Raw genomic sequence first — 57671 nt, 5'->3', positions numbered from 1 at the left:
ATAAATCAACAATAGAAGGATATATTAAGAATGGTCATGAAGCAGGAATTTCTTCAATGCAATACAATTTAATATATGGAGCGACTCAAGGATATGAAAATGATGGTGTAAAAAAGGAATGGGGTTTATATAAGGATCCAAGTGGAACTGATGGAGAACAGTGGACTATGGCAATGCCTAGCGGCTGGGAAACAGATGCGCTTTACTTTATGGATCCATCAAATAAAGAATGGCAGGATTATCTCTTTGCAAGGGAAAAGGAAGTTTTTGAAGCATTTGATTTTGATGGATGGCATATGGATACTGTAGGTGATTTTGGAACAGTGTATAAAGCAGATGGGACACCAGTATCAATTACAACTACTTTTAAAGATTTTATTAATGCAGCTAAGAAAGAATTTCCTGACAAATATATATTATTTAATCCAGTTGGAAATAAGGGGCACGAAGATGTAAATAGTAGTAATGTAAGTGGTGCATATACAGAAGTATGGCCTTGGGATGGAATTATAACATATAATTCCTTAAAAGGTATTGTAGACCAAGCAAGAACTGAGACAAAAGGAAGATCATTAATAGTGCCGGCATATATGAATTATGAATTGGGAGATAAACATAGTGAAGAAAAGCCTGGAAAATTTAATACTTCCTCAGTGCTATTAACAGGGGCTTCAGTCTTTGCAGCAGGTGGATCTAGACTTGAGCTGGGCGATGATACAAGAATGCTTACTAAAGAGTATTTCCCCAATAGAAATGTTGTTATGGATGAAGAGTTAAAGGCAAGGGAAAGAAAATATTATGACTTTATAGTTGCTTATGAAAACTTATTAAGAGATGGACAAATAAATAGTAATAATGAAATCCAAGTTGAAGGTTATGAGAATAGTAATATAGGTGAAGCTAATAAAATATGGACTTACGGAAAAAAAGATTCAAATTATGATGTTATTCAAATGGTAAATCTTTTAGGTGTTTTTGATAATACTTGGAGAGCTGCTGATGGATCGAAATCTAAGCCAACTAAAGCAGAAAATTTTAAGGTTAAGTATTATGTAACCCAAGATATTCAAAGTGTTTCATTAGCATCACCTGATGCTAATGATTGTAAATCACAAAGTTTAGAATTTTCAAAAGGAAACGATGAAAAAGGAAATTATATAGAATTTACAGTACCATCTTTGGAATATTGGGATATGATTTATTTAAAAAAATTAAGTTCTGAGAATATTGATAAGAATAATGATATAATAGGCGTTCAAGGTCAATTAACAAATCCAGGTTTTGAAGATGGATTTATGGGCTGGAATATATCCGGAAGAAGTTATGGCTTAGATTCCACAGATGCAGCATCTGGAAATAATAAGTTATATTTCTATGATAATAAGCCTTATACCAAAAAGATTGATCAAACAGTTGTAGGATTAAAAAATGGAAAATATAGAGTAACGGCTATGGTAAAACAAAATACAGGGATTCCAGATTATGCAGCTATGGAATTAACTTCTGGAGATAAGAGTGAAAAAGTTAATATAAAACATAGCGATAATTATAGAAAAATAGAAGGAACCATAGATGTTAAGGATGGAAAATTAAATATAGCTTTTAACTTTATATCTACTTTAAATGGCGAAGCTAATTTACAAATTGATGATATTCAGTTATTAGATGAGAACGGAAATGTTGTATCAAAGGAAGCTAAGGTTATTAAGCAGGGCGAAGGCGCAAGTTCATCTAACATACCAGAATCAGTTGGAAAAATAACAAATGGAGATTTTGAAACAGGTGATACAACAGGCTGGGTAGCAGCTAATCCAGATGGATTTGGAGTTAATGATCAAGATGTCTTTGCTGGAAATAATAAATGTTATTTTTGGGGGCAAGGAAAACAAATGTTACAACAAAAAGTAACTGAGTTGACTAATGGAACTTATACAGTAAAAGCAATGGTTAAACAAAATACTGGAAATCCTACATCATCGCAATTAGAATTATCAGGTTTTGGAGGAGAGGCAGCTTCGATTAAAATTCCACATGGAGATTCCTATGTTGAAATTTCGCAACAAGTCACTGTTACTAATGGCACTTTAATAATCTCATTTATACAAGATGGCAAAGAATGGACAAACTTACAAATTGATAATGTTGAGTTAGTAGCAAACTAGATTTGATTAATATTAAGGTATATAAAAATAATAAATGTAAAGCTATCAAAGATGTTTTTAGAATTATACCTCGATTAAGCTTTTGAAAATAAAAAAGGAAACATAGCAATAATTTAGTGTAAAAGGAAGGACGAAAAAAATTTATTTTACACTATAATGAAAATATATTGCTATGTTTCTGTTATTTATAAGAAATTTTAATTAAAATAATTAATTATTTGGGAGGAAATTTATGAATTGGCAAAAGGAGTTAGTAGCTTATCAAATATATCCAAGAAGCTTTAAAGATTCTAATGGAGATGGAATAGGGGATTTACAAGGAATAATTGAAAAATTAGATTATTTAAAAGATTTAGGTATTGATTTAATTTGGATAAGTCCAATATACAAGTCTCCTAATGACGATAATGGATATGATATTAGTGATTATAGAGAAATTCTTAAGGAATTTGGTACCATGGAGGATTTTGATAATTTATTAAAGGAAGTTCATAAAAGAGGAATGCGTTTAATTATGGATTTGGTTATAAACCATACTTCAGATGAACATCCATGGTTTATAGAAGCAAGGAGTTCAAAAGATAATACAAAGAGAGATTGGTATATTTGGCGAAAGGGTAAAAAATCTACATATAATGAAGAGAATTTAGAACCAAATAACTGGGCAAGTATATTTGGAGGTTCAGCCTGGGAATATGATTCTGATGGTGATGAGTATTATTTACATTTATTTAGTAAGAAAATGCCAGATCTTAATTGGGAAAATGAAGATTTAAGAAATGCACTTTATGAAATGATTAATTGGTGGCTGGATAAGGGGATAGATGGATTTCGCGTAGATGCAATTAGTCATATTAAAAAGTGTGATTACAGTGATATGCCAAATCCAGATAATTTGAAGTATGTTCCATCTTTTGATAAGCATATGAAGCAGCCGGGTATAGAAGTTCTCTTGCAGGATTTAAAAGAACATACTTTTGATAAATACGATATATTTACTATAGCAGAAGCAAGCGGTGTAACAGTAAATGATTTGGAAGAGTGGTCTGGAAATGAAAAAGGGAAGTTTTCTATGATATTTCAATTTGAACATATGCATTTATGGAATATGGATAATGCTGAAAAATCTTTATTAGTGGATTTTAAAAAGACGTTATCTAGATGGCAGGACGCTGTTTATAAAGATGGTTGGATTGCTTTATTTCTTGAAAACCATGATTTAACAAGATGTGTATCAAAGCTTGGAAATGATAAAGGATATTGGAAAGAAAGTGCCAAAGCGTTAGCTTTAATGTATTTCATGCAAATGGGAACCCCATTTATTTATCAAGGACAAGAAATTGGAATGACAAATGCAGATTATGATAATATTGATGATTTTGATGATATTTCAACAGTGCATAGTTACGAAGAGAGAGTAGAAAATGGGGTATCAGAAGAAGAAGCACTTGCAATTGTGAAAGCGACTACGAGAGATAATTCAAGAACACCAATGCAGTGGAATAGTACATATAATGGTGGTTTTACTACAGGAACTTCATGGATAAAAGTAAATAAGAATTATAAAGAAATTAATGTAGAAGATCAGCTAAAAGATACTGATTCTATATTGAATTTTTACAAAAAAATGATAAAAATCAGAAAAGAAAATAAGGCTTTAGTATATGGCAGGTATGATATAATATTAGAAGAGAATGATAAAATATATGCTTATACAAGAACTTCAAATAATCAAAAATATATAATAATTACTAATATATCAGAAGAAAATGTAAAGTTTTATTATGAGGAAGAAAAATTGAAATATGAAGAATTACTTCTTTCAAATTATGAAGTTGATAAACATGAGGATATGACAAAATTTATATTAAGACCATATGAAGCACGATTATATAGATTGTATTAATAAAGAAATATTCATGCAAATTCAAATTATTATAGATAGAATTTTGGTTAATTTTACGTAAATTCAGAGCTTGTATGGAATTTATTTTGAGTTTTGGGGGAATGCGTAAGTTCTTAAATTATATGACTGCCATAAAAAAGAAAATAAATTAAATACTTGTCATAAAACGCTATATTAGCAAATAACCTTTTTATTGCTTAATATAGCGTTTATTGTGCGTTGAAACTTACTATAGGTTCGTTGTAATATATTTAATACAGAGAATAGAGAAAAGCAATAAATTGTCGGTTTAGGTCTAATTACATAAAGCAGTAATTATTAAATGTTGTTATTTACCATAGTGAACACATATTAAAAAAGTTAAAATATTTAGCTAATAATTAATTATGATAGGATGGTGATAAAATGCAACAAGTAGAAATTAGTAAGAGAGAATTTGTGTTTCAAGAGAAAGTAGAAAATAGAGGTAAATATTATTTTTTTAAGAGAATTACAGATATACTTTGTTCGTCATTTGGGTTATTAGTTTTAAGTCCAATATTCTTGATTGTTGGAGTTTTAATTAAGCTTGAATCAAAAGGATCTGTAATTTTTTCGCAAGAAAGAATTGGTAAAGACGGTAATGTATTTAAAATGTATAAATTTAGATCTATGGTTGCTAATGCCGAAGAGCTAAAAGATAAGCTGTGTCATAAAAATGAGATGAGCGGACCTATGTTTAAGATGAAGGATGATCCAAGAGTAACTAAAATAGGTAAATTTATAAGAAAGACAAGCATAGATGAACTTCCACAATTGTTTAATGTTCTAAAAGGTGATATGAGTTTAGTCGGACCTAGACCATCTCTTCCAAAAGAAGTAGAAAAATTTGATAATTGGATGATGACAAGGCTTGAAGTAAAACCTGGTTTAACATGTTACTGGCAGGTATCAGGAAGAAATGATATTGATTTTGAAGATTGGATGAAACTAGATATTAAGTATGTAAGGGAAAGAAATACTTTAGTTGATATTAAGTTAATATTTAAAACATTTTTTGTGCTGTTTGGAGACAAGCATGCAAGTTAAGTGACTTTAGGCATATGGACGTGTTATTTTTTGATTATACATTAATAGGGCGCATTAGAGGAAATAATAAATTTAAATCTATTGTCTCTAAAGCTATGGGTAATATGGGAGCAAATAAATTTAATCAATTAGAATTACGGAATATATGGAGGTAAGTATGAAAATAGTAGTAGCAGGAACAGGATACGTAGGTTTAGTTACTGGAGCATGTCTTTCGGAAATTGGACATAATGTAACTTGCGTTGATATAGATAAAAGTAAAGTTGAAATGATGAAACAAGGAATTTCACCAATATATGAACCAGGATTAGATGAACTTTTAAAAAGAAATCACGATGAAGGTAGATTAGATTTTACAATAGATTATAAAAATGCTTATAAAGATGCTGATTTGATATTCATAGGGGTTGGAACTCCGGAAAGAGAAGATGGATCAGCAAATTTAGATTATGTGTTTAATGTATGTAGACAAATTGCTGAAAATGCTGAAAGAGATTGTTTAGTAGTGGTTAAATCAACAGTACCAATAGGAACTAATGATAGAATTGAAGAGTTTTTAAAGGAAAATGTTAAAAATAATATTCAAATAGAAGTAGCGTCAAACCCAGAATTTTTAGCGCAAGGAACCGCAGTTGTCGATACTTTATATGCAAAGAGAATTGTAATAGGAGTTGAATCTAAAAAAGCGGAAGAACTTTTAAAAGAGGTTTATGAGGGCTACAATCAACCAATTGTTGTTACGAATAGAAGAAGTGCAGAAATGGTTAAATATGCATCAAACGACTTTTTAGCACTTAAGATATCATTTATGAATGAAATAGCAAACTTCTGCGAAATGGTTGGAGCAGATGTTGAAGATGTAGCTAAAGGAATGAGTTTTGATCCAAGAATCGGTGATAAATTCTTAAATGCTGGAATCGGATATGGCGGATCATGCTTCCCTAAGGATACAAAGGCACTTCATTGGCTTGCAAATGACAATGGATATGAATTAAAAACAATAAAAGCAACAATAGAAGTAAATGAAAATCAAAAATATAAATTATTTAGACAAGCTAAGAATAAATTTGGAAGTTTAAGAGGATTAAAAGTGGCTGTGCTTGGATTAACATTTAAACCTGGAACAGATGATTTAAGAGAAGCTCCATCTATACCAAATGTAAGAAGATTATTAGATGAAGGTGCTGAAATAATTGCATATGATCCAGTTGGAGTTGAGAATTTCAAAAAGATATACACTGATGTTAAGTACGTAAGTACTCCAGAAGAAGCTTTAAAGGATGCAGATATGACATTCATATTTACAGAGTGGAATGAAATTAAATCCTTAGATCTAAGTGTATATGAAAAGCTTATGTATACTCCAATTATATTTGACGGTAGAAATTGTTATAAAGTTAAAGAGGCTAAAGAAAGACAAATAGATTATTATTCAATTGGAAGAAAATCTGTATTGAATTTAGAAGAAAAAGCTTTAAGTAAAGTAAAAACAGCAATGGTAATATAGCAAGGGTAATTAAATGAAACTTTTCAGATGGACATGGTGACTCCATCTGAACTCATAGATTAAAGAATGCTAACCATGGCATGGTAAATTTTTAAATGGTTAAGGAGGAGAATATTATGAAGGTATGTTTTATAACATCAAGTGGTGGTCACTTAACTCATTTAATCCAATTAAAAGAGTGGTGGAAAGATAAGGAGAGATTTTGGGTAACCTTTGAAAAGGAAGATTCTAAATCAATACTTAAAGATGAAAAAAAATATTGGTGCTATTTTCCCACCAATAGAAATATAAAAAATTTAATCAAAAATACATTTCTATCAATAAAAATATTACTTAAAGAAAAACCAGATTTAATTGTCAGCACTGGTGCAGCGCCTGCAATTCCATTTTTCTATATTGGGAAATTATTTGGTGCAAAAGTTGTTTATATTGAAGTGTATGATAGGATAGAAAAACCAACTATAACGGGGAAGGTAGTTTATCCTATAAGCGATTTATTTATATTACAATGGGAAGAACAAAAGAAGTTTTACCCAAGAGGACAAGTATTGGAGGGATTATTTTGATATTTGTAACAGTAGGAACACATGAACAAGGTATGGAAAGATTATTTATCCAATTGGATAAATTAATTGAAAGTGGAGATATTAAAGAAGAAGTATTTGCTCAAGTTGGGTACTGTAATTATGAGCCTAAAAATTATGAATACAAGAAAATGATTGGATATGATGAAATGGATGAATATGTGAGAAAAAGTGATATAATCATAACTCACGGAGGACCAGGAAGTATATTTCATCCTCTCCAATATAATAAGGTTCCAATTGTAGTGCCAAGAGATCCAGAGTTTGATGAACATGTTGATGATCATCAAATACTTTTTACCAAAAGATTAGATAAAAATTCAAAGATCATTGGAGTATATGATATAGAAGATTTATGTAGCGTAATAAGTAATTATAAAGAATTATCGGCAAAATGTAATACATATAGTTCTAATAAAAATGACTTCATTAGAAAGTTTGATAATGTAATCGGCCAGATAATGTAGACCAGCATTCATAAATAAAGGAGATTATTGATGAATATATTATATCTTAACAGAGGTATGGGTCTTGGAGGAGTTGAGAAATGTATTATTCAACTATGTAAATTATTCAATAGTAGTAATAAAGTTATAGTTGCAAGTATGGGTGGTGAATTAACTAAGGATTTAGAAAAGATGGGAGTTAAACACTACAATATTTTAAATACAGATTCCAAGAATCCTGATGTTATATTAAATAACTTAATAGCTATATATAAGATAGTGAAAAAAGAAAATATAGATATAATTCATAGTCATCATAGAATGACAACATTATTAGCTAAATTAATATCGAAAATTACTAAAGTTAAAGTAATACATACTCAACATTTATGTATAGAAGATAAGTTTAAGTTAACGAATGTATCTTTAAAAGGTATTAAAACAATAACTGTAAGTGAAGCAGCTAAAAGAATTTTAATTGAAAAGGCTGGTTTAGAAGAAAGGAATATAAAAACTATATATAACACTGTAGAAACTGAGCATGATAGTAAAGAAGTTGATGATAAGCTTTTAGAGCTAAAGAAAAAAGGATACTTTATAGCAGCTCAAGTAAGTAGAATAGTAGATTATAAAGGAGTTTATGATTTTATTTCTATAGCAAAAAGTACTGCATTAGAAAATGAAAAAATAAAGTTTGTATTAATAGGCGATGGACCAGAATTAAGCAATATTAAAGAACTTATAAGGAAAGAGAAATTAGAAGATTATATTTATCCGCTGGGAGCTAAGGATAACATTATAGAATACCTAAAATATATAGATGTATTATTACTATGTTCCTATATAGAAGGTTTACCTCTAACTCCGCTAGAAGCATTTTCACAAGGAATTCCAGTTGTAGCTACCAATATAGATGGAACAAATGAAGAAATAGAAAATGGATATAATGGATATTTAGTAGAGGCTAAAGATATTGAAGGCTTTAAAGAAAAAATAGTTGAATTATATGAAGATGAAGAAAAATATTCTTATATGAAGGGGAATTGCTTTGAAATTTTCAATAATAAATTCAATAAAGAGATATATTTTAAATTGCATCTTAAAAAATATAAAGAAATTTTAAGCAATGAAAGAAAATAATGAGTCCAAAATGTCATGATTATTTTTCATTATGTGAGGAAGCAGATTGGGATCATAGCGAGTCTATTAGTAAAATCTGCTGGTAAGAAGAGAACCAAAATCTATGATTTGGTGTGAATCGCTTACTCATGGAGCGTAACAAGTCGAGTTCCCTCTATAATGGAAAACAGGATTGGTAGATGGATTTGTTATTTTTTTGATTATAATTTAAGTTAGGTGAGATAAATGATGATTGGAAAAGGCATTAAGTATTTAAGATCATTAATGAGAATTATTGTATTAAAAATAAGATATAGTAATAGAATTGAGTTTAAAATTAAGAATTTAAAATCACTTTATATAGGTAAAGGTGTAAAAATAAGAATAAGTAAAGGAAATGTATTATCTCTTGGCAATAATGTTTATATCGAAGATTATTGCAGCTTCGAATGTATAAATGGAAGTATTTATGTTGGAGAGAATACATTTTTTAATACTAATAATAAAGTAGTATCTTTAGAAAAAATAAGTATCGGATCAGATTGTTTATTTGGACCTAATATAGGGATTTTTGATCATGATCATCGCTATGATATTAGCGATAAGCCAATAATATCTCAAGGCTATAATACTAAAGAAATAAATATAGGTAATAATATTTGGATTGGGTGTAATTCTACTATTACACGTGGAGTAAATATATGCGACAAAGTTGTTGTTGCTGCAAATTCAGTTGTAACTAAAAACATTGTTAATAAAGGGATTTACGGTGGGGTTCCCGCTAAACTTATTAAAGAACTGTAATGACAGTCAAATTCTTCTCTATTAGATGATATATATCGTCTCTTTAATCTGTTATTTTCTTTATATTTATCCAAAGATGAATATATAATTTCAACTTTGGGGTAATCTATATATAGAACTTTAAATTCAGTCATATAAAAAAATAACAAGTCCAAAATGCTATGATTATTTTCATTAGGCAAGGAAGCAGATTGGTCTCATAGCGGGCTATTAGGTAATCTGCTAACATAGCATAATGGGAAATGGGCTTAGCAGATGGATTTGTTATTTTTTTGATTATGCCTAAGAAGGGAGTAACAGATGCTTTTCGTTTTGAATGTATTATTTGATATTTTTATCTTTCAAAATTGTCTAATTGCGTATATTCCACAATTGGGGTATATTGATGAGCTATTCACATTTATGCTGATAATTCTATCAGTTTTTTATATATTTAATGGAAAAAATAAAATAAGCATGTATTCTAGTGAAGTTAAATCTATAATTTTATTTTTTTGTTTGCTACTTGTAGGAGTAGCAGGAAACGTAATGCATAAAATTCAACCAGAGAAGATTGCCATATATAAAGATATTTTAGCTATAAGTAAATTTGTAGTTTGTTACACATTTACGCTAATTGTATCAAATGATATAGATAAAGATTTATTGTTAGAAAAGGTAGCAAAAAGATCAAGAATTTATGTAAATGTAATATTTACTTTTTTGATTTTAAACATAATTCATGATATAGGAATGTCATCAGATATAAGATATGGAATAAGAAGTTATAAATTTCTATATCAGCATCCAACATATTTGGTTTCAGCTATTGTAATATTTTTATGTGTAATATTAAGTGATAATAGAAAAAAGTTTGATAATTTTATTATTTTTGAATCAATAGCTATATTGTTTTTTACATTAAGAAATAAAGCATTTGTATTCATATTAGGATATTTCTTTATGAAATTAGTTATGAAATATGCTAAATCTATAAAAATAAGATATATATTGATACTTGCTGTCATAGGAATCTTCTCGACATATAACAAAATAATGGAATATGCATCATATTATCTTACAGCTGCTCGGCCAGCGCTATTTATAGTAGGTTATAAACTAGCTTGTAAATATATACCTTTTGGAAGTGGTTTTGGAACCTTTGCATCAGAAATATCCGGAGATTATTATTCACCTATATATTATGAATATGGAATAAATTTAGTTAGTGGATTAGAGGAAACCGCTCATTCGTATATTGGTGATACTTTTTGGCCTTATGTATATGGTCAATTTGGCTTTTTGGGTTTAATTATATTTTTATGGATTATATTGAATATATTTAAATCAATACAGAAAAGATATCAGTATAACAGAGAAATTCAATCAGCGGCATTTTTGCTGCTATTATATATTTTAATAGCATCTACTGCAGAAGCTATATTTACGGATGTAACAGGCTGCTTTACTTTTGCTGTGATTGCTACGTATCTAGGAAACAACATTATAGACAGTGATTCGCAAGAATGTACTACTGCTAGTATAGAATAAGATAAAAATTAATTATCTATTTATAAGTTAAGAGTGATTTTATGAGAAGAATTTACTCATGAATCTTAGAAAACGAAATTTCATATATGTGAATGAGGATTATAGTGCCTGATATCAGATGAAGGAAGGTTGTTATGGAAAATAAAACGTTAAGAGTTCTCCAAGTTGTGGATTCATTAGGAGCTGGAGGAATTCAAGCCTTTATATTAAATATAAATAGAAATATGCATTTAGATAAAATTAAATTTGATTATGTAGTATATAAGAATAAAGAAGAAACTGAATTCTATGATGAAAGTGTTGAGAAAATGGGTGGAGAAATAATATGTCTAGAAAAAAATACTGGGATTAAAAGGCTGAAATCTTTTATGGATTTATATAGATTGCAAAAAGATAAAAAATATTCAGTAGTACATATACACGGGGATCGTGCAAAAAGCTTTTTTGAAGCAGTTGTTTTTAAGATATGTAAAACACCTACAATTATTATGCATTCACATAATGATAGAATAAGCAGAGATAAGAGGTTTTATCATTTACATTTAGGAATACAGAACATTATAAGAAGTCTTTGGAAATATGTAGTTGATTATGAATTTGCATGCTCAACTAATGCGGCACAATGGATGTTTTCCAAGGAAGATGTAAGAGATGAAAAAGCCAAGGTTATAAATAATGGTATTGATGAAAAAAAGTTTATTTATAATAAAAATGTAAGAGAAGAATATAGAAGAAAATTAAAGTTGGAAGACAAATTTGTATTAACTCATGTGGGACGCTTTAGCTATCAAAAAAACCATGATTTCTTAATAGATATTTTTAATTCTGTGAATAAGCAATATAGTAATTCAGTGCTATTGCTAATTGGAGAGGGAGAATTAAAAGAAAAGATTCAGGATAAGGTTAGATCACTGAATTTAGAGGATAAAGTAATATTTTATGGACTTTGTAATGAAATTCATAACATTCTACAAGCGTCTGATATATTTGTTTTCCCATCTCATTATGAGGGGCTTCCAGTGGTTGGAATAGAAGTTCAAGCCGCAGCTTTGATGGCTGTAGCTTCTGATGCTATAAGCAATGAAATAAAAATAACTCATTATTGGAAATCTCTTTCTTTAGATAGTCCACCAGAGGAATGGGCAAAGATAATTCTGAAATATAAAGATGGATATAGTAGAAAGGATACCTCTGAAGATATTATAAAATCAGGTTTTAGTGCTATGGCAATATCAAGAAACTTGGAAAACTTATATATGAATGTTGATAATAATCAAAAAAGTGGTAATAAATAATTTAGTATAGAATATCTTAGCGGTTCAAGGAGAACAAATATATGATAAGTGTTATTATTCCAGTTTATAATGTTGAAGAGTATATTAAAGAATGTTTAGATAGTCTTTTAATGCAGACGTATAAAGATTTGCAAATATTGATTGTTGATGATGGATCAACGGATAAAACTATGGATATAGTTAAAGATTATGAAGATAAATTTGAAGATTTCACTATATTGTATCAAAAAAATCAAGGTGTATCTGTTGCTAGAAACACAGCATTTGATTGTATAAAAGGTGAATATACTATATATATTGATCCAGATGATTTTTTAGAATCAGATATGCTTGAGAATATGTACAATAGAGCAGAAAAAGTTAATGTGGATATAGTAATAAGTGAATATTACGTATATTATGATGAAAAAGATAGCAGAAACTATATTGAGAAATATAGAGTAGATCCAAGAAAAATATATAACAATTATGAGGTTATGAATCTTATGCTGAATTATGAATTGCAAGGTCAATTATGGAATAAGTTTTTTAGAACTGAATTATTGAAACAGATTAAGTTTAAGTTTGAACCTCATAGATATATTCAGGATGCATTTCCAGTTTTTAAAGCAATACATTCTAGCAAGGGAATAGCTTTCATAGATAAACCATTGTATTACTATAGACAAAGAGCAACATCAACAGTTCATAAGAAAAATGCTAAGCTCGCAGAAGATTACTATTTTGCTATGAGTAGTATTATAAATTATATAGAAGATAAAAATATAAAAGTAGATAAGAAAAGCTTAAACATTTTTAGAGTCAAAGTTCTATCTCATTTTATAGCTCACTACACTAATGCACATGAGGGGAATAATCTAAAAAGTTTTAAGAAAAGTAAGTATGATGAATTAAGTGTGAAAAATAAAGATTTTTTATTTTTAAAGGAAATATCTAAAGACGATAAATTAAAGTTATTTTTATGGAATTGTGGTTTATACCCAGTTCTGAAGAAAATAAAAAATAGATGATAGATGATAGATTTAAGGTAGAGTGGCTTTGTTAAGAAAATATTAGTATGTACTCAAGCACAATAAAAAAAATAATAGACTAGTATGTTTGCTTATTTCGCAGTATACTTCGTCAGCAAATTTAGTTAATAGGCATTGTTATGAAATGAATTTACTTCCTTGTCTGAAACGAAATATTCAGCGCATCTTTGGTTCATTATTTTCTTTCATGTGCCTTTATAAGGAGAAACTATGAAAATATGTTTTATAACTACCACAATTTTTAATTTGGGAGGAGTTCAAAGAGTAGTATCTGTTTTAGCTAGTGAATTAAGTAAAAATAATAAAGTAGATGTAATTTGTACAGATAGAACTTTTAAAGTTAATAGAGAAATGTATAATTTGAATTCTAATGTAAGTATAAAGTTTAATTCGGGGCTGTTACATAAGAAGTTTACTAACAAAGTTATCTGTAAGATTTCTAGAGAGGTGAATTCTATAACTGGAATTTTAAACAATTCTGTTATGAGTGATTTATTGCTTTATGGATATTGTCCTAATGAAGTTCAAGATAGGTTTATAAATTATCTAAATACAAGAAATTATGATGTTATCATAGGTATAGAAGGTTATTATAGTATAGTTCTTGGAAAAATAAGTGATAAGTTAAATGGTAAGACTATAGGATGGATGCATAATTCTTATGATGCGTATTTAAATAATAAGGGCAAATATTATTGGAAGCAAGACGAGTTGTTTAAAAGATATATACCAAAATTAAATTGTAATGTAGTTTTAACTTATGATGACAAGATTAAATATAAAGAAAAGTTAGGAATAGATTGCAAGGTGATTTATAACCCTTTAAGTTTTGAATGTAATAAAAAATCTTCGTGCGATAAGAAAAGTATAATTTTTGTTGGAAGATTGCTAGAGCAGCAAAAGGGATTAGATCTTCTTATTAAAATTTTTAATATAATTCACAAAAAGAAAAGTGATTGGATTTTAAAAATAGTTGGAGAAGGTCCTGATAGAGAAAGTCTGATAAATCATATTGAAAAGTATAATCTAAAAAATAATGTAATATTGCTTGGTCAATGTGATAATGTTAAAGATCATTATTTGGAATCTTCAATTTTTGTTTCAACTTCAAGATGGGAAGGCTTTGGATTAGCTATCACAGAAGCAATGGAATGCGGATTGCCAGTAGTGGCTTTTGATAATTCTGGTCCTAAAGAAATAATAAGCAAGCCTAACATAAATGGAGTTTTAGTTGGGGATTATAATATTAACAAATTCGCTGATGAGATTATATCGTTAATAGAAAATGATGAGAAAAGAACAAGTATGTCATTAGAATCTGTAAAAAGAGCTAAAGATTTTAAGATAGATAATATTATTAAACAGTGGATTCAAATTATAGAAAAATAATAGATGCATGATGTAAGTATTTATAACCGGAGGAATAATGAGAGAGTATTCAAATTTAAAAAGTGGAATAATGATTACGTTCATATCTAAATATAGTAATATATTTGCACAGTTAATTATAAATTCAGTGTTAGCTAGGTTATTGATGCCAGCAGATTTTGGCATAATTGCAGTAATAACTGTATTTATATCATTTTTCAATATGCTTGGTGATATGGGGATAGGACCTGCTATAATACAAAATAAGTCTTTAGATGAAAAAGAAGTTTCAGATATATTTAAGTTTTCAGTAATTGGATCTATAGTTATAGCAATTGGATTTTACTTTTTTTCTTATTTTATAGCTTATTTTTATAATGATAAGATATATATAAGACTAGGAGGATTATTATCTTTTTCTGTGTTATTTTCTATATGTAATATAGTACCAAATGCTATATTATATAAAGCTCAAAAATTTAAACAAGTAGGAATAATAAATATAATTGTAAATGTAATAGTTGGTATTTTTACAATATCTCTTGCCTTTAAAGGATTCTCTTATTATTCATTGGTTTTCGATTCAATATTAAAAAGTTTATTTATTTTTATATTATGTTTTAGAATATGTAAATTGAAAATAAATAGAGGTTATTCATATAGTTCAATAAAAAAGATACAAAATTATTCAAGCTTTCAATTCTTATTTAATTTTATAAATTATTTCACCAGGAATCTAGATAACATATTAATTGGTAAGTTCTTAGGTGCATCAACTTTAGGGTATTATGATAAATCCTATAAACTTATGCTTTATCCAGTACAAAATTTAACAAATGTAATAACACCCGTATTACATCCAGTATTATCTGAATATCAAAATCAAAAGGACGTAATTTATGAAACATATATAAAAGTTATAAAAGTTCTTGCTTATTTAGGAATTTTTATAACCGTATATTGCTTCTTTTCTGCAAATGAAATAATACGCATAATGTATGGTCCTAATTGGGACGCATCAATACCAATATTTAAAATATTATCAATAACAATTGTGATACAAATGGTATTATCAAGTATTGGATCAATATTTCAAGCTACTGGGTATGTTAATAAATTATTTTCTACAGGAGTAGTATCAGCAATATTCACTGTAAGTGCAATAGTTACAGGGATAATGAATAGAAGTTTAATTATATTATCGTTAGGATTAGTTATAGCATTTATATTAAACTTTATCCAATGTTTCTATGTACTTATAACGCATGTATTTGAAAAAAGCTTTATTTCATTTTTATTACAATTAAAAAACATTCTTATTATCGGTGTATTAATGGTTGGAGGATATATATTAATAAGCAAAATAGTAATAAACAATATGTTAGTAAGTGCAATATTTAAATTTATTATTGGAACTATAACTTACGCTATAGGATTATACATAACAAAAGAATATAGACTATTGAAAAAGATAATTTTGAGAAAATAGAATTTAAATTATTGTTTATCCATAGATAACTCAATTAAGAATTAGACCTATTACATGAACATATTTACAAAGTTGCTAAAACTTTAAGTTTGTATCTTCACTAGAAATTATAAATATATTTGTGGAGAAAACATTTGAAAATGAGCTGTTAAAGGTTCTTAGCTGTAGGTTGTTCCATTTTAGCTTGTCAAACTGAAAGTTGGAGCATGCTAAAGTGGATACAACCTGCTGCTTAGAACCTTCAGCGATATTTTCATAGCTTTTCGGAATCAAAATATTTATGATTTCGGCGAAGTATACGCATAAGTTCAGGTCTTAGTTTGGTTATATATAGTTATAAAATCAACAAGGAGTATACGAAAAATGGCTTTATTAGAGTTGAGAAATATTAATAAGTATTATAGATTAAAAGATAATGACAAATTTCATGTATTGAATGATATTAATCTATCTTTTAATGCTGGAGAGTTAGTTTCTATTATAGGAGAGTCAGGTAGTGGTAAGTCTACACTAATGAATTTAATTGGTGGATTAGATTCTGATTTTTCAGGAGAATTACTTGTAAATGAAAAAGATATTAAAAAGTTAAGAAGAAAAGAGCTTGATAAATATAGAAAAAATGAAGTTGGATTTATTTTTCAAAGTTTTAATTTAATTGGTCATCTATCTGTTTTAGATAATGTTACGATTGCAATGACACTATCTAATGTTAGAAAAAAAGAACGATTGAAACGTGCAAAAGAAATATTAAGAGATTTAGGTTTAGAGAATCATATAAATAAGAAACCAAGTCAATTATCAGGTGGTCAAAAACAAAGAGTTGCAATAGCTAGAGCTTTAATAAATAATCCTAAAATAATTATTGCTGATGAGCCTACGGGTAGTCTAGATTCAAAAACTACAATTCAAGTTTTAGAAATAATGAAGGATATTGCTAAAAAGGGAAAGCTAGTAATTATGGTTACTCATTCTGAAAGAGTAGCATCCGCTTCAAGTAGAATAATTAAAATATCAGATGGAGAAATAATTGATGATAACAAGGTCATAGAATTAGATAATGAAGTTAATATAGAAAAACAAGATAATATTAGAAAGCAAAAGCAAAATCTTAGTTTAATATCATCTGCAAAACTAGCACTTGTTAATATGAAAGAAAAACTTCCTCGTAATATACTTGTTTCTGTGGGAGGCAGTATAGGAATAATGAGCATAATTTTAATGCTGTCATTAGGCAATGGGGTGAAATCTTATTTTAATAAGACTATGAATAATTATGTAAATCCATTAGTAATAGAAGTTAATATGCCTAGTGAAGAAAATGAGGATATAAATTTAGATGTTACAACAGTCCAGAAACCGGATGTTAATTCTACTAAACCATTTGAAGAAAGCGATATTGATACATTATCAAAAATAGAAAATGTATCTTCTGTGGAAAGGGGTTATAGTATAATTTCTCTTGGGGCAAATTCGTTAGTATACAATAATAAAACTAATAATTTAATGAATGTTTCAACAATATCTTCAAATATAACGGCATCTAATGTTGAAACTGGAACATTACCTAAAGATGGGGAAGTATTAATTAATAAAGCATTAAGCGATAATTTGGGGAAAGATATTATCGGGCAAAAAGTGAATTTACGCATACTTGCAAATCAAAAGATTTTAAATAGGGATTTTATTGTAAGTGGTGTTTATACAACAACAAGTGGAGATTTAACTGCAAATATGAAATCTGCTTTTTTAAATTATGCTGATTTAGAAAAGTTATATTCAGATAACGGCTATAAATTGAAGCCTAATGTGGTTTATGTTAACACAACAAATAGCAAATATACCCCTCAAATTAAACAAAAGGTTAATGAACTTGGTTATTCACAGTCATCTCAGGAACAAATGGCATCTATGTTTAATCAAATGATAGATATATTAACATATGTACTATCAGGAATTGCAGCAATATCTTTAATTGTATCAGCGATTATGATAATAGTTGTTATGTACATAAGTGTTGTAGAAAGAACTAAAGAAATAGGAATAATAAAAGCAATTGGAGCCAGAGCAAAAGACATACGTAGAATTTTTGTTTCAGAAGCTTTTTTAATAGGATTTTTTAGCGGCGCAATAGGTTTAATAGGTGCATATTTTATCATGAGAGGAATAAATCTCATGTCAAATAAACTATTTGCAGTAAGTGTGGTTTTAATAAAAAGAGAATACGCAATACTTGGAGTTACCGTAAGTATTGTAATAAGTACATTAGCAGGTTTACTACCAGCAAATAAAGCTGCAAGGTTGGATCCAGTAGAATCATTAAGGAGGGAGTAAAGAAAATAAAAGTAAAATAGCCTCGAAGCTATTAGCAGTATTTATTAATAAGAAGGTAGCTGGATCATTTACTTTCTTATAGATGGTAATGAAATAAAGTGAAAAGTTTAGTTACATATATAGATATCAAAAATAAAGGGTTAACTTATTAGATAAGTATATTTACAAATTTTCTAAAACTTTAAGTTCATATATTTAATAGAAATTATAAATATAGGTTATGCACTTAGTACGGGGTAGGCGCATAACCTATATTTTTTATTGGCATGCCTAAAAGATAGTCTTTTCTGCTTTAAATAAGGTTTCTTCATCAATTGAGTATTGTATTTAGAAATTAGAATCATGATTTTATTGATGAAAGTATTTTTCTTAGATACTTTAAAGGATGTTTTATATAATGTCTTAATGAATTAGGATTCATGGACGCCTACAAGTATAAGATATTATAAAGTAGAAAACTATATGTCGAATTTTGCATTTCATTATAGCAAAGTGGAATTAATGAATTTATACTACATCAATTCCATGATTTTTCAGCTTATAATTTAAAATGATTCAGGAATTGTTAAGGAAATTCAATTATAATAGAAATACAGGTAAAGTTTTTAGCATCCTAAAGGAAAGCTTTAAAGTCAAGCTTTTGTAGCCTGTTTTCATATATAATGCTTATGTTAATATATTAATTACAATCAGGTAACGTATATATGAAGATAATTAATTGGAGATTGATATAATTGCGCTCAAATATTGGTATTTTATTAAGTAAATCTTATAGAAATCTGGTCCTTAATTTTACAGTTAAGTATGTAGATTTACAATAAAAGAATAAAATTCAGCAAGTACTAATATTTTATTAAAAAAATATCGACAAAAAGCTCCAAATAAATACAAAAAGACGTAGACAAGCATAAATAAAGTTGCTATAATAATATTCGTAAACCAAAATAATATTTTTTAACCAAGATATTATTTTTAAACTAATAAATTATTAATAAACCAAAAAATGAAACTCTAGGAGGAATATACAAATGATAAAAAGAATGACTAAAGCAACATCGTTACTAGTAGCTGCAGCTGCTATTATTTCAATAGTACCTGCACATGCAGCTGACTACACAAAAATCGATTCAGAAGAAGGTACTGTATATAATGCAGTAGCATACAAAGACGGTAAATTCTATATTGACGGAGAAGTTAATGATAAAGACGAAGCAGCTTACTATTTAGCAGATGGTAAATATAACAATTTATCAGATATCGATAGTGGATCAGATGTTACTAATTATGGTTCTAAATACTTAGATGTACAAGATGGAGATTACTTCGTTGATTTAGAAAATGGTGAAGTTACAGATGAAGATTTAGCAGAAAATAATGCTGACGATGCTGCATCAGCTTTAAGAAAGAAAATTAAAGATAAAGCAGACGATAGATATTCAGATCATGCAGAGCTTAAAACTGATTTAACAGAACTTCAAGGAGCAAAATTCGGCCAAACTTGGTACAAGACTACTTATGGTGGATTTAATGTTTATACAGATGTAGATGGAAATTACATAGATGCAGATTATAATGTAGGTAAAATCAAAGTTACTACAACTAATGGATCAGCTTCATTAACAAATACAGATGATGATGATAACGGAGTTAAAGTAGCAGTTTCAGGAGCAGAAGAAATTGGACAAGATGCTAATAATATTTATAGAAAAGTAACAATCACAGTTACTAGCACTAATGGAACTATAAAAACAATTGGTAATAAAGACGTATCATTAGTAGCATCTGAAGTTTTAACAGATGGATTAACTGCAAAATATTCAGCTATCCAAAAAATATCTAAGGCTCAAGCTTCAGGAGATGTAGATGGAGCTAAATATGCTAAAACAGTATCAACTTATGCAATTGCAGATGAAGATGGAAATAAAATAACATTACTTGCCGATTCATCAAAGACTATAGCAGATGGAAAAATCATAGCATATACAAATAAAGATGGTAGAGTAGATGTTCAAACAATAGAATTAAAAACAGATAATGGATTCAATTATACTGATACTACAGATGTAGATGATGAAAGTGTAACTGCATTAGATACAGATGCTAATGGTAACCTTTGGAGATTAGATGGTGGATACATCTATAAATTCGACAATGACGAAGATTGGACAAAAGTATACAAAGTAGATGGATCTTTCGACAAGATGTCAGTTTACGATGAAAATAACATTGTAGCTTGGAATGAAGGCGATGAAGTTTACTCAGTAATCAGTGGAAAAGGTACAACAACACCAACAGATCCTACAACTCCAGTTGTAAACAAAGGATGGGTTAAGACTGATGCTGGTTGGACATTCTACAATACTGATGGAACTCAAGTAAAAGGACAATGGGTTAACGATGGTGGAGTTTGGTATTACATCAAAGCTGATGGAACTATGGCTACTGGCTGGATTCAAGATGGATCAACTTGGTACTTCTTACAATCATCAGGAGCAATGAAAACTGGTTGGTTAAATGATAACGGAACTTGGTATTACTTACAATCATCAGGAGCAATGGCTACTGGTTGGTTAAATGATAATGGAACTTGGTATTTCTTAAATTCATCAGGAGCAATGTTAGCTAATACAACTGTTGATGGATATAAATTAGGAGCATCAGGAGCTTGGATTAAGTAATAAATTAAAATAAGTAAAGGTCCAAATTATAAATTTGGACTTACTACAACAGAATACTAAAGATAAAAATTTATTGTTGAATAATTTCTTTATTCAACATAAATATAAGAAATTAAGACTGTTCATAATGATTTATTTAAATCGTTATGGACAGTCTTTTTGTGGTTTTGCTCAAAGAGGATTTTCCAGAAGGTGTTAAAATAAAATTAATATAAAATTAAGATTTAAGATTATTCATCCGCGTTTACAGTAAAGTATTATAATGGTAACATTATTATTAGAAGAAATATAAAAATAGAATTTATCATATTGGATTCACAGCTTATTAATATACATATAGAAGTGAGTATCTGTAGAATTTATACTCTATTTATATATTAAATATAGAGATTTAGTTTAGAAATATTAAGTGGTGACAAAGGGGGGGGCAGAATATGAGTAAAATGGTCAGAAGGATAATTTTAACATTTTTTATTATTTATAGCGTTTCATTTTTACAGACAAGCTCTTTGAATTTGCTTATGACAAAGGTTTATGCAGAACAAGATAATCCTTCTTTAAAAGATATTTATTTAAGTGACGGAGGAAATCTCGATTTTTCAGAAGATAAATACTCATATGTCACAGATGTTGGTAATGATATTGATCAAGTATTAATTAAGGCTAAACCGTATGATTTACTAGATACGGTTAAGGTTGATGGAGAGATAGTAACTAGAGATGATAGTTATAGAAAAGTCGTACCTTTAGTAAAAGGAAAAAATAAGATAGAAATAGAAGTCTTAGATAATAGGAGTGATGCAACATCTACCTATAATGTGTATATTTATAAGGGAGGAAAAGATGCTGTTTATCTAAAGGATATTAATATAAATGATAGTAATATTGGATTTGATAAAAATACCAATTTTTATAATATAGAGTTAGATGAAGGAACAAATATAATGGAGCTTGAGGCAACTCCAGAGGATGGAAACTATTCAATGACAGCCAATGGAAAGCAATTAAGCAATGATTCTATAAAGGTTAAGTTTAATGGTATAGGAAAATATACTATTAATCTAGGGGTTAAGGATGATGATACTCAAAGAATTGGGAATTATACTTTAAATATGTACTTAGGTATTCCAGTAACACCTAATGTTAAGGATACAATTAATGCAGTAATAAAGCCGAATCAATGGGTGATAGTAAATGGAAGATGGAGGTACAATGATACTGCGGGTAAATGTTTGAAGAATACTTGGTATTATGATAATAAATATAAAAGTTATTTTTATTTCAACAGTAGAGGAAATATGCAAACAGGTTGGATGGAAGATGACGATAAGTGGTACTATCTGGAGGCAAATGGAGAAATGCAAACTGGATGGTTATATTATAAAAATGAATGGTACTTTTTAGATAATAATGGTGTAATGAAAACTGGTTGGATTAAAGATAATGATAAGTGGTATTTCTTGAAAGACGATGGCACGATGGCAACAGGATGGATAACCAGTAATGGAACTTGGTATTTCATGGAGCGTAACGGTAGTATGAGAACAGGGTGGATATATTATGGAAAACAGTGGTATTATCTAGATCAATCGGGCGCCATGAATACTGGATGGGTAAATGAAAATAATCAATGGTATTTTCTAAATGCTGATGGCAGCATGAAAGCTGGAGAATGGGTATATTGGAAAAATAACTGGTATTATTTGAATTACGCGGGTAATATGAGGTGTGGATGGCTTTATAAAGATGACAAGTACTACTATTTTAATGAGGATGGTGCTATGAGGACTAGTCCTGCAGAAATTGATGGATATATATATAATTTTAATAATGATGGTTCCGTGAATTTTGGGTAATTACCATATCTAAATCTGACTTTTAATTATTTGAAAAAAGCAAGTTTTGTGTAACATTATAGTAGGAAATACAGAACATATTAGAATAAAAGTCAAAAAGGAACCAATATTTCCAAGGAAATTTGTATATTATAGAGGAAATAAGTACGAATAAAGGCAACATATCTATGTTTATTTAGTTAAAGAAACTTTAGGAAAATTCGATAATAAATATAGTAATAGATTATATACTTTATGAACTTGAATATGCTGTTTCTGGTGTTTAAATACATTAGAAATGGATGATAATAAATTTCGTAAACATAAGATGGGAGGACATACTAATGAGTGCAAAAAAAATCAATCTTAATAAGATTACTTCTTATTTATTAATTTTTACTGTATTTTTTACACTTATGCAGACAGTAAATTTGCAGAAAGCTAGTGCAACTGATGAAACTCAAATAAAAGGTCTGCAATTTCACATAGGAGATGTGAACGGAAAAACTAAAAATATTGATGGAAACGAGAAAGATGGATATGTATGTGAGTTTCTTCCAATAGGTCAAAATTTCACTTTGGTAGCTGATTCTGGTTATTCTATTGTAAGTGTCCAAAGTAGCTCAAGTTTTATGAATGTTAAGCCAGTAGCAAACTCAAGTGGAGGAAATGATTATGTAGTAAATACAATAACTGATTATAGCGATTTTACACTTACGGTGGTTATGAAAGATAGCTCAGGAAAACAAGTTACCTATCCGATAAGAATGAAATTCGAAGCGGATTCTTCTCTTTCATTTCAAAGTTTAAGGGTTACATTAGATGGTAAAATAACTTATAATTTATTTTTTACACAAACAGATGCAAATGGAAACTATCATATTTCTGATATAAATTCTGATGTTAAAATGGCGAAAGTTCAGTTGTTTGACAATAATAATACGCCAATGAATTTTTCTATTAATGGCGGTAGTAGTGCTGCAGAGGCGACTGTAAACTTAACTGGTGGAGATAATGTTATAAGTATAGGTGTGACAACCCAAAATATCTCTAGACAATATAAGTTGATTATAACTAAAAAAGGAGAGGCAAAATTACAGTCATTAGTGCCGTCAGCAGGTACTTTATCTCCAGCATTCAATTCAAATACGTATGACTATACAGTTCAAGTACCAACTACTCAAACAACAATTGCATTTACACCAATAGCTGTAGATAATTCATCTACTATTAAAGTCAATGGTGTGACTGTAAAAAGTGGAAGTAAGAGCCAAAGCATAAAGCTAGATGAAGGAGAAAATGATGTTGAAGTTATCCTTACAACTAAGGATGGTGATACAAGTACATATAATATTAAAGTTACCCGTACAGCTTTATTTAGAAGTTCTCAGCTTACTGGGTTGACACTGACATCAGGAACTCTAACTCCTGCTTTTAATAAAGGAATATATGAATATTCAGGAACCGTCGATAATAGTGTTACATCAATAGGGGTTACTCCAACAGCAGAGGATGTTAATGCGACAATTACGGTTAATGGAAAGAAAGTACCTAGCGGCGCAACTTCACCTTATATAAGCTTGGATGAAGGTGGAAATACTATAAATGTAAAAGTTACAGATTCTAAAGGAAATAGCAATACATATGTATTAAATATTACAAGAAGATATCCAAAAGACAATGTGAATTTAGCGAGTCTTTCTGTAACAGACGGAACAATGTCACCAAAATTTGATCCTGAGACTTATCTATACAGTGTTAAAGTTGCTAGAAATATTGAAAAAGTAAGAGTTATGTATACTTCACAAAATGACAAAGCAAAGATTAAGATAAATGGTAAAGAGTATACTAATGGACAATCTGATTACATAAAACTTGATATAGGAGCAAATCTTGTAGTTGTTGAAGTAACTGCTGAAGATGGAAAAACAACGACTACTTATAAGCTAAGTGTAATTAGAGGAGATATAGAAGGAACTAACCAGTGGGTACTTGTTGGAGGAAATTGGACATTCTATAATGCAGCTGGTATGCAAATTAAAAATCAGTGGGTTAAGTATGACAATCAATGGTATTTCCTAGACATAAACGGGTATATGCAAACTGGATGGATACAGGATTCTGGTAATTGGTACTATTTAAATAAAGATGGTATTATGCAAACAGGTTGGTTTTATGACAAAGGATATTGGTATTACCTTGAAGCTAATGGAGCTATGAGGGTTAATACATGGGCTACTTACGATGGAAAATGGTATTACTTTAATAACTTTGGAGAAATGCAAACAGCTTGGGCACAATATAAGGGTAAATGGTACCTTATGGATGATCATGGGGTAATGCAAAAAGGTTGGGTGACCTATGATAGAAATAAGTACTACTTGAATGATGATGGTAGTATGAGGACAGGATGGTTATATAATGGAAAGTCATGGTACTATTTAGATGATAGTGGAATAATGATAACTGGATGGAAGAATATAAATGGAAAGAATTATTACTTCGATGCGGGTGGAGTTATGAAGACTGGAATGCTTTTCCTTGACGGGCAATGGATAAATTTGAATAATGCATAATTAAGAATAGAAGTGATATCTTATGATAGGATATCACTTTTATTTTTGTACAAAGGATAAGCTAAAATTTATATATATGTCCAAATAATGTTATAATTGTAGAGTTATGTTTGTATTAGTTGAATGTAGGAAAAAATAATGATATCATAAAATTGTGTAGGATAGTCAATCACCATCTATAAATATGAATACATTTATTAAAATATTTTATAAATGAATGCAATTAGATTGAAAGGTACATATAGGAGGAGACAAAATGAATAAAGAGAAAAAAAATGTATCACTAAAGGTTAAACTTCAAGTTTCGTATGTAATTATGTCTATTTTGGTATTTATATCAGGAATAGTGAATTTTAAGCAGCTTAGTGATATAAAAAATGGTATTGCTAATGGAGATACATTGGCAAGAGATATTACGACAACTGTAGTGGTATGTATCATAAGTATAATTGCAGCAATTTTTGCTGGGTTTTATATGCATAAAAATATAATTTCAAGACTAAATACTCTTCAGAAATTTGCTATGAAGTTGGCAAGCTATGATTTTTCAGAAGGTGTTGAAATAACTAAATATGATGAAATTGGAGCTACTGCAAGGGAACTGAATATTGCTCAGGAGAATGTAAAAAATCTTATTTCAACTATTTTAAATGAAGCTTGTAACATGAGTGGGTTAAGTCAGGAATTATCTGCGAATGTAGAAGAAGTATCAGCCAAGCTTGATGAAGTTGATAATTCATCCAAAAATATAAATGTTACAATGACGGAAACAAGTGCAACGGCAGAAGAGATTGCTGCTTCTATTGAAGAAGTTAATTCTAGTATGGAAAGTTTGGCAAATAAAGCAGCCGATGGAAGTACAAATGCTGAAAAGATTAAAAGAAGAGCTGAAAAGGTCAAGGAAGATAGTAAAATTGCTATTGCAAATACAACACAAATAAGAGAACAAAAAGAAAAAGATATAATAAAGGCAATTGAAGATGCAAGAGTTGTTGAGGAAGTTAAAGTTATGGCTGGGGCTATAGCTGATATTGCGGAGCAAACTAATCTTTTGGCATTAAATGCAGCAATAGAAGCGGCTAGAGCAGGAGAATCAGGAAAAGGATTTGCAGTTGTAGCAGAAGAAATTAGAAAACTTGCAGAGGAATCTTCCCAAACTGTTTTTACAATTCAAGATACAATATCTAAGATACAGGACGCAGTTAAAAATCTTTCAGATAACAGCAATGATATACTTAACTTTATGTCGAGTGAAGTTGATAAGCAGTTACAGGATTATGCTAAGATCGGAGAAAAGTATAGCAATGATGGAGACTTTGTAAGCTCAATGTCAGAGGAACTAGTATCAATGGCTCAAGAGGTTGAAGCTACAGTTGAGCAGATAAATGAAGCACTTCAAAGTACAGCTGCAGATGTTCAAAAATCTTCTGTTAATAGCGAGAAAATACAATCAGAAATAGAAACTAGTTCATCAGCTATATCGCAAGTAGCCAATGCAGCAACTCAGCAAGCTCAGATAGCAATGCATTTAACTGAATTAGTACAAAAATTTAAATTAAAATAATAATAAATATTTAAAGAATAAATTAATTAAAGAGTTTTAGAATAACTATATCAAAGATATAATTTTTATATCACGATATGGTTATTTTTATGCGGATATTTATAACTAAATTCGTAAACATAGTTATATCATTAATTATGTAATTAGAGCTATTTGGCTAATGAATTTTATATCATATAATGCATATTAAAAATATCTATATATTGTTAGAATATTTAAACTCATCAGTATAAATGATATAATATATATAGATATTTTGGAGGCGATTGGCATGATAAGAAGAATTAATAAAATATTGGCACTTGTATTAATTGGGACAAGTATTATAGCTACAATACCAAATAGTGTTTTCAGTACTTCAGTTAAAGCGGAGACTAATGATATTTCAAAAATAATTTTAAATCCCCAAACTAATAACATAGCTCTTTCTGGAATTGATATAGGATCAATGGTTCCTGATGGAGATACTCTTATAGGAATGGCTGAAAACACAACTATAAACCCTCAGTTAGAAAATGGAGTAAAATTGATGTTTAGCAGCAAAGGAGCAAAGTCAATCGACAATGAGGAATGTGGCAAGTTATCGTACAATCTGTCGGGTTCGCTAGTTGATGAAATTTCAGCACAAGTTTATGAGGTTTTGAAAGATCCAATAACAAATGCAGTTGTATCGAAGGCAGAATCGGCTACAGGAGGTACTATACCAGAGGAAACGCTTAAAAACGTAATCGAACCTATAGTGGAGAAAAACTTACAAGCAGCATTACCAAGTGCTATTAAGAGCAGATTTCAGAATATCCCTATATATCAGTATACTGGGAAAAATAATTCAGGTGATGTTATAGCTCAGGCCTTTGTGGTAAAGGGGTTAGTGGGATCAATAGTTAATACTGTGGTAGGAAATGGCGCATATTGCGTAAATACTTATAGTGCTAATGTGAGGAATGCATCTTACAGCAGCATTGATATAGTTCCTTCATTGACATTTAATCCAGCAGTAGGTACAACGGCTTATTCAAAAGTAATTAATTTAGATAATGGTTCTAAAGTTATTGGTGATGGTATGAGTATCAATGTTATTGATTCCGTAAACAACAAGGTATATGTAATTAATAACCCAATTTATAATATGTTAAAGGCAAAACAGGGAGATTCAGATAAAATAAATAAAGATTTAAATATTATTGATTTTAATGGTGTTACTAATTTGAGTGGCAGCTTAAGTTTTCCGTTGGATATAGATGGAACTAAATTCTCTATTTTAAGCTTATCATTAACTAAAAACGGAGATATCACAGCAAATAAAAGTTATAAATATGCTGTTGTAGTTGGAGATTACGAAAAGAATTTATTAGATAAGATGATTGATGGAGTTAATCTAGGTAATGTTGGGGATAAGATAAAGGGAATGATAAAAAGTGGGACATACAATATGATTCCAGATATAAATACTCAAATTGGCGGCTTGATAGATAAAGGTAAAAATGAGTTTGATAAAACTATAGATGGAATAAGTGATGGGATAAATGACATAAATGACTCCTTAGATGATCTTACTGATGCTCTTAAAGATAAGAATAATGATGTTGATGATGCTTGGGATAAAGTGTTTGACAGGTATGATAATGATAAAGGCTGGGGAAAACATGATGGATATATATATTATTATGATAAAGATGGAGTTAGTTTAAAAGGTGTACAAAAGATAAATGGAAAAATATATTATTTTAATAGAATTGATGGGGCCATGGAAACAGGTTGGCAGATTGTAGATGGTAAGAAGTGTTACTTCGATAAGAAAAAGGGCTGTGAACTGTTTAACCAATGGGTACAAGATGGTGATGATTGGTATTATGTTGGTGAAGATGGAGCCGTTAAAAAGATGGAGTGGGTCAATTATAATGGTAAATATTATTACTTAAAAGCTGATGGTAAGATGGTAAAGGACTGGTTTAAAGTTGATGAGTACTGGTATTATTTTAATAATGATGGATCAATGTCAACTTCAATTTGGAAATCGTCTAATGAAAAATGGTATTATTTAAAAGATAATGGACAGGCAGCTAGTGATTGGCTTAACTTGGGTAGTAACTGGTACTATTTTAAGAATACATCAGGAGAAATGCAGACAGGTTGGTTTAGAGCTAATGGAAATTGGTATTATTCAAATGATGATGGCTCAATGAAAACAGGATGGATTTATTCTAAGAATAATTGTTATTATTTAGATGAAGGTACGGGTGTAATGAAAAAAAATGAATGGGTAGTTATTGATGGTAAAAATTATTATTTTAATATTAATGGAGAAATGGTAACAGGATCAAGATATATAGATGGAACAAAATATGTCTTTGGTTCAGATGGAACCTTATATTAATTGAAGTCATGAATTAAATCTAAGGGGGAAGACGGCAACTTTCCTCCTTAGATTTTTAAATTATACTCAATATGGGATATTTAATGTAAAATGGTATTATATCTATATAGTTATTCAAAAAAGCTTCGATAATAAATAGAGTAATAAGATAAATTTAGGAATATTATTTGGATAATTGTGTGATAAGAATTCAATTGTTCAAAAGTACATATTATCTCTGCTAAATTTTATTCTAATAGTTGTTTGAATTATGGTAAGACAAAAGTACTTTTTAATATAAGGTACTATGAAAAATATAAGATAGGGGTAGATTTGATGAAATGGAAGTTTATAAATAAAATAATTTCAGCAATTACCGTTTCTATGACATTATTCACTCTAATTCCATTAAGGGCTTCAGCCGAATGGGTAAATGATTATCAAGGGAATTTTTATTATATGCAAGATAATCAAAAAGTTACAGGATGGAAGAGGATTGACGGACAGATATATTATTTTGATGGAAATGGGAAAATGCAAACAGGATGGATCAAAGCAGGCTCTTCATGGTACTTCTTGCAAAATGATGGAGCACTGAAAACTGGGTGGATTAATTATAATAAGAAGTGGTATTATGCAGATTCAAGTGGTGTAATTCAAACAGGAATTGTTAATATCTCAGGAAAAGTTTATATTTTTGACGATAACGGAGCGATAAAGACAAATAATACAGTTATAAATGGAGAGTTTTACACTATTGGTTCTGATGGAGAAGTCGTTGGAACTAAAATGCCAACTCCAGAAAAAGAGTATGATGATTCAGGAAATTGCATTCAGGTATTGAAGAATACTGACAATAAGGTAATTACCTCTCCAACTGACTCGAAATTTAATGAAGTTATTGAGGATAAAACTGAATCAGATGGCAATCCAAATGAAGGAAGAAGCTTTAAAGTTTTACTTAAAGATTCAGATGGATCAGAGCTTAAAACTAAAACTGTTAAATATGGTAAGTCATTTGACTTATATAAGCCAACTAAGGATGGACGTGTTTTTGCAGGATGGAATGCTAAAAGCAATGGATCTGGAAAGAGCTACGATGCAGATGATAGTATAAAAGTAGAAGAAGATATAATATTATATGCACAATGGAAAGAAGATACATCAGTTTATGTAGAAGATATTAATATAAAAGGAAACTCAAATGTTACTGTAAATAAATCAGTTACAATGACAGCAGAAGTATCACCAAGTAATGTTACTAATGCAGATGTGACATGGTCTGTTTCTGATGAAACTGGAAAAGCAACTATTGATAGCAATGGAGTATTGACTGGAGTATCAGCTGGTACAGTTATGGTGAAGGCAACTGCAAAGGACGGCTCTGATGTAAGTGGAACAAAAGAAGTTACAGTTACAAACACAGATGTAGTGGTTCCGGTAAGTAAGGTTACAGTAAGCGGACAAGCAGGAGAATCAACAATAACAACCGATGGAGGAACTCTTCAAATGAAGGCAAGTGTGTCTCCAGAAGATGCAACTAATCAGGCTGTAACTTGGGAAGTTCAAAATAATACAGGAAGCGCATCTATTGATTCTTCAACTGGGCTTTTAAAGGCAATATCTAATGGAACAGTTACAGTAAAAGCAACTTCAAATAATAATGTTGTTGGAAGTATGACAGTAACGATAAGCGGACAAAGTACAAAGATATTGGTAACCGATATGGAGATTACTACAACTAAAACTGATTTTGCAATTACAGAAGATGGTGGAACATTACAATTGAACTTAAATATAACTCCAACTACTGCAACTAATAAATCAGTAAAATGGTCGATTAAGTCTGGAGAAGACAAAGCGACAATTAATAGTTCAACTGGACTTTTAAAGGCGGTAACAAATACAAATGGAACACCAGTAACTGTACAAGCAGAAGCATTAGATGGTAGTGGAGTAGTTGCGACTAAAGATGTTACTATAAGTGGTCAAAAAATTAAGGTTTCTAAAATTACTATAGATGGACCAGATTCAGTAACAGGAACTGGGAAGGTAACTATGGATAAAACTGTATTACCAAAGGATGCAACTAATGGCTCGGTAATATGGTCTGTTGAGAATAATACAGGAAGTGCTACAATTGATGCTAATACCGGTGAATTAACTCCAAAGTCAAATGGAAAAGTAACAGTAAAAGCTACTGCTGTGGATGGATCAGGTATCAGCGATACGATAGAAGTTACTATAAGTGGTATAGACAATAATATACCTGCAACCAAGATTAATATAGCAACAAAAGATGGAGCGGCTTTATCAATAACAGAAGATGATGGAACACTTGGATTGATAGCTAGTTTATTGCCAAGTTATTCTACAACGACATCAGAAGCTGTAAATTGGGAAGTTATTAGTGGAAGTGATGGCGGAAGTGCTAAGATTGAAGGTGGAACAGTAGGAAGTTCTATAAATATAAAAGGAGTGACTAATGGAACAGTTACAGTAAAAGCAAGTGTAGTAAATGCAGATGGCACAACCGCAATTGGAAGTGCAACTGTAAGAATAGCTGGACAAATTACAAATGTAACAGACATAATAATAAGTCCTGATGAAGCTCCAGAAGTAGTGGTCGGTGGAACATTGCAGATGAGCGCTAGTGTAGAGCCAAATAATGCAACATATCAATCAGTGAACTGGTCTGTTTCTAATGGAACTGGAACAGCAACAATTACTTCTTCGGGAGTCTTAACAGGAGTATCCTCTGGAGATGTTAAGGTGATAGCTACTGCAGATAATGGCAAGGGAATTAGTAAATATATAACAGTAAAAGTAATTCCACAAGTTAAAATTACTAAAATTACAGTTAATGCGCCAGATGGAAGTGGAAATGAAATAGCGGATGGCGGAACATTAAAAATGACTGCAAGTTTTGAACCAACAGGGGCAACTAGTAAAAGTGTGACTTGGTCAGTAACGCCTGGAACAGGAAAAGCAACAGTTGATAGCAATGGGCTATTAAGCGCAGTATCAAATGGAACGGTTACTGTAAATGCAACTGCAACAGATGGATCAAAAGTTGTGGGAAGTCTGCCTATAACTATAAGTGGTAAAGTAGGGACAATAACTGTAACAGGAACAGGAAATATTTCTACAATAGTTATTCCAAATGGTACATTACAAATGCTAGCAACGGTGGGGCCAACAGATGCAGTTAATAAAGCAATAACTTGGTCAGTAACGCCTGTAACAGGAAAAGCAACAATTGATAGTAATGGAATTTTAACTGCAGTATCAAATGGAACGGTTACTGTAAACGCAGCTGCGACAGACGGGTCTGGAATTGTCGGACAGTCAGTTGTAACAATAAATGCAGCATCTGGAATTACAATAAATCAATCAAGTAATACAGTAGCTGTTGGAAACACAGTGAAATTGACTTCAGTTATAAGCCCAACTAGTGTAACAGGTAAAAAAGTGATATGGTCTATAAGTAATATAGACGGAACAAATACGGATCTTGCGACTATTAATTCAACTGGAGATTTAACAGCAGATTTAACAGCTTTAAAACAAGGCAGCGTTAATATAAAAGCAACTCTTGATGATGGATCAGGAATATCAGTTACAAAAACAATAATAATAAATCCAAATAGTTAAAGAGTGTATAAAATACTAAAGGAAAAATGGTCAAGTTGTAGTTTTATGACTTGACCAAATAATTAGGAAAGATAAGGGGGAGAACTTAATTGTGAAGTATGAATATTTAAGGAAATCTATTGCAGTAAGTCTTGCTATTTCATCATTAATTACTGTAGCTCCAGTAAAGTCTTTAGCTGCATGGATTGAAAACTATGATGGGAGTTGGAGTTATGCAGATATATATGGTTATGCTAATGGAGGATGGAAGCAAATAAACGGAATTTGGTATTACTTTGATTCTTATGGATTAATGAGAACTGGATGGATTCTTGACAACGGAGAGTGGTATTATACTGATCTAAGTGGAGTAATGCAAACAGGTGTAATTCAAATAGAAGGAAAGATTTATATATTTTCAGAAAACGGTGCAATGCAGAAGGGAACTTCTATTATAAATGGAAGGATCTATAACCTTGATGATAGTGGGGCTTGTATAGGAAGTGATTATCCAATACCGACTAAAAGTTTTGATTATTATGGAAATAATACACTTCCATATGTACCAAATCAAATAATTGATGAGGACTCAAAAATGTCAAAGGATATTCCTACAGACCCTTCAAAGGAAGTAAAAAAACAATATAAAGTTAAGTTTAAAGATCCTGAGGCTGAGGACGATGATGATGAGTTACTTAGGACAAAAACTGTTGATGAAGATACAATGCTTACTTTGTATAAACCAGTTAAGAATGGGTATACTTTCATTGAATGGAATACAAAAAGTGATGGTGATGGTTCAAGCTACGAGTATGATGATAGAATAAAAATAACTAAAGATATCACATTATATGCTCAGTGGAAGAAAAATGAAGACACAGGTGGTGAAACTACTACAAAAGTAGAAAATATAGTAGTTTTAGGACCTATTTCTGGAACTACAGAGATAAGTTCAATAACTACTAAGGGTGGAAGTTTACAAATGAGTAAAAAGGTATATCCTACTAATTCGGATAATCAAAAAGTAAAGTGGCTAGTTGTAAACGAGGATGGATCAGCAACAATAAGTGATACTGGTAAGCTAACAGCGATATCAAATGGAAAAGTTATTGTAAAAGCAGTTGCAACTGATGGCTCAGGAGTTATAGGAACTAAAGAAATAAAAATAAGTGGTCAATAAAAAGTATGTATAAACCTGCACAAGAATATGCTTGGAACAAACTTATTCTTGGCAGGTATTTTTTACATTTAAAATTCTACTTATCTAAGTATTTAATCAGAATAAAATGCAGAAATTAAACTATAAATATATTTAAAATATAATAAATATAGAGTGTGTTATTATAAATTATTTTTAATTAAGAATCATGAAACTAATATTCATTATGGTAATATAGTTATGTTTAGTGTAAGATATGTATATTAGGGGAATTGTGTAAGATAAATTATATTTTAACAAGGGGGGAATAACTTGAAGATTTTAAATATTGCGCATAGAGGTTATAGTGGAAAGTTTGATGAGAATACAATGTTGGCATTTAAAAAAGCGATTGAGTATAATGCTGATGGAATAGAGGCAGATGTTCAGCTTTCTAAGGATGGAGTTCCAATTATACTTCATGATGAGACTTTAGATAGAACTACAAATGGACATGGCTTTGTTAAAGATTATACTCTAGATGAACTAAAGATATTTAGAACTAAAAGTGTACCGGAAATTCAACTTTTAAAGAATGATTCTTTGCAGGAAATGGCACATTTAAAGTTAAATATGACAACAGAAAGAAACTATGAGGAAGGTAAACAAGTCGGTAGCTATAAGGTTGGTAAATATACTATGGAAGAAGTAGAATATTTTCAAAACAGAGGTGGAGAGGAAATACCAACTCTGCGAGAACTATTAGAGCTTGTTGCAGACTCTGATTTGAAAGTATTAAATTTGGAACTTAAGAATAGTGTCATAGAATATAAAGGTCTAGAGAAAAAAGTTTTGTCTATGATTGATGAATATAATTTAAGAGATAAGGTTATAATATCAAGCTTTAATCATACTAGTTTAGTAAAAGTAAGAAAACTTGAGAATAACAAAAAGATCACTTTAGGTGCTCTGACAGAAACTATACTAGTTAATGTACCTAAATATTTGAAAGCCATTTCTGTTGATTGTTATCATCCTCATTTTTCAAGTATATTAAACGAAGAATATATTAAAGAAATTAAAGATGCAGGAATAAAAGTAAATCCATATACGGTTAATAGTTTAGTTGATATGAAAAAGGTGATAATGGTTGGAGTAGATAGTATAATTACGAATGAAGTTGAACTTTTAAATACATTATTATAAAAGTTTTTAATATTAGGAAATTATAATTTAGGGTAACCTCCAAAATAACTATGATCAATAATTTAAAGATTATATTTACTTTTATGTAAACGAAATTATATTAGATTTAGAATTTGAATCCTGTTATATTAAAATGTAAGGCTGTCTCCAAAAGTATCTATTTCTTTTGAGACAGCCTTGTTATAGTAAACCTAGGAGAGGTTTAAAAGAGCATATTATTTAGGTTAATATATTACGTATATTATTAAGCGTATAGTTTATATCTGATAATTTATACCCAAGCACCGCTTGCAGATAATCTATATCCGTTAATTACTGTATTAGCGGCCATAGCACCATTTGAATATAGATAGTACCAAGTTCCATTATCATTTAACCAGCCAGTTTGCATAGCACCAGAACCGTTTAAGAAATACCAAGTACCATTAACGTTAGCCCAGCCAGTAGCCATAGCACCCGATTGATTTAAATAGTACCAAGTTCCATTTAAATTCAACCAACCAGTAGCCATAGCACCTGACGAATTCAAGTAGTACCAAGTTCCATTTAAGTTTAACCAGCCAGTAGCCATAACACCATCAGCTTTTAAATAGTACCAAGTTCCGTTTAGGTTTAACCAACCAGTAGCTTTAGTTCCATCTTCTTTATTATAAGTCCAAGTTCCATCAGTAGCTTGCACCCATCCTGTTTTTACTACTGGAGTATCATCAGGATCACTATTAGACTGTTTTCCACCAATTATTGAATATACATCATCGTCTTGGCTCCAAGCAACGATATTATCTTTATCATAAACTGAGAATTCATCAAATGATCCGTCTACTCTGTATACTTTGTCCCAATCATCAGTATTATCAAATTTGTAGATATATCCACCATCTAATCTCCAAAGATTTCCGTCAACATCTGTTTGAACAGCAGCACCTTGGTTTTTGCTGTTTTCACAATCTTCTTTGCTTTGATCTTCCTCATCAGCGTAATAGAATCCGCTGCTTGATTTTAATGTATAAGCTCTAACAGTAACTTTATCATTATTATTAATTTCAGAATTGTAAGCTATAAGTTTTCCTCCAGCTACAGTATAGTTAGTTGTAGTAACTATATTACCTGAAGTATTTATAAATAATTCCTCAGCATCTAACTTTTTACCATCTTTATCAGAAAGTGCGTAAGTAGTTACAGTTTTAGCATATTTAGCGTCATCAACATCACCAGAAGCTTGAGTTTTTGAAATTTTTTGAATAGCTTTGAAAGATACAACTTGTCCGTTGTTTTCAACTTTAAATATATCATTGCTATTATTTGGATCAATTTTAACACCATTTATTTCACTAATTGTGGCAGCCGCACCAGTAGTAATAGTTACCTTTACAGTTGCAAGTCTATATATATAATCTTTATCTTGTGCCAATACTCTATCTTGAACAACACTTGCACTTAATTTATCAGATCCACTAATATTAGTTCCATTAATAATTCCATCAGCTGCATCGTAAGCGTCGTTTGTGTTCTCTATTGTATCTGTCTTTGTTAATGTAGTACCTGAAGCACTTGAAGCAGTTGTTGTAACCTTAACTTTACCTAAGTTATAGTCCGCATCAATGTAATTACCTTTTTCGTCAGTAAATACATTAAATATTTGATGGGCTGCATCCAATCCATTTAATCCATTAACATTTTTATCTATAGATTTTTGAGCGGCTTTATATTGTGTATAATACCAAACTTTATTATACTTTGCTCCTGGAATTAAATCGAATAGGTCACCATGATTTGAATCTTTAATAGTATTTGCTTCAGTTTCGTTATATCTATCATCTGTATCATCTTTTATTTTTTTTCTTAAAGCAGCAGCTGCATCATCTTCGGTATCACCTTTAATGTCGTCATCAGTTACAGTACCCTTATCTAAATCAACAGTGTAGTCTCCGTCTGATATATCTAAATATTTTTCTCCAAATAGAACTGCGTCATCTCCTGAATCAACATCTTCCAATTTATTAAATTTACCGTTAGCTAAATAGTAAGCTTCTTCATCATCATTGATTTCCCCATCAATATAAGCTCTACCATCCTTATATGCTATTGCATTATAGATAGTCCCATCATCAGCGCTAATTCTTTTTATCTCAGCAGCATTAACGCCACTAAAAGGTACTAATGAAGCAACTGTTGCTGCTGCTACTAATAGTGATGTTACCTTTCCCATTCCTCTTATCATAATATTGTCCTCCTCTTATGAAAATAAAATTTAATAGTATTTAAGCTAATTAAAATATTTAGCTAATAGTTATGAATGAATAATCAATTAAATGTAATATTATTAATATACAGGTAAGATTTTGTCATTCACTATAATATACAACTCTTTAAACAGTACTTGGTACTTTTTTAAGTGGTAAATTTTCTTAAGATTTTCTTAACGTGTCTTAAGAAAATCTTAAGGAGGTTGATTTTATAAATAAGATCTGAATATCGAATGAAAGAAGAGCTATACCAAATAGATTTTGATATAGCCCAATTATTAAGATATCCTCTATCTAATCCAAGCGCCTGAAGCATTTAATTTATATCCATCAACAATTGTGTTAGATAACATTGAACCTGATGCGCTTAGATAGTACCAAGTTCCATTATCATTTAACCAACCAGTCTTTATAGCACCTGATGATTGTAAGTAATACCAAGTTCCATTATCATTCAACCAGCCAGTTTTCATGGCACCTGACCCAGTTAAGAAATACCAAGTTGATCCATCTTTGAGCCAGCCAGTAGCCATGATACCATCTGCTTTAATATAGTACCAAGTTCCGGAATCATTAACCCATTGTCCTTTTAATTGAGTTCCATTAGTGTTGTAGAAAGTCCATCCTGCATCAGTCTTAACCCATCCTTTGTTTACTACAGGAGTTGTTGGTTCAGCTGGGGTTGTTGGAATTGTCTCTTTTCCACCTATTACCGAATAAACTTCATTATTCTTATTCCAAGTTACGATATTATTATCATCGTAAACTGACATTTGATCAAAAGAACCATCTACCTTATACACTTTTGTCCAGTCTTCATTATTATCCCACTTATAGATATATCCGGCGTCTAATCTCCAAAGGTTTCCGCTTACATCTGTATCAACAGCACTTTTAGAACCATTTACTTTAACATCTTCACTTGATTCATCAGCTAAATCAACATAATAATATCCATTTTTTGACGTTAATGTTGCTGTTCTAACTTTTAAATTTGAACTATTAGCTGTATATCCGACTAATTTCCCGTTAGCAATAGTATACTTATCATAGGAAAAAGACTCATTTTTTCCGTCCTTATCAGAAATAACATAAGTTGTTACTGATTTAGCGTACTTAGCTCCATCAATGTTACCTGAAGCTTGTGATTTTGATATCTTTTGAATTACATTGAAACTTACTGTACTAGTGCCAGAACCCAATGTGCTATTGTTTACAGTAAATGTATGCCCGTTATCAACAGTAACATCCATTCCATTTATTTTAGTTATTTTAGCTCCATTAGCAGCATTCACAGTAATTTTGGCTGTTCTATAAATATAGCTACTATCTTGTCCAATGATTTTTCCTGTAGAAGTATCAACGCTTGCTGATATTTTATCTTTTCCTGTAATAGAATTAGTGCCATCAGCATCATAAGTATCGTCTGTGTTAGCTACAGTTATTGTTTTGGATGTAGATGAAGATGCAACTGTAGTTACTTTTAGTGATCCTAAATTATAATCAGCATCAATGTAGTTCCCTTGAGTATCAGTATATACATTTAATTTAGTAATTGCCCCATTTGTTGAATTGTCTTTTGAATATTCAAATTTATACCATGGATCTGAAAATTTATTCCCTGGAAGCTCTGCATTCGTTAATTTTTGGATTGTTTCGGCTTCAGCTTTATTGAATCTTCCATCGTTATCTTTTTTCAGATTCTTTCTTAGGGTTGAAGCGGCATCATCTTCTGCATTTTCTTTTATAGATTCATCAGTTACAGAACCGTTATCTAAATTAATGAAATAATCACCATTTTCTACGTTCACATATTTAGAACCGTAGATTTCAGAAGAGGATCCACTATCAATATCTGATAGATTATTGTATTTACCGTTTGCTAAGTAGTAAGCAGCTTCATCCTTGTTATTAATTTCTCCATCAATATAAAATTTACCATCTTTGTATGCTGTTGCGCTGTATATAGTACCTTCTTGTGAGTCGATTTTTTTATAATCAGCCGCATGAGCAGGCACTATTGAAATAATAGCAGCTGCAGCTACTAGTAGTGATGTTGCATTAGTTAATCTTTTTAGCATAATTTATCCTCCATTTTATATAATATTTTATTTAAATATTTTTTTATTTTTTCGAAATTAAAAGTGATATTTAACTTTTTCGCTATATTATACAAAATATATGTGAAAATTTTGGTACTCTTTTTGGAAAAATATCAAAATTATAAGAAAATTAAGGGTAATGATGATTCGTATTTTAATATAATATACATTCCTTTAAGTATTATTAGGTAACTTTTACTTTGGCTTGACGTGATATCTGTATATAAAATCTAGTGTGAGTTTATAAATGATAATTAATTAGAAATATAGAATAGGTTATGAAGTTCTGAGATCAATAAAGAATTTAAGGTGAAAATAGTGTTATATAGGAATAGAAAAATTAGAGAAGTATGAAATATATGCAGTTAGGGATCAATTTAGATATAGAAATATTATTGTTTATAGCATAAAAAATAACAAGGTAAGCTATACCATCGTTTAGATAAGGATGTATATAAACGACAGTATAGAAAACCTTGTCCTTTTATAAAGGAATAATTAGATTAAAACTATCTAATCCAAGCTCCATTAGAGCCTAATACATAACCATCAACAGTTGTGTTATATAACATAGCCCCTGATGAATTTAAATAATACCAAGTTCCATTATCATTTAACCAACCAGTAGCCATAGCTCCTGATGAATTTAAATAGTACCAAGTTCCATTTAAGTTTAACCAGCTAGTAGCCATAGCTCCTGATGGATTTAAGTAATACCAAACTCCATTTAAGTTTAACCAACCAGTAGCCATAACACCATCAGTGTTTAAATAATACCAAACTCCATTTAAGTTTAACCAGCCAGTAGCCTTAGTTCCATCTTCTTTATTATAAGTCCAAGTTCCATCAGCAGCTTGTACCCATCCTGCAGTTGTAGTTGGAGGATTAGTGTTATTATCATCAGAAGATTTTCCTCCTATTAATGAATAAACATCATCATCTTCACTCCAAGCAGCTATATTGTCTTTATCATAGACTGAAAGCTCATCAAAAGATCCATCGACTTTGTAAACTTTGTCCCAATCATCTGTATTATCAAATTTATAGATATATCCACCATCTAATCTCCATAGGTTTCCATCAACGTCTGTTTGAACAGCTGATGTCTTATCATCTTGAGAACTTACTTCACAATCTTCTTTACTTTCATCTTCTTCGTCGGCGTAGTAGTATCCACCTTTTGTTTTTAATGAATATGCTCTGACAACAACTTTTTTATACTCATTCATTTCTGTATTGTAGGCTATAAGTTTTCCGTTAGCTACAGTAAATTTAGTATCTTCATTGATAGTGCCATCAGTATTTAGGAATAAGTCTTTAGCATCTAGGTTTTTACCATCTTCATCAGAAAGTGCATAAGTAGTTACAGTTTTTGCATATTTAGCTCCATCAACATCATCAGAGTCTTGAGCCTTGGATATTTTTTGAATAGCCTTGAATGATACAGTTCTTCCATCATTTTCAACTTTAAATATTTGTGGTTTGTCGTTTGGGTTTGTTGGGTTAAGTTCAACACCATTTATTTCACTTATTCTAGCAGTAACACCAGCACCAGTAGTTACATTTACTTTTATAGTTGCAAGTCTATAAATATAATCATCATCTTGTGTCAATATTTTATCTTGGGAAACACTTGCAGTTAGTGCATCATCCTTACCAGCAGCATCGTATTTATCATTAGTATTTTCTATTGTTTCTGTTTTAGGTGATGCACCACTAGCAGTGGTTGTAACCTTAACTTTTCCTAAGTTATAGTCAGCATCAATGTAGCCACCTTTTGTGTCAGTATAAACATTAAAAAATTGTTTTGATGCATCTGTTCCTTTTAATCCATTAACATTATCATTCACAGCCTTATCTGCTGCTTTATACTGTGTATAATACCAAGGAGATTTATATTTAGCGCCTGGAAGTATATTTAATTTAGTTAAATCTTCAGTATCATCTTTATTTTCGTCTATCATGTTTTTTGCAAAGTCTTCATCATATCTGTCATCAGTATCGTCCTTAATTTTTTTTCTTAAATCTCCGGCAGCATCGTCGGCTATATCACCTTTGGTATCATCATCAGTTACACTACCTTTATCTAAGTCTACAGTGTAATCACCATCGTCTATATCAAGATATTTTTCTCCGAATAAATCAGCATCGTCTCCTGAATCTACATCTTCTAATTTATTAAACTTTCCATTAGATACATAATAAGCTTCTTCGTCATCATTAATTTCTCCATCCACAAAGAACTTACCATCTTTGTAAGCTACTGCATTATATACAGTGCCATCATCTGAATCAATTTTCTTTACATCTGCAGCATATGCAGGAACTAAAGACATAACTGAAGCAGCTGCCACTAATAAAGATGTAATTTTGGTTGCTCTTTTAAACATAATTTTTTTCCTCCCTAATAATTAAAAATTTAATATAAAAATAAAATTTGTTAACAAAACTTATAATTTCATCTAAAAGTTTTGAAACTAACAGAAACTAATATAATATGATTTAGTTTATGTTCCATTAAATCATTATATAGTAAAAAAGTGACAAAAATGTTATGAAAATATAAATTTAATCTAAACAAATAATTAAATTTTTGTTACTATTTACTTTTTGTTTTTATAATTAATCTTATTTAACAGATTAGTTTATCTGGCATTAATAAAGGACAGGCTCAAGTAAATATACTGCATAAAGTGTACATAATATATTTCATATGATATAATAATTTAGTTAATAATGAAGTAGTATAAGTATATATAAATGAAGTTATAAATTTTAAATAAAGCTATATAGGTTTTATCATTTTAAAATAATGATATATAAAATTTAGGAGGATTTAGCGTTGGCTGATTATATAAAAGAAATAGAGAAAAGAAGAACCTTTGCAATTATATCTCACCCTGATGCAGGTAAAACTACACTTACAGAAAAGTTTTTATTATATGGAGGAGCTATTAGACTTGCAGGTTCTGTTAAAGCCAGAAAGGCATCTAAGCATGCAGTTTCTGACTGGATGGAAATCGAAAAGCAAAGAGGTATCTCAGTTACTTCTTCAGTTATGCAATTTAACTATAATAATCACTGTATTAACATATTAGATACTCCAGGTCACCAAGACTTCTCAGAAGATACATATAGAACTCTTATGGCTGCAGACTCAGCAGTTATGGTTGTAGATGCTGCTAAGGGTATAGAAGATCAAACAAGAAAGTTATTCCACGTTGCTTCTTTAAGAGAAATGCCAATTTTCACATTTATAAATAAGATGGATAGAGAGGCTAAAGATCCATTCCAATTATTAGATGATATTGAAAATGAACTTGGAATTAAAACTTATCCAATGAATTGGCCAATTGGTTCCGGTAAGGAATTCAAAGGAGTATATGAAAGAGACAATAACAGAATTATAGCTTTCAATGGTGGAAATCACGGTCAAAATGAAGTTGAAGCAATAGAAGGTTCACCAGATGATCCTAAGTTTAGAGAAATATTGGGAGATGCTCTTCACGATAAATTAATGGAAGATATTGAGCTTTTAGATATTGCTGGAGATGAATTAGATTTAGATGTTGTACGTCGTGGAGAATTAACACCAGTATTTTTTGGATCAGCATTAACTAACTTTGGTGTGGAACCATTCTTGGAACATTTCTTAGAAATGACTACATCACCACTTGCTAGAAATTCAAGTGGTGGAACTATTGATCCATTTGATGATAAGTTCTCTGCTTTTGTATTTAAAATTCAAGCAAATATGAATAAGGCTCATAGAGATAGAATCGCATTTATGAGAATTTGTTCAGGTAAATTTAATAAAGGTGAAGATGTATACCACATGCAAGGTGGAAAGAAGATTAAATTAGCTCAACCACAACAATTTATGGCTCAAGATAGAGAAATTGTTGAAGAAGCTTATGCAGGAGATATAATCGGTGTATTTGATCCAGGTATATTTTCAATTGGAGATACACTATGTGCACCATCAAAGAAATTTAAATTTGAAGGAATTCCAACCTTTGCACCAGAACATTTTGCAAGAGTAAGACCAGTAGATACTATGAAGAGAAAACAATTTATAAAAGGTGTTTCTCAAATCGCCCAAGAAGGAGCAATTCAAGTATTTAAGGAAATTCATATTGGTATGGAAGAAATCATAGTTGGAGTTGTTGGTGTGCTTCAATTTGAAGTATTGGAATACAGATTAAATAGTGAATATAATGTTGATGTTAAAATGGATAGATTAGATTACAGATATGTAAGGTGGATTGAAAATAAAGATGTTAACATGGATTCATTAAACTTAACTTCCGATACTAAGAAGGTTAAAGATTTTAAGGATAGAAATCTTCTTATATTCCAAAATGACTGGGGTATAAGCTGGGCGCTAGAACATAATAAGGGAATAATCTTATCTGGTGTAGGAAAAAGTGAAGAATAATAATTAGATGAATACAATCTAATAAAAAATAAATTATAAATAAAAAAATCCCAATAGGGATTTTTTTACTTATAGCTGATTTATAACCATAATATAAAGTTTTTTGATTTGATGTTTTTTACAATTTGCATTCCATAACTATATCTTTACCATGACAAACTTCTTTATTAAGAATTGGATTTAATTCTTTTAATTTATCAGGGTTAGCTACTAAGACTGGTGTTATTAGTGATATGCCTTTTGACTCAATAAATGATCTGTCCAGTTTTAAAATAGGTGTACCAGCAGTTACTTTAGTATTAACAGATTTTAAGATTTCAAATCCTTCACCATTTAATGAAACAGTTTCTAAGCCTACATGAACTAATAATTCAATTCTATTACTAGTGGTTATTGCAAAAGCGTGTCCACTATCCATTATTAATGATATAGTACCGTCACAAGGTGCAACAACTATATCACCAGTAGAATTAATTGCGATTCCATCACCCGCCATTTTGTCTGCAAATACTGGATCAGGAACTTCGCTTAGATCTATAGTTCTTCCTGAAATAGGAGCAATTATAGTTAATGGTTTTTTAAAAAAATTAAACATAAATATATGACTATATTAAAGATATTTTTAGATATATTCTACTTTATTGGGATATATAAGGAGAAAATATTTCTAAACGATAATCTTCAAAAAGTCATTCACCTCTCTTTCGTGTATTCTAATTATTATATAACGTTAACATAATTACAATGAATTATACTAGTCAACTTTCTTATTGATATGTGTATTCTTAAGTAGAATGCGTAAAATAAAATCACAAGATTCAACTAAGGTGTATTAAGTATAATATAGGTTAATTTTACTTATATTTTATTTAAAAGCAATAGTATTACATAATAGTGTGAAAATTCACGTAAAAAGTGAAAAATTTCATAAAGATTAGTTTAATTCCTAAAGTACTACAGAATATTGATAATGAAAAATGATAATGTTAACATGAAATTGTAGAAAACAGAGAAAGGATGAAGAAAAAATGATGCAGAAAATTCAAAAATTCGGTGGAGCGATGTTTACACCTGTTCTACTTTTTTCATTTGCAGGTATTATAATTGGTATAGGAACATTATTTACTACACAGACAATTATGGGAGGATTAGCAGATCCAAGTAACTTGTGGTTTAAATGCTGGAATGTAGTTTTACAGGGTGGCTGGACTGTATTTAATCAATTACCATTATTATTTGTAGTAGGGCTTCCAATAGGAATGGCAAAAAAGCAAAATGCAAGATGTTGCATGGAGGCATTCGTATTATATTTAACATTTCATTATTTTCTAAGCACTATCATTTCACAGTGGGGCGAATTTTTTGGAGTTGATTTCTCTGCTCAAGTAGGAGGAACTAGCGGTCTCACCATGATAGCCAATATTAAGACATTGGACATGGGAATGATTGGTGCATTACTCATTTCAGGACTTGTAATTTATTTACATAACCGTTTTTTTGATACTGAATTACCAGAATGGTTGGGAACGTTTAGCGGATCTACATTTGTATTTATGATCGGATTCTTTGTTATGATTCCAGTAGCAGTTCTTGCGGCATTTATATGGCCTAAAATTCAACTTGGAATGCATAGTTTTCAAGGTTTTGTAAAAGGTGCAGGGGCATTAGGTGTATGGGTGTTCATCTTCTTAGAACGTGCTTTAATTCCATTTGGATTACATCATATACTGTATTCTCCGTTTTATTATGATAATGTTGTAGTGCCAGGAGGTCTTTATTCTTACTGGGCAACAAAGTTACCAGAAATAGCAGCTTCTAAAGCCTCTTTGAAATCGTTATTACCAGAAGCAGGATTTACAGCTACAGGATACTCTAAAATTTTTGGATGTCCAGGTATTGCATTAGCATTTTATGCAACAGCAAAACCTGAAAAGAGAAAAAAGGTATTGGCGTTACTAATACCTATTACATTAACTGCAATTTTGTGTGGTGTAACAGAACCAATTGAATTTACATTTTTATTTATTTCACCAGTGCTATTTGTAGTACATGCACTACTTGCAGCAACAATTTCAACAACTATGTATATTGTGGGGATTGTAGGAATATTCTCTGGTGGAGCTATTGAAATGGCTTCTTTAAATTGGATTCCTCTAATGGGAAATCATTGGGTCCAATATTTACTCCAGTTTGCTATAGGACTTTGTTTTACAGGAATTTGGTTCATAGTATTTAGGACCTTAATTTTGAAATTTAACTTTAAAACTCCTGGTAGGGAAGATGAAGAAGAAGATATAAAATTTCATTCAAAAGCAGAGTATAGAGAGAAAAAAAGTGATTCAAAAGATAGTAGTAAGTCAGTATTTGCAGAAAATATCTTAGTTGGATTAGGCGGAAGAGATAACATTGTTGATGTTACAAATTGTGCAACTCGTTTAAGAGTAAATGTAAATGATCCATCTCTTTGTAAGGATGATCCTTATTTTAAATCTATTGGAGCTCATGGATGTTCTGTAAATGGAAAATCCTATCAAGTTATTGTTGGATTGAAAGTTGCGCGAGTAAGAGAAGACTTTGAAGCGTTACTGTAAAGATAGTTGGAGAAGTTAAGCTTAAAAATGTATGGTATATAATTTCACTTTTATTTTTATTGATTGAACATTAAAAGCATATAATTCTTGGTTAAAGAATGTCTTAAAAATAAACGGAATAAAGTCTTTTAGTACTATTTCAGGTGGAATTATAGTGATAGATTAGTATGCATTTGCTTATCTGCTAATTTTAGAATTAATATGCAACAAACAATATTTTTAAATAAATTAAAAGCTGATTTCTGCGTAGCAGAGGTCGGCTTTTTATTTTATAAATCATATATCATTGAAGGATTTAGAGTTATGTAAAATCTAGTTTTAAATTTCAACTAGTTAAAAAAATATATAATTTCATAACAGAAATTTCCTGTGAAAAGTCACAGAAAATGTTAAGAAATACACTTGAAATGCTTATTTCCCTAAAGGCTTCATATATATTGTAAGGTACCTTTCTCGGGTGTATTATGTACTCAGAAAAGATAACAAAGCAAAAAATAAGCAGGTTTTGGAGGAAGAAAAATGGCAAAGAAGAAGTATTCAATTACAGTAGCAGGTGGAGGAAGTACGTTTACACCAGGAATTGTACTTATGCTATTAGAACATATGGACAGATTTCCAATTAGATCTATTAAATTTTATGACAATGATGCAAGTAGACAAGAAACTGTAGCAAAGGCATGTGAAATTCACCTAAAAGAACATGCTCCAGAAATTGAATTTGCATATACAACTGATCCAGAAACAGCATTTAGTGATATAGATTTCGTATTAGCTCATATCCGTGTTGGAAAATATGCAATGCGAGAGAAAGATGAGAAGATTCCACTAAAATATGGAGTGGTAGGACAAGAAACTTGTGGACCAGGAGGGATTGCATATGGGATGCGTTCTATTGGAGGAGTTATTGAAATACTAGATTATATGGAAAAATATTCGCCAAATGCTTGGATGTTAAATTATTCAAATCCAGCAGCTATAGTGGCAGAAGCAACAAGAAGATTAAGACCAAACTCAAAAATATTAAATATTTGTGATATGCCAATTGATTTAGAAGAAAAAATGGCAAGTATGTGTGGCCTTAAATCTAGAAAAGAAATGCAAGTATCATATTATGGATTAAACCATTTTGGATGGTGGTCAAAAATTTATGATAAAGATGGAAATGATTTAATGCCACAAATTAAAGAACACATGGCAGCAAATGGATTTGCAGATGCATTATCAGATACAAATCAACATGTAGATGAAAGCTGGGTACACACTTTTCAAAAGGCAAGAGATATATTTGCAGTAGATCCAACAACAATTCCAAACACATATTTAAAATATTATTTATTCTCAGATTATGTGGTGGAAACTTCGAATCCAGAATATACTCGTGCAAATGAAGTAATGGATGGAAGAGAAAAACATGTATTTGGAATATGTAAAAAAATTATTGAAAGTGGTACAAGCAAAGACGGAGGTTTTGAAGTGGATGCACATGCAACATATATTGTAGATTTAGCATGTGCAATAGCTGAAAATACAAGGGAAAGATTCTTACTTATAGTTCCAAATGAAGGTGCTGTAGAAAACTTCGATAGAACTGCAATGGTTGAAATACCATGTATCGTTGGAAGTAATGGTTATGAAAGAATATGTCAAGGAAGTATTCCTCAGTTCCAAAAGGGATTAATGGAACAGCAAGTAAGTGTAGAAAAATTAGCAGTAGAAGCATGGATAGAAGGAAGTTATCAAAAGTTATGGCAATCACTTACTCTTTCGAAGACAGTACCAAGTGCAAGAGTTGCAAAATTAATATTAGATGATTTAATTGAGGCTAACAAAGGTTATTGGCCTGAATTAAAGTAATTAGAATATATTACCTATATCAATAAAAAACAATAGCTTATAAAACTTTATTTATATTATATAAAGAAGAGAAATGAGTTCAAGAGGACTTGTTTCTCTTTTTTTTAGAAAAGATATATTAGCCTTTAGTTTTTATTCCAACTAAATTCCAGAATTAATTCATTGAGTATTTACAATAATAGACAAAAGATAAATTATAGAGTAGAATTTAAAGAAACATGAAACAAAGTAGAAAATAGTGGTGGGGAATATTATGAAACTAGATGAACTTATAAACAAATACCATAAGCAATTAAATGAGAATGATTTATATATTTGGAATTATATTTCTAAGCACCGAAAAGAGTGTGAAACTCTTGCTATAGATCAATTAGCACATAAATGTAATGTTTCTAGAACGACTATTCTTAGATTTTCACAAAAATTATCTCTAAAGGGATATGGGGAATTAAAGGTTTATTTAAAGCTTGATAATGAAAAGTCAAAAGAGAATGTTAGTAATGTAGAAGCTGTTTGTGATGTTTATAATGAAGTAATAAAAAATATAAAAGAAAAGGATTGTACAGATATTTTTGAATTGATTGATAAATCCAGAACACTCTATGTATATGGAATAGGAATGGTACAGTCGTCCATAAAGAAAGAATTTAAGCGCACTTTTTTAACTGCTGGAAAAATATTTTATGACTTAAGCGGTTATACTGAAGCAAATGCTATAGTAGATTTGGCCACAGATGAAGATGTCTTCGTGATTATTTCAGTATCAGGTGAGAATCAATTTATTATGGATTTTGCTAAAAACTTGAAAATTAAAAATATTCCTATTATATCAATAACAAAGTTAAAAGATAATTCTTTAGCTAAATTAAGTGATTATAATCTATATACATCTACAGCTCTTATACCAAGTATCTATAATGACATAGATTTTGAATCTTTAACATCATACTTTATTTTAATTGAAATATTATTTTTGAAATATATGGAATATAAAACACAAAAAAATAAGAAGGAAGAAAAGCATGAAATTGGAAACGTTGATTGATGAAAATTATGAAAAATTAAATGAAAGTGATTTGTATATATGGAAGTATATTTTACACCATAAAAAAGAGTGCCAAACCATGTCAATACAAGAATTAGCTTCTAAATGTAATGTTTCTCATACAACTATTTTACGTTTTACACATAAATTAGGATTACAAGGATATAGTGAAATGAAAATTCATTTAAAATGGGAAGACAAGCAGCGAAATTCATTCGATAATAAAGAAATTGAAAAAACATATAAAGATATTGAGAAGACCATGGAAATTATGAAAGAAAGAGATTTCTACGATGTATTTGAATTAGTTGAGAAGGCAGATAAAATTTATGTTTATGGATCTGGAGCAGTGCAAAAAAATGCAGCAAAAGATTTAAAGCGTAGCATGATTTTTGGCAATAAGTTAATATATGTCATAGAGGGAAGGGAAGAAACTAACATTATTTTAGATGCTTTATCTTCAAAAGATATTTTTTTCTTATTATCTTTATCTGGAAACAATTTATTTATGAATGAGTTTGCGCAAAAGTTAAAGGAAAAAGATGTGAAAATTATTTCTATTACTCAGGTTGGAAATAATGAATTAGCTTCTATCAGTGATATTAGTCTTCAATTCTATACACATCCAATTTCAGTAGGAGAAAATAAAACAAAACTTTATTCAACTACACAATTTTTTCTGATAAATCAAATACTGCTGTTAAAATACTTAGAATATAGATAATTATTTTAAAGCCAACAACAGCTTTATATTTAAGGTAAAACTCGATTCGGGTGGAGTCGTTTGATCTATACCTGAATCTTAGTTGAACTTATAATATCAATAGTCATAATGCGTTATCAAGGAAGTGCATCGTATAAACTATGTCGCTATTATTTTTATAAGTATTATATATATGTTCTAAAAATATTCTTCATAAATTTTAAATAATTATCTTTATAAATGCCATATTTTGTATGTAGTGATTTTATAATGTATGAATTTTATTAAGTATAAATATATAGTAAGTAGTTATATTTTAACATACTTTATTTCTTCCTGTACGTTTTGCTAAATATAAGGCATTATCAGCCTTACTTAAGAGGGTATTTATATTTTTTGTTATATCAGGGTATGAACTAATCCCGATGGAAACAGTTACTTTTACAGTGGCATTATTGTCAAGTTTAAAAGTATTACATTCTACATTTTTTCTTATTTTTTCTGCAATATCAACCGCATGTTTGTAATTGCAATCTAATAAAACTGCAGTGAATTCTTCACCACCATTTCTTGAGATAACATCAAAAGTTCTACAAGAATCAATTAAAATTTTGCTAAGTTGTTTTAATACTAAATCCCCAGAATGATGCCCGTAGGTATCATTAATATGTTTAAAAAAATCAATATCTATCATGAGAATTGATAAGTTTTCTTTCTTTTGTACGGTATTTCTAATTGTTTTATCTAATATTCCGTTAAATGCTCTTACATTATTAAGCCCTGTAAGAAAATCTTTTCTCGAGTCTACTTTGAGTTTTTTATACATTTTATTAGTTTTGGAAATGTAGTTTAATTCGTAATAAACTACAGTAGAAACCATTATTATAGAAATAACAAAGTTTCCTAGAGCAGGGAGTATAAGATTCATATCTTTTAAAACTAATGAAATCCAAATTATTGTTGATATTATGTTAACTATAGTCATTAAAAAATATTTCTTTGAAAAATTTATCTTGTATTTTGATATAATAGTAAAAATTATTAGTAATATGAATAAATTTGCAGAAGTAATTAAAGAAGAAAAACTTATTTCAAAAAAAGTAAGTCTAAATAGTATTATTATGAATACACTTATGAAAGTTGGTATAAATCCCCCATAAATTGAAGCGATTATAACGGGAATACTTCTAAAATCTATTATTGTATTTTGAGTCAAATTAATTCCATAAAATATAAGTATACATCCAGATAAACCAGATAGTATACCAAAGCATAATTTAACTTTTATTTTAGAATTTGATTTTATAAATTCATCATTTAGCATTTGGCTTCCTAAATATAAAAAAGATATAAGCATTGCAGCGTTAGCGAATAATAGTTTAAGCATAAATTCTCCTTTCGATCTGACATATCTAGCAGTTATAATCTATACTTTTGATAAAATATATTGTTCAAATTATTATTATGTATTTATTAAATAATAATACTTTTATTTATCAAGTAACAAAACGACAAGATTATTCATATTATTATTATATAAAATCTTTGTACATGGAGAGGAAGAGAATGAGTAACTGTAACTATTGTGATCCTGGCTTTGAAAGTCCCGGAGCAAACACTCTTGGAGCAAATTGTAATGAACCAATTAGTGACCTAACTTTGTCTACAATGGTTGTAGGAAATCAAGAAGCCGTATTAAGTCGTCTAGTAACGGTACTATTATTTCTATATGCATTTACTAACCAAAATTTTATTTGTCATTTAATCAATACTAACGAAAAGCTGTTATGTAACCAAATGTGTCTTACAGATAAATTAGTAGACAATTTAATAGACAACCTAAATGACTGTAAGAGTGATCTTGCAGGTTGTAGGAGACACCATAGTCACTAAAAGAGAGCACTAAAACAGGCTCTCTTTTAATTATGTGCAATAAAATATTTTTGTTTGAAGATATATATACATTATAATTCAGCTTATATATTCTAAGCATATCTGATAATGTGTTTTATTAGAACTCTAGATATAGTTTTACTATAAAACAGATATATGATTGTAATTAATTAACACATTTACATATTAAAAATTGATTAAAGCTATGAAATTTATTGATAAAAAACAATAACTGTGGTTTTATTCTAAAAAAGTCCACATTTTTTCAAATTTGCCTTTAATGCCATGACGTTTTTTGTTAAAATCAAATGTAAGGAGGTGGCACACTGTTTTGAATATTAAAAAGAAATTTACAACATTTGCTTTGGCATTTGCAGTTGTATTAAGTTTAATTCCAGGATTAAGTGCACAAGCTGCAACTACTGATTTTAAAATAATTTCAGAAAGTAAGGTTACTGCAAAGCAAGCAAAAAGTTGGGCTAAATCTAAAGGAGCAACAGATACTTTTGCTGATTTAGCAGATCTCTACTTCAAATACGCATCAGAACATGGTGATGTAAATCCAGCAATCGCATATGTACAAGCGGCAAAAGAGACTGGATATGGTAATTTTGGTGGTGTTCTAGATGAAAGTTATCACAATCCATGTGGACTTAAAAATCCATCTGGTGGAGGCGATACTGATAAAAATGCACATCAAAAATTTGAAAGTTGGGATGAAGGTGTACAAGCACATTTGGATCATTTGGCTCTATATGCAGGAGCAGATGGATATCCAAGAAAAGATACGTATGATCCAAGACATTTTGTGACAATTAAGGGTAAAGCAACTACGGTAAATTCTTTGGGTGGAAAGTGGGCACCTAGTGCTACATATGGAGAAGAAGTTAATGCATTATACAAAAATTTAATGGATTATGCTGGAATAGATTATCCAAAAGATAATGGTAAAACTCCAGATAATCAACCATCAAATGCGTCACCAAATCCAGCAACTCCTGAAAGTAAGCCTAGCGCACCAAATGCATCTGATATTATTACAGAGAATAAACCTCAAAGTGCAAATGATACTGTAGACAATAGTGTTAGTATAACATCAAATATTGGTTGGAAGTATGAGAATGGAGCTTGGTATTACTACAAATCAGATACTACCAAAGCAGTCGGTTGGATTAAACCAGATAAAAATTGGTATTACTTAAATGATGAAGATGGTAAAATGACAACTGGCTGGATAAAAGATAATGGAACATGGTACTATATAGATAAATCAGGTGCTATGGCAAAAGGTTGGAGGCAAGTAGATAATAACTGGTATTTACTAAAGGATTCAGGTGCCATGGAAACTGGATTTCAATTTGATGGATCAGGATTATATTATCTAAATGATTCTGGAGCTATGGCTACTTATAATGGTTGGACAAAGATAAATAATAAGTGGTATTACTTTGAGAAAAGTGGAAAGATAAAAACTGGATGGTTCAAGGAAAATGCTAAGTGGTATTATCTTCAAGGCGATGGAAGCATGGTAACTGGTCTTAAAAATATAGACAATAAGAAGTATATGTTTAATGATAACGGAACCATGACTACTGGTTGGATGAAATTGAACAATTACTGGTATTACTTTAATACAGATGGTAGTATGGCAACAGGATGGATTATTGATAATGGAACTTACTATTATTTGTATGAAACCGGAGCTATGGCGAAAGGATGGATTAATCTTGGTGGAGCATGGTATTATTTAAAAGACAGTGGTACAATGGCGACAGGATGGGTTACATCTAATGGAGATTCGTATTACCTAGATACTTCAACAGGAAGAATGGTTACTAATACAACAATAGATGGATTTAAGATTGGCTCTGATGGGAAAAAGCAGTCTTCATCTAATCAAAATGATGAAGATAGTTCAGGAAATAATACTCCAACAGATCAAGACGATGAAGATAATTCAGGAAATAGCCCTTCGGCAGGAAGTAATTCTTCAAATGGTAAAAAGACTATAGTAATAGATCCAGGACATGATTATGGCAAAGATTACGGTGCTGAAAGCACTATTGATGGAGTTACTTACAGTGAAACAGTTCTAAATATGCAAGTTGCAGATAAGTTAAAGACAGAACTTCAAAATAGAGGATATAATGTGATAATGACGAGAAATCTTGGTGAGCAGCCTTCATATGGCTCATTAGTTACGAGTCTTACTCATAGGGTTGATGTTGCAAATAATGCTAATGCAGATTTCTTTATAAGCGTACATCATAATTCAGCTGGGGAGACAGCGAAAGGCGTTCTGACTCTTTATAGTTCAGAAGCCCAAGACTCTAAGTTTGGGGGAAAACTAGATAGCAATAGAATAGAAAGAAGTAAGCAAATGGCAACTCTTATAAATAATAATATTGCTAATAAGCTTGGCTTAAATAATAGAGGTGGACAGGAACAAAATTTATTTGTATGTAGAAATACCAATATACCAGCAGTTTTAGTTGAAGTTGGATTTATAACCAATAAAGAAGAAGCAGCAAGATGCGCTGATCCAACTAGTCAAAAAAAGGTAGCTCAAGCAATAGCAGAAGTTATCGCTGGTAATATTTAAAATGTAATTGTATTAAATTAACTAAGATCCAGGGAGAAAACTAAAGTTGGATATAGTTGAGTTCATACCATCAATATGTATATTATAATTACAAAATTTACATTAGATAAGTATTAAATAAAGGCTTTGAAGTGTTATTCAATAACATTTCAAGGTTTTTATCTATTTATCAGAGTATGTATTAGCAAAGTCGTTGGTTTTAGTAAAAGCATTTATTATTAGTAAGACTAATATTTAGCGAATTGTATAATTAAAGAATATAAAAAATGTAAATTTATGTAGCCTTGTTGCTAAGTTTATGATTATATTCGATAATTTTCCTTAAGATAGTGCCATATAATTGGATATATTAGTACCTAAAATAGAATGAAAGCTTGTACTATATAATAGGCAAACTACTTTTAGGGAAAATTTGTCTATATAATTTTTGTTCTTTAGAACTAAATAGAACGGGGGAAAGCTGTTTTGAAGGCTATTAAGAGATCGACTACATTATTTTTTGCTTTTGTGATAGTTTTAATATTAATTCCTATTACTAGCGTAAAAGCTGCTATCACTGATATTAAGATAGTATCAGAGACGAAAGTAACAGCAAAACAGGCTGAACAATGGGCTAAATCAAAAGGTGCAACAGATGCGTTTATTAATCTGGCAAAGTTATATTGGAAGTATTCGCCAGAGCATGGAAATGTTAATCCAGCTGTGGCATATGTGCAAGCTGCAAAGGAAACAGGCTATGGTAAATTTGGAGTAGTTATAAATGAAAGCTACCATAATCCATGTGGATTGAAAATAAGTGCTGGTGGATTGGATAATGATCCAAATGCTCATCAAAAATTCAACACATGGGATGAAGGTGTTCAAGCTCATTTAGACCATCTAGCACTTTATGCAGGTGTAGATGGATATCCAAGGAGTGATTCATATGACCCAAGGGATTTTATTACCATAAAAGGTACAGTAGTAACGGTAAATGCTTTAGGTGGAAAGTGGGCTCCAAGTCTTACATATGGAGAAGAGGTTAATCAATTATATAATGATTTATTAGTCTCAGCAGGAATTGTATCAAAATCAGATAATGACACTTCTAAAAATTCTGGTAGTGATAACGACTCAGGTAAAACTGTAGGAACTGATAAGCCTCAAACAAATACAACAGTTCCAACTGGAATGGAAGCAACCAAGCCAATCCCAGCATCGCCGGATGGTAGTAAAGGTATTTCTTCATCAATAGGTTGGAGATTTGAAAATGGAAATTGGTACTACTACAACTCGGATTGGTCTAAAGTTACTGGGTGGATTAAGCCTGATGGTAACTGGTATTACTTATATAGTGATGGAAGTATGGCAAAAGGCTGGAGTCTTTTAAGAGGAAAATGGTATTACTTTAAATCAAGTGGAGCAATGCAGCTTGGATGGATAAAAGATAGCAATAAGTGGTACTATCTTCAAGGAGATGGAAGTATGATTACTGGATTTAACTTGATTGATGGTAGGAAATATTTTTTAGATTCAAGTGGAGCAATGAAGACTGGATGGGGTTCAATTAGTGGACAATGGTATTATTTCAATACTGATGGAAGTATGCTGACTGGATGGATTAAACCAGATGGAAGTTGGTACTATTTGTATTCCAATGGAGTTATGGCGACAAATTGGCTTCAGCTTAATGGAACATGGTACTATTTAAGAAGTAATGGCACTATGGCAACAGGCTGGATTTTATCTGGAAATGCCTATTACTATTTATTGCCTGTTTCAGGAGCAATGGCTAAGAATACAGTTATAAATGGATGGCAGATAGGTGAAGATGGAAAAAGAGGAGATAGAATGCCTGGAAGCACAAACGGTAAAGTCATAGTTATAGATCCGGGGCATAACTTTGGCGGTGATGATGGCGCATATTCAACTAATAATGGCATTACATATTCTGAAAGAGATTTAAATATGCAGGTTGCGGATAAGTTGAAAGAAAAGCTTGAGGCAAATGGATATACAGTAATCATGACTAGGAAATCATCTGATAGAGAAGTCTTAGGAGTTACTCAAAGCCTTACTAATAGAGTTAATATAGCAAATAATTCAAGGGCTGATTTATTCATAAGTTTGCATCACAATTCAGCTGACGCAGAATCAGCAAGAGGAGTTGAAGTTTATTACAGCTCAAGATCACAAGATGAAAGTTTTGGTGGCGGATATAGTTACGATAGGCTTTCTAAAAGCATGAATATAGCTTCATCCATAGCATCATCTCTTACAAATAGCACAGGGGCTATAAATAGAGGTGCTAAAGATGGTAATTTATTTGTATGTAGAAATACTACAATGCCAGCTGTTTTAGTTGAATTAGGATTTATAACAAATACAAATGAAGCTAAAAAATGTGCAGATTCATCATATCAAGATGTAGAAGCAACAGCAATTGCTAATGCAGTTTCAACAATAATTTAAATGATTTTACTACTGAACAGAATGGGCAATTTAATAGCTATAAAAATATGATGAGAAAAGTTTTAATGCAATATACTGATATATTATTTGAAAATAATAATCGGTATATTGTATTATTTT

35 protein-coding genes (1 of these 35 only partly in view) are annotated in these 57671 nt (G+C 30.2%); 30 read left to right on the top strand and 5 right to left on the bottom strand.

Annotated features, from left to right (window positions below):
• The 22 genes from PZA12_RS22960 to PZA12_RS22855 form a co-directional block, all read left to right on the top strand.
• A protein-coding gene (locus PZA12_RS22960; RefSeq protein WP_103698828.1) for a glycoside hydrolase family 66 protein crosses the window boundary here: on the top strand, nucleotides 1-2162 show its 3' portion. The gene continues 685 nt to the left of window position 1, outside the view; only the last 2162 of its 2847 coding nucleotides appear in the window; its start codon lies off the left edge, out of view; its stop codon occupies nucleotides 2160-2162.
• A gap of 232 nt (nucleotides 2163-2394) precedes the next feature.
• The gene (locus PZA12_RS22955) at nucleotides 2395-4068 is read left to right on the top strand and encodes a glycoside hydrolase family 13 protein (RefSeq protein WP_103698827.1); all 1674 of its coding nucleotides are present in this window, start codon (nucleotides 2395-2397) and stop codon (nucleotides 4066-4068) included.
• A 405-nt stretch (nucleotides 4069-4473) separates the two neighbouring features.
• A complete protein-coding gene (locus PZA12_RS22950; RefSeq protein ID WP_077867924.1) occupies nucleotides 4474-5136 on the top strand; it encodes a sugar transferase in 663 nt (220 codons plus the stop codon).
• 157 nt (nucleotides 5137-5293) lie between these two features.
• Complete coding sequence (locus PZA12_RS22945) at nucleotides 5294-6643, top strand: UDP-glucose dehydrogenase family protein (RefSeq protein ID WP_103698826.1); 1350 nt, start codon at nucleotides 5294-5296, stop codon at nucleotides 6641-6643.
• Nucleotides 6644-6759: 116 nt separating this feature from the next.
• Nucleotides 6760-7209: a PssD/Cps14F family polysaccharide biosynthesis glycosyltransferase gene (gene pssD, locus PZA12_RS22940; protein WP_023974317.1), complete on the top strand. Its 450-nt coding sequence runs from the start codon at nucleotides 6760-6762 to the stop codon at nucleotides 7207-7209.
• The gene (gene pssE, locus PZA12_RS22935; RefSeq protein WP_103698825.1) at nucleotides 7206-7694 is read left to right on the top strand and encodes a PssE/Cps14G family polysaccharide biosynthesis glycosyltransferase; all 489 of its coding nucleotides are present in this window, start codon (nucleotides 7206-7208) and stop codon (nucleotides 7692-7694) included. The genes pssD and pssE overlap by 4 nt, the downstream gene beginning before the upstream one ends.
• Before the next feature lie 30 nt (nucleotides 7695-7724).
• On the top strand, nucleotides 7725-8813 hold the full coding sequence (locus PZA12_RS22930) for a glycosyltransferase (protein ID WP_017212084.1): 1089 nt from the start codon (nucleotides 7725-7727) through the stop codon (nucleotides 8811-8813).
• A gap of 225 nt (nucleotides 8814-9038) precedes the next feature.
• Nucleotides 9039-9596 carry an acyltransferase gene (locus tag PZA12_RS22925; protein WP_242836921.1) on the top strand — a complete coding sequence of 186 codons (558 nt, stop codon included), beginning with the start codon at nucleotides 9039-9041 and terminating at the stop codon, nucleotides 9594-9596.
• Nucleotides 9597-10124: 528 nt separating this feature from the next.
• The gene (locus tag PZA12_RS22920; RefSeq protein WP_242836922.1) at nucleotides 10125-11126 is read left to right on the top strand and encodes a hypothetical protein; all 1002 of its coding nucleotides are present in this window, start codon (nucleotides 10125-10127) and stop codon (nucleotides 11124-11126) included.
• A gap of 134 nt (nucleotides 11127-11260) precedes the next feature.
• Complete coding sequence (locus PZA12_RS22915) at nucleotides 11261-12421, top strand: glycosyltransferase family 1 protein (protein WP_017212087.1); 1161 nt, start codon at nucleotides 11261-11263, stop codon at nucleotides 12419-12421.
• Between the two features lie 41 nt (nucleotides 12422-12462).
• Nucleotides 12463-13431, top strand: a complete 969-nt coding sequence (locus tag PZA12_RS22910) for a glycosyltransferase family 2 protein (RefSeq protein ID WP_017212088.1) — start codon at nucleotides 12463-12465, stop codon at nucleotides 13429-13431.
• Nucleotides 13432-13662: 231 nt separating this feature from the next.
• Nucleotides 13663-14841, top strand: coding sequence for a glycosyltransferase family 4 protein (locus tag PZA12_RS22905; RefSeq protein ID WP_017212089.1), 1179 nt, complete (start codon nucleotides 13663-13665; stop codon nucleotides 14839-14841).
• Between the two features lie 37 nt (nucleotides 14842-14878).
• Nucleotides 14879-16309 carry a lipopolysaccharide biosynthesis protein gene (locus PZA12_RS22900; protein ID WP_103698824.1) on the top strand — a complete coding sequence of 477 codons (1431 nt, stop codon included), beginning with the start codon at nucleotides 14879-14881 and terminating at the stop codon, nucleotides 16307-16309.
• Between the two features lie 363 nt (nucleotides 16310-16672).
• Entirely contained in the window at nucleotides 16673-18640 is a 1968-nt protein-coding gene (locus PZA12_RS22895) for an ATP-binding cassette domain-containing protein (protein ID WP_017212091.1), read from the top strand.
• A 1028-nt stretch (nucleotides 18641-19668) separates the two neighbouring features.
• Entirely contained in the window at nucleotides 19669-21318 is a 1650-nt protein-coding gene (locus tag PZA12_RS22890) for an N-acetylmuramoyl-L-alanine amidase family protein (RefSeq protein WP_078114325.1), read from the top strand.
• Nucleotides 21319-21752: 434 nt separating this feature from the next.
• On the top strand, nucleotides 21753-23174 hold the full coding sequence (locus PZA12_RS22885; protein ID WP_078114326.1) for a cadherin-like beta sandwich domain-containing protein: 1422 nt from the start codon (nucleotides 21753-21755) through the stop codon (nucleotides 23172-23174).
• 323 nt (nucleotides 23175-23497) lie between these two features.
• Nucleotides 23498-25729, top strand: a complete 2232-nt coding sequence (locus PZA12_RS22880; protein ID WP_078114327.1) for a cadherin-like beta sandwich domain-containing protein — start codon at nucleotides 23498-23500, stop codon at nucleotides 25727-25729.
• A gap of 256 nt (nucleotides 25730-25985) precedes the next feature.
• Nucleotides 25986-27293: a methyl-accepting chemotaxis protein gene (locus tag PZA12_RS22875; RefSeq protein WP_103698823.1), complete on the top strand. Its 1308-nt coding sequence runs from the start codon at nucleotides 25986-25988 to the stop codon at nucleotides 27291-27293.
• A gap of 271 nt (nucleotides 27294-27564) precedes the next feature.
• Entirely contained in the window at nucleotides 27565-29670 is a 2106-nt protein-coding gene (locus tag PZA12_RS22870) for an N-acetylmuramoyl-L-alanine amidase family protein (RefSeq protein WP_103698822.1), read from the top strand.
• Nucleotides 29671-29985: 315 nt separating this feature from the next.
• Nucleotides 29986-33303, top strand: coding sequence for an Ig-like domain-containing protein (locus PZA12_RS22865; RefSeq protein WP_103698821.1), 3318 nt, complete (start codon nucleotides 29986-29988; stop codon nucleotides 33301-33303).
• A 91-nt stretch (nucleotides 33304-33394) separates the two neighbouring features.
• Nucleotides 33395-34462: an InlB B-repeat-containing protein gene (locus PZA12_RS22860; RefSeq protein WP_103698820.1), complete on the top strand. Its 1068-nt coding sequence runs from the start codon at nucleotides 33395-33397 to the stop codon at nucleotides 34460-34462.
• Between the two features lie 291 nt (nucleotides 34463-34753).
• On the top strand, nucleotides 34754-35626 hold the full coding sequence (locus PZA12_RS22855) for a glycerophosphodiester phosphodiesterase (protein WP_103698819.1): 873 nt from the start codon (nucleotides 34754-34756) through the stop codon (nucleotides 35624-35626).
• Nucleotides 35627-35897: 271 nt separating this feature from the next.
• Here PZA12_RS22855 and PZA12_RS22850 read toward each other — a convergent pair whose 3' ends face one another.
• The 3 genes from PZA12_RS22850 to PZA12_RS22840 form a co-directional block, all read right to left on the bottom strand.
• Nucleotides 35898-37847, bottom strand: coding sequence for an N-acetylmuramoyl-L-alanine amidase family protein (locus PZA12_RS22850; RefSeq protein WP_078114332.1), 1950 nt, complete (start codon nucleotides 37845-37847; stop codon nucleotides 35898-35900).
• A 315-nt stretch (nucleotides 37848-38162) separates the two neighbouring features.
• Nucleotides 38163-39953, bottom strand: coding sequence for an N-acetylmuramoyl-L-alanine amidase family protein (locus tag PZA12_RS22845; RefSeq protein WP_017212101.1), 1791 nt, complete (start codon nucleotides 39951-39953; stop codon nucleotides 38163-38165).
• A 530-nt stretch (nucleotides 39954-40483) separates the two neighbouring features.
• A complete protein-coding gene (locus PZA12_RS22840) occupies nucleotides 40484-42364 on the bottom strand; it encodes an N-acetylmuramoyl-L-alanine amidase family protein (protein WP_207129642.1) in 1881 nt (626 codons plus the stop codon).
• Between the two features lie 452 nt (nucleotides 42365-42816).
• On the opposite strand from PZA12_RS22840, the gene PZA12_RS22835 reads away from it, so the two are divergent.
• A complete protein-coding gene (locus PZA12_RS22835; protein ID WP_103698909.1) occupies nucleotides 42817-44412 on the top strand; it encodes a peptide chain release factor 3 in 1596 nt (531 codons plus the stop codon).
• A gap of 118 nt (nucleotides 44413-44530) precedes the next feature.
• On the opposite strand, the gene PZA12_RS22830 is transcribed toward PZA12_RS22835, so the two are convergent.
• Entirely contained in the window at nucleotides 44531-45007 is a 477-nt protein-coding gene (locus PZA12_RS22830; protein ID WP_103698910.1) for a PTS sugar transporter subunit IIA, read from the bottom strand.
• A gap of 433 nt (nucleotides 45008-45440) precedes the next feature.
• Between PZA12_RS22830 and PZA12_RS22825 the strand changes: the two genes are divergently transcribed.
• The 4 genes from PZA12_RS22825 to PZA12_RS22810 all read left to right on the top strand — a co-directional run bounded on the left by PZA12_RS22825 (nucleotide 45441) and on the right by PZA12_RS22810 (nucleotide 50626).
• A complete protein-coding gene (locus PZA12_RS22825) occupies nucleotides 45441-47003 on the top strand; it encodes an alpha-glucoside-specific PTS transporter subunit IIBC (RefSeq protein WP_077867898.1) in 1563 nt (520 codons plus the stop codon).
• 519 nt (nucleotides 47004-47522) lie between these two features.
• A complete protein-coding gene (locus tag PZA12_RS22820) occupies nucleotides 47523-48857 on the top strand; it encodes a 6-phospho-alpha-glucosidase (RefSeq protein ID WP_087702366.1) in 1335 nt (444 codons plus the stop codon).
• Between the two features lie 253 nt (nucleotides 48858-49110).
• On the top strand, nucleotides 49111-49902 hold the full coding sequence (locus PZA12_RS22815; RefSeq protein WP_077854080.1) for a MurR/RpiR family transcriptional regulator: 792 nt from the start codon (nucleotides 49111-49113) through the stop codon (nucleotides 49900-49902).
• Nucleotides 49880-50626, top strand: coding sequence for a MurR/RpiR family transcriptional regulator (locus tag PZA12_RS22810; protein ID WP_012060856.1), 747 nt, complete (start codon nucleotides 49880-49882; stop codon nucleotides 50624-50626). Before PZA12_RS22815 ends, PZA12_RS22810 begins: the two co-directional genes overlap by 23 nt.
• Before the next feature lie 295 nt (nucleotides 50627-50921).
• Here PZA12_RS22810 and PZA12_RS22805 read toward each other — a convergent pair whose 3' ends face one another.
• Complete coding sequence (locus tag PZA12_RS22805) at nucleotides 50922-51992, bottom strand: diguanylate cyclase (RefSeq protein ID WP_103698911.1); 1071 nt, start codon at nucleotides 51990-51992, stop codon at nucleotides 50922-50924.
• 179 nt (nucleotides 51993-52171) lie between these two features.
• Here PZA12_RS22805 and PZA12_RS22800 point away from each other — a divergent pair, with 179 nt between their 5' ends.
• The 3 genes from PZA12_RS22800 (at nucleotide 52172) to PZA12_RS22790 (ending at nucleotide 57551) form a co-directional block, all read left to right on the top strand.
• Nucleotides 52172-52498: a hypothetical protein gene (locus PZA12_RS22800; RefSeq protein ID WP_012060854.1), complete on the top strand. Its 327-nt coding sequence runs from the start codon at nucleotides 52172-52174 to the stop codon at nucleotides 52496-52498.
• 331 nt (nucleotides 52499-52829) lie between these two features.
• Nucleotides 52830-55100, top strand: coding sequence for an N-acetylmuramoyl-L-alanine amidase (locus PZA12_RS22795; RefSeq protein WP_103698912.1), 2271 nt, complete (start codon nucleotides 52830-52832; stop codon nucleotides 55098-55100).
• Nucleotides 55101-55565: 465 nt separating this feature from the next.
• Nucleotides 55566-57551: an N-acetylmuramoyl-L-alanine amidase gene (locus tag PZA12_RS22790; protein ID WP_103698913.1), complete on the top strand. Its 1986-nt coding sequence runs from the start codon at nucleotides 55566-55568 to the stop codon at nucleotides 57549-57551.
• Nucleotides 57552-57671 lie beyond the last annotated feature (120 nt).

Origin of the sequence: Clostridium beijerinckii (assembly GCF_036699995.1) — a bacterium.
GTDB lineage: Bacteria > Bacillota > Clostridia > Clostridiales > Clostridiaceae > Clostridium > Clostridium helianthi.
The sequence above is the reverse complement of the archived record's forward strand: the minus strand, read 5'-3'. Positions and strand labels throughout refer to the sequence as shown.

Coding starts and splice junctions, on each gene's coding strand:
- PZA12_RS22890 (WP_078114325.1), top strand. CDS start 19,669: ATGATAAAAAGAATGACTAAAGCAACATCGTTACTAGTAGCTGCAGCT.
- PZA12_RS22955 (WP_103698827.1), top strand. CDS start 2,395: ATGAATTGGCAAAAGGAGTTAGTAGCTTATCAAATATATCCAAGAAGC.
- PZA12_RS22930 (WP_017212084.1), top strand. CDS start 7,725: ATGAATATATTATATCTTAACAGAGGTATGGGTCTTGGAGGAGTTGAG.
- PZA12_RS22830 (WP_103698910.1), bottom strand. CDS start 45,007: ATGTTTAATTTTTTTAAAAAACCATTAACTATAATTGCTCCTATTTCA.
- pssD (WP_023974317.1), top strand. CDS start 6,760: ATGAAGGTATGTTTTATAACATCAAGTGGTGGTCACTTAACTCATTTA.
- PZA12_RS22840 (WP_207129642.1), bottom strand. CDS start 42,364: ATGTTTAAAAGAGCAACCAAAATTACATCTTTATTAGTGGCAGCTGCT.
- PZA12_RS22805 (WP_103698911.1), bottom strand. CDS start 51,992: ATGCTTAAACTATTATTCGCTAACGCTGCAATGCTTATATCTTTTTTA.
- PZA12_RS22900 (WP_103698824.1), top strand. CDS start 14,879: ATGAGAGAGTATTCAAATTTAAAAAGTGGAATAATGATTACGTTCATA.
- PZA12_RS22920 (WP_242836922.1), top strand. CDS start 10,125: ATGCATAAAATTCAACCAGAGAAGATTGCCATATATAAAGATATTTTA.
- PZA12_RS22910 (WP_017212088.1), top strand. CDS start 12,463: ATGATAAGTGTTATTATTCCAGTTTATAATGTTGAAGAGTATATTAAA.
- PZA12_RS22915 (WP_017212087.1), top strand. CDS start 11,261: ATGGAAAATAAAACGTTAAGAGTTCTCCAAGTTGTGGATTCATTAGGA.
- PZA12_RS22885 (WP_078114326.1), top strand. CDS start 21,753: ATGAGTAAAATGGTCAGAAGGATAATTTTAACATTTTTTATTATTTAT.
- PZA12_RS22945 (WP_103698826.1), top strand. CDS start 5,294: ATGAAAATAGTAGTAGCAGGAACAGGATACGTAGGTTTAGTTACTGGA.
- PZA12_RS22810 (WP_012060856.1), top strand. CDS start 49,880: ATGAAATTGGAAACGTTGATTGATGAAAATTATGAAAAATTAAATGAA.
- PZA12_RS22875 (WP_103698823.1), top strand. CDS start 25,986: ATGAATAAAGAGAAAAAAAATGTATCACTAAAGGTTAAACTTCAAGTT.
- PZA12_RS22845 (WP_017212101.1), bottom strand. CDS start 39,953: ATGCTAAAAAGATTAACTAATGCAACATCACTACTAGTAGCTGCAGCT.
- PZA12_RS22820 (WP_087702366.1), top strand. CDS start 47,523: ATGGCAAAGAAGAAGTATTCAATTACAGTAGCAGGTGGAGGAAGTACG.
- PZA12_RS22815 (WP_077854080.1), top strand. CDS start 49,111: ATGAAACTAGATGAACTTATAAACAAATACCATAAGCAATTAAATGAG.
- PZA12_RS22850 (WP_078114332.1), bottom strand. CDS start 37,847: ATGATAAGAGGAATGGGAAAGGTAACATCACTATTAGTAGCAGCAGCA.
- PZA12_RS22800 (WP_012060854.1), top strand. CDS start 52,172: ATGAGTAACTGTAACTATTGTGATCCTGGCTTTGAAAGTCCCGGAGCA.
- PZA12_RS22905 (WP_017212089.1), top strand. CDS start 13,663: ATGAAAATATGTTTTATAACTACCACAATTTTTAATTTGGGAGGAGTT.
- PZA12_RS22825 (WP_077867898.1), top strand. CDS start 45,441: ATGATGCAGAAAATTCAAAAATTCGGTGGAGCGATGTTTACACCTGTT.
- PZA12_RS22880 (WP_078114327.1), top strand. CDS start 23,498: ATGAGTGCAAAAAAAATCAATCTTAATAAGATTACTTCTTATTTATTA.
- PZA12_RS22950 (WP_077867924.1), top strand. CDS start 4,474: ATGCAACAAGTAGAAATTAGTAAGAGAGAATTTGTGTTTCAAGAGAAA.
- PZA12_RS22865 (WP_103698821.1), top strand. CDS start 29,986: ATGAAATGGAAGTTTATAAATAAAATAATTTCAGCAATTACCGTTTCT.
- PZA12_RS22895 (WP_017212091.1), top strand. CDS start 16,673: ATGGCTTTATTAGAGTTGAGAAATATTAATAAGTATTATAGATTAAAA.
- PZA12_RS22925 (WP_242836921.1), top strand. CDS start 9,039: ATGATGATTGGAAAAGGCATTAAGTATTTAAGATCATTAATGAGAATT.
- PZA12_RS22870 (WP_103698822.1), top strand. CDS start 27,565: ATGATAAGAAGAATTAATAAAATATTGGCACTTGTATTAATTGGGACA.